This is a genomic window from Enterococcus sp. DIV2453a (assembly GCF_050533535.1).
GTDB classification, from domain to species: Bacteria; Bacillota; Bacilli; order Lactobacillales; family Enterococcaceae; genus Enterococcus; species Enterococcus faecalis.
Genome location: NZ_CP172899.1, coordinates 2,752,501 through 2,803,983 on the forward strand (window position 1 = coordinate 2,752,501; position 51,483 = coordinate 2,803,983).

The 51,483-nt window shown below is 39.7% G+C and carries 43 protein-coding genes, 2 rRNA genes and 1 other annotated feature (1 of these 46 only partly in view); of the genes, 5 read left to right on the top strand and 40 right to left on the bottom strand.

Translation table 11 applies throughout. The annotated features are described in order from the left end of the window. Positions 1 to 930 (bottom strand): 23S ribosomal RNA (locus IGK03_RS13305) (it extends 1,983 nt beyond the left edge of the window). Between the two features lie 226 nt (positions 931 to 1,156). Beyond that, a 16S ribosomal RNA gene (locus tag IGK03_RS13310) occupies positions 1,157 to 2,717 on the bottom strand. Together the 16S and 23S rRNA genes form the textbook arrangement of a ribosomal RNA operon. 667 nt (positions 2,718 to 3,384) lie before the next feature. Between IGK03_RS13310 and IGK03_RS13315 the strand changes: the two genes are divergently transcribed. The 3 genes from IGK03_RS13315 (at position 3,385) to serS (ending at position 6,851) form a co-directional block, all read left to right on the top strand. Further along, positions 3,385 to 4,074 (top strand): response regulator transcription factor, encoded by a 690-nt coding sequence (locus IGK03_RS13315; protein WP_002355963.1) that lies wholly within the window; start codon positions 3,385 to 3,387, stop codon positions 4,072 to 4,074. Further along, entirely contained in the window at positions 4,064 to 5,245 is a 1,182-nt protein-coding gene (locus IGK03_RS13320; RefSeq protein ID WP_002363566.1) for a sensor histidine kinase, read from the top strand. The genes IGK03_RS13315 and IGK03_RS13320 overlap by 11 nt, the downstream gene beginning before the upstream one ends. Positions 5,246 to 5,285: 40 nt before the next feature. After that, positions 5,286 to 5,492 (top strand) — a binding site (T-box leader). Positions 5,493 to 5,579: 87 nt separating this feature from the next. Continuing rightward, on the top strand, positions 5,580 to 6,851 hold the full coding sequence (serS, locus tag IGK03_RS13325; protein ID WP_002355965.1) for a serine--tRNA ligase: 1,272 nt from the start codon (positions 5,580 to 5,582) through the stop codon (positions 6,849 to 6,851). A gap of 211 nt (positions 6,852 to 7,062) precedes the next feature. On the opposite strand, the gene guaB is transcribed toward serS, so the two are convergent. From guaB to IGK03_RS13490, 33 genes are all read right to left on the bottom strand, one after another. Then, complete coding sequence (gene guaB / locus IGK03_RS13330; protein WP_002355966.1) at positions 7,063 to 8,544, bottom strand: IMP dehydrogenase; 1,482 nt, start codon at positions 8,542 to 8,544, stop codon at positions 7,063 to 7,065. Positions 8,545 to 8,701: 157 nt separating this feature from the next. After that, positions 8,702 to 10,384 carry a 6-pyruvoyl-tetrahydropterin synthase-related protein gene (locus IGK03_RS13335; RefSeq protein WP_202334934.1) on the bottom strand — a complete coding sequence of 561 codons (1,683 nt, stop codon included), beginning with the start codon at positions 10,382 to 10,384 and terminating at the stop codon, positions 8,702 to 8,704. A 166-nt stretch (positions 10,385 to 10,550) separates the two neighbouring features. Then, a complete protein-coding gene (locus tag IGK03_RS13340; RefSeq protein ID WP_002363563.1) occupies positions 10,551 to 11,240 on the bottom strand; it encodes a DUF1129 domain-containing protein in 690 nt (229 codons plus the stop codon). A gap of 112 nt (positions 11,241 to 11,352) precedes the next feature. Further along, positions 11,353 to 12,468, bottom strand: coding sequence for a redox-regulated ATPase YchF (gene ychF / locus IGK03_RS13345; RefSeq protein ID WP_430602389.1), 1,116 nt, complete (start codon positions 12,466 to 12,468; stop codon positions 11,353 to 11,355). Between the two features lie 56 nt (positions 12,469 to 12,524). Beyond that, positions 12,525 to 12,710 carry a DUF951 domain-containing protein gene (locus IGK03_RS13350; RefSeq protein ID WP_002355974.1) on the bottom strand — a complete coding sequence of 62 codons (186 nt, stop codon included), beginning with the start codon at positions 12,708 to 12,710 and terminating at the stop codon, positions 12,525 to 12,527. Positions 12,711 to 12,827: 117 nt separating this feature from the next. Beyond that, positions 12,828 to 13,718: a ParB/RepB/Spo0J family partition protein gene (locus IGK03_RS13355; protein ID WP_002355975.1), complete on the bottom strand. Its 891-nt coding sequence runs from the start codon at positions 13,716 to 13,718 to the stop codon at positions 12,828 to 12,830. Next, on the bottom strand, positions 13,711 to 14,472 hold the full coding sequence (locus tag IGK03_RS13360) for a ParA family protein (RefSeq protein ID WP_002355976.1): 762 nt from the start codon (positions 14,470 to 14,472) through the stop codon (positions 13,711 to 13,713). Before IGK03_RS13360 ends, IGK03_RS13355 begins: the two co-directional genes overlap by 8 nt. Before the next feature lie 15 nt (positions 14,473 to 14,487). After that, positions 14,488 to 15,204, bottom strand: coding sequence for a 16S rRNA (guanine(527)-N(7))-methyltransferase RsmG (gene rsmG / locus IGK03_RS13365; RefSeq protein ID WP_002355977.1), 717 nt, complete (start codon positions 15,202 to 15,204; stop codon positions 14,488 to 14,490). A 247-nt stretch (positions 15,205 to 15,451) separates the two neighbouring features. Further along, positions 15,452 to 16,438: a DUF3114 domain-containing protein gene (locus tag IGK03_RS13370; protein WP_061100813.1), complete on the bottom strand. Its 987-nt coding sequence runs from the start codon at positions 16,436 to 16,438 to the stop codon at positions 15,452 to 15,454. A gap of 410 nt (positions 16,439 to 16,848) precedes the next feature. Beyond that, a complete protein-coding gene (locus IGK03_RS13375; protein ID WP_104662270.1) occupies positions 16,849 to 18,621 on the bottom strand; it encodes an oleate hydratase in 1,773 nt (590 codons plus the stop codon). A 202-nt stretch (positions 18,622 to 18,823) separates the two neighbouring features. Further along, positions 18,824 to 19,501: a fructose-6-phosphate aldolase gene (locus tag IGK03_RS13380; protein ID WP_002355980.1), complete on the bottom strand. Its 678-nt coding sequence runs from the start codon at positions 19,499 to 19,501 to the stop codon at positions 18,824 to 18,826. 27 nt (positions 19,502 to 19,528) lie between these two features. After that, positions 19,529 to 19,885, bottom strand: coding sequence for a PTS glucitol/sorbitol transporter subunit IIA (locus IGK03_RS13385; RefSeq protein WP_002355981.1), 357 nt, complete (start codon positions 19,883 to 19,885; stop codon positions 19,529 to 19,531). Positions 19,886 to 19,909: 24 nt separating this feature from the next. Beyond that, positions 19,910 to 20,905: a PTS glucitol/sorbitol transporter subunit IIB gene (gene srlE / locus IGK03_RS13390; RefSeq protein ID WP_002355982.1), complete on the bottom strand. Its 996-nt coding sequence runs from the start codon at positions 20,903 to 20,905 to the stop codon at positions 19,910 to 19,912. 16 nt (positions 20,906 to 20,921) lie between these two features. After that, positions 20,922 to 21,476, bottom strand: a complete 555-nt coding sequence (gene srlA, locus IGK03_RS13395) for a PTS glucitol/sorbitol transporter subunit IIC (protein ID WP_002355983.1) — start codon at positions 21,474 to 21,476, stop codon at positions 20,922 to 20,924. After that, positions 21,476 to 21,961, bottom strand: coding sequence for a transcriptional regulator GutM (locus IGK03_RS13400; RefSeq protein ID WP_002355985.1), 486 nt, complete (start codon positions 21,959 to 21,961; stop codon positions 21,476 to 21,478). The genes srlA and IGK03_RS13400 overlap by 1 nt, the downstream gene beginning before the upstream one ends. After that, on the bottom strand, positions 21,958 to 23,820 hold the full coding sequence (locus tag IGK03_RS13405; RefSeq protein WP_202334936.1) for a BglG family transcription antiterminator: 1,863 nt from the start codon (positions 23,818 to 23,820) through the stop codon (positions 21,958 to 21,960). Before IGK03_RS13405 ends, IGK03_RS13400 begins: the two co-directional genes overlap by 4 nt. 15 nt (positions 23,821 to 23,835) lie before the next feature. Beyond that, positions 23,836 to 24,636 (bottom strand): SDR family oxidoreductase, encoded by an 801-nt coding sequence (locus IGK03_RS13410; RefSeq protein ID WP_002355987.1) that lies wholly within the window; start codon positions 24,634 to 24,636, stop codon positions 23,836 to 23,838. A 253-nt stretch (positions 24,637 to 24,889) separates the two neighbouring features. Next, a complete protein-coding gene (locus tag IGK03_RS13415; protein ID WP_002386435.1) occupies positions 24,890 to 25,630 on the bottom strand; it encodes a hypothetical protein in 741 nt (246 codons plus the stop codon). Between the two features lie 306 nt (positions 25,631 to 25,936). Beyond that, positions 25,937 to 27,835, bottom strand: coding sequence for a tRNA uridine-5-carboxymethylaminomethyl(34) synthesis enzyme MnmG (mnmG, locus tag IGK03_RS13420; RefSeq protein ID WP_002355988.1), 1,899 nt, complete (start codon positions 27,833 to 27,835; stop codon positions 25,937 to 25,939). 19 nt (positions 27,836 to 27,854) lie between these two features. Next, on the bottom strand, positions 27,855 to 29,252 hold the full coding sequence (mnmE, locus tag IGK03_RS13425) for a tRNA uridine-5-carboxymethylaminomethyl(34) synthesis GTPase MnmE (protein WP_002355989.1): 1,398 nt from the start codon (positions 29,250 to 29,252) through the stop codon (positions 27,855 to 27,857). Positions 29,253 to 29,484: 232 nt separating this feature from the next. After that, a complete protein-coding gene (locus tag IGK03_RS13430) occupies positions 29,485 to 34,449 on the bottom strand; it encodes an Ig-like domain-containing protein (protein WP_202334937.1) in 4,965 nt (1,654 codons plus the stop codon). A gap of 741 nt (positions 34,450 to 35,190) precedes the next feature. Further along, positions 35,191 to 36,060 (bottom strand): triphosphoribosyl-dephospho-CoA synthase CitG, encoded by an 870-nt coding sequence (gene citG / locus IGK03_RS13435; RefSeq protein ID WP_033625231.1) that lies wholly within the window; start codon positions 36,058 to 36,060, stop codon positions 35,191 to 35,193. Continuing rightward, positions 36,057 to 37,241: an NAD(P)-dependent malic enzyme gene (locus IGK03_RS13440; protein WP_010707911.1), complete on the bottom strand. Its 1,185-nt coding sequence runs from the start codon at positions 37,239 to 37,241 to the stop codon at positions 36,057 to 36,059. Before IGK03_RS13440 ends, citG begins: the two co-directional genes overlap by 4 nt. Before the next feature lie 117 nt (positions 37,242 to 37,358). Continuing rightward, positions 37,359 to 38,756, bottom strand: a complete 1,398-nt coding sequence (locus IGK03_RS13445) for an oxaloacetate decarboxylase subunit alpha (protein WP_002355994.1) — start codon at positions 38,754 to 38,756, stop codon at positions 37,359 to 37,361. After that, a complete protein-coding gene (gene citX, locus IGK03_RS13450; protein WP_002390266.1) occupies positions 38,749 to 39,285 on the bottom strand; it encodes a citrate lyase holo-[acyl-carrier protein] synthase in 537 nt (178 codons plus the stop codon). Before citX ends, IGK03_RS13445 begins: the two co-directional genes overlap by 8 nt. Beyond that, positions 39,278 to 40,810 (bottom strand): citrate lyase subunit alpha, encoded by a 1,533-nt coding sequence (citF, locus tag IGK03_RS13455; RefSeq protein ID WP_002355996.1) that lies wholly within the window; start codon positions 40,808 to 40,810, stop codon positions 39,278 to 39,280. The genes citX and citF overlap by 8 nt, the downstream gene beginning before the upstream one ends. A gap of 2 nt (positions 40,811 to 40,812) precedes the next feature. Continuing rightward, positions 40,813 to 41,700, bottom strand: coding sequence for a citrate (pro-3S)-lyase subunit beta (gene citE, locus IGK03_RS13460; RefSeq protein ID WP_002355998.1), 888 nt, complete (start codon positions 41,698 to 41,700; stop codon positions 40,813 to 40,815). After that, a complete protein-coding gene (citD, locus tag IGK03_RS13465; RefSeq protein WP_002355999.1) occupies positions 41,688 to 41,996 on the bottom strand; it encodes a citrate lyase acyl carrier protein in 309 nt (102 codons plus the stop codon). The genes citE and citD overlap by 13 nt, the downstream gene beginning before the upstream one ends. Positions 41,997 to 42,001: 5 nt before the next feature. Continuing rightward, complete coding sequence (gene citC, locus IGK03_RS13470; protein ID WP_071646868.1) at positions 42,002 to 42,994, bottom strand: [citrate (pro-3S)-lyase] ligase; 993 nt, start codon at positions 42,992 to 42,994, stop codon at positions 42,002 to 42,004. 32 nt (positions 42,995 to 43,026) lie between these two features. After that, on the bottom strand, positions 43,027 to 43,161 hold the full coding sequence (locus IGK03_RS13475) for an OadG-related small transporter subunit (protein WP_002356001.1): 135 nt from the start codon (positions 43,159 to 43,161) through the stop codon (positions 43,027 to 43,029). Between the two features lie 21 nt (positions 43,162 to 43,182). Next, positions 43,183 to 44,298: a sodium ion-translocating decarboxylase subunit beta gene (locus IGK03_RS13480; protein WP_002383526.1), complete on the bottom strand. Its 1,116-nt coding sequence runs from the start codon at positions 44,296 to 44,298 to the stop codon at positions 43,183 to 43,185. Between the two features lie 29 nt (positions 44,299 to 44,327). Next, positions 44,328 to 44,729: an acetyl-CoA carboxylase biotin carboxyl carrier protein subunit gene (locus IGK03_RS13485; protein ID WP_002363547.1), complete on the bottom strand. Its 402-nt coding sequence runs from the start codon at positions 44,727 to 44,729 to the stop codon at positions 44,328 to 44,330. Continuing rightward, positions 44,713 to 45,075, bottom strand: coding sequence for a hypothetical protein (locus IGK03_RS13490; RefSeq protein ID WP_010707913.1), 363 nt, complete (start codon positions 45,073 to 45,075; stop codon positions 44,713 to 44,715). Before IGK03_RS13490 ends, IGK03_RS13485 begins: the two co-directional genes overlap by 17 nt. Before the next feature lie 403 nt (positions 45,076 to 45,478). Between IGK03_RS13490 and IGK03_RS13495 the strand changes: the two genes are divergently transcribed. Continuing rightward, positions 45,479 to 46,876 carry a CitMHS family transporter gene (locus IGK03_RS13495; protein ID WP_002356005.1) on the top strand — a complete coding sequence of 466 codons (1,398 nt, stop codon included), beginning with the start codon at positions 45,479 to 45,481 and terminating at the stop codon, positions 46,874 to 46,876. Positions 46,877 to 47,009: 133 nt separating this feature from the next. Then, a complete protein-coding gene (locus IGK03_RS13500) occupies positions 47,010 to 47,705 on the top strand; it encodes a GntR family transcriptional regulator (RefSeq protein ID WP_002356006.1) in 696 nt (231 codons plus the stop codon). 43 nt (positions 47,706 to 47,748) lie between these two features. Here the strand turns inward: IGK03_RS13500 and IGK03_RS13505 are convergent, their stop codons facing one another. From IGK03_RS13505 to rpmH, 5 genes are all read right to left on the bottom strand, one after another. Then, positions 47,749 to 48,471: a response regulator transcription factor gene (locus tag IGK03_RS13505; RefSeq protein WP_002363545.1), complete on the bottom strand. Its 723-nt coding sequence runs from the start codon at positions 48,469 to 48,471 to the stop codon at positions 47,749 to 47,751. 177 nt (positions 48,472 to 48,648) lie between these two features. Beyond that, on the bottom strand, positions 48,649 to 49,425 hold the full coding sequence (gene jag / locus IGK03_RS13510) for an RNA-binding cell elongation regulator Jag/EloR (RefSeq protein WP_002361456.1): 777 nt from the start codon (positions 49,423 to 49,425) through the stop codon (positions 48,649 to 48,651). A gap of 14 nt (positions 49,426 to 49,439) precedes the next feature. Continuing rightward, on the bottom strand, positions 49,440 to 50,267 hold the full coding sequence (locus IGK03_RS13515) for a YidC/Oxa1 family membrane protein insertase (protein ID WP_002356010.1): 828 nt from the start codon (positions 50,265 to 50,267) through the stop codon (positions 49,440 to 49,442). Beyond that, positions 50,267 to 50,623 (bottom strand): ribonuclease P protein component, encoded by a 357-nt coding sequence (gene rnpA / locus IGK03_RS13520; RefSeq protein ID WP_033625232.1) that lies wholly within the window; start codon positions 50,621 to 50,623, stop codon positions 50,267 to 50,269. Before rnpA ends, IGK03_RS13515 begins: the two co-directional genes overlap by 1 nt. Before the next feature lie 203 nt (positions 50,624 to 50,826). Then, complete coding sequence (rpmH, locus tag IGK03_RS13525; RefSeq protein ID WP_002356012.1) at positions 50,827 to 50,961, bottom strand: 50S ribosomal protein L34; 135 nt, start codon at positions 50,959 to 50,961, stop codon at positions 50,827 to 50,829. Positions 50,962 to 51,483 lie beyond the last annotated feature (522 nt).

Genomic DNA, 51,483 nt, shown 5'->3' on the forward strand with positions numbered 1-51,483 from the left:
GAGATGGGCCCCTAGTCCAAACAGTGCTCTACCTCCATCATTCTCAATTCCGAGGCTAGCCCTAAAGCTATTTCGGAGAGAACCAGCTATCTCCAAGTTCGTTTGGAATTTCTCCGCTACCCACACCTCATCCCCGCACTTTTCAACGTACGTGGGTTCGGTCCTCCAGTGCGTTTTACCGCACCTTCAACCTGGACATGGGTAGATCACATGGTTTCGGGTCTACGACTACATACTCATTCGCCCTATTCAGACTCGCTTTCGCTGCGGCTCCGTCTCTTCGACTTAACCTCGCATGCAATCGTAACTCGCCGGTTCATTCTACAAAAGGCACGCCATCACTCATTAACGAGCTTTGACTTGTTGTAGGCACACGGTTTCAGGATCTATTTCACTCCCCTTCCGGGGTGCTTTTCACCTTTCCCTCACGGTACTGGTTCACTATCGGTCACTAGGGAGTATTTAGCCTTGCGGGATGGTCCCCGCGGATTCCGACGGAATTTCTCGTGTTCCGCCGTACTCAGGATCCTCCTAGGTGTTGTTAGCATTTCGTCTACGGGGCTTTCACCCTCTTTAGCGGAATTTTCCAAATCCTTCAACTATACTAACAGACTACCATATTGGAGTCCTACAACCCCAACAAGCAAGCTTGTTGGTTTGGGCTCTTCCCGTTTCGCTCGCCGCTACTCAGGGAATCGAATTTTCTTTCTCTTCCTGCAGGTACTAAGATGTTTCAGTTCTCTGCGTCTACCTCTAATCAGCTATGTATTCACTGAAAAGTAATATCCTATAAAAGATATTGGGTTCCCCCATTCGGAAATCTCTGGATCATAGCTTACTTACAGCTCCCCAAAGCATATCGGTGTTAGTCCCGTCCTTCATCGGCTCCTAGTGCCAAGGCATCCACCGTGCGCCCTTATTCACTTAACCTTATCAACCTTACGGTTGGGTCTTGATCACTTCTTCTAGCGATAGAAGGTTAATCAATAAATAAGCAATTGAACTTATTAAAAAACTCATTCAACGCGGTGTTCTCGGTTTGTTTTGATTCTTTTTACTTCAATATCCAGTTTTCAATGAACGAATGTTTTGAGAGTAGACCTCTCAAAACTGAACAAAGTAAAGACGAAATGTGTATTTCCGTAATATTCCTTAGAAAGGAGGTGATCCAGCCGCACCTTCCGATACGGCTACCTTGTTACGACTTCACCCCAATCATCTATCCCACCTTAGGCGGCTGGCTCCAAAAAGGTTACCTCACCGACTTCGGGTGTTACAAACTCTCGTGGTGTGACGGGCGGTGTGTACAAGGCCCGGGAACGTATTCACCGCGGCGTGCTGATCCGCGATTACTAGCGATTCCGGCTTCATGCAGGCGAGTTGCAGCCTGCAATCCGAACTGAGAGAAGCTTTAAGAGATTTGCATGACCTCGCGGTCTAGCGACTCGTTGTACTTCCCATTGTAGCACGTGTGTAGCCCAGGTCATAAGGGGCATGATGATTTGACGTCATCCCCACCTTCCTCCGGTTTGTCACCGGCAGTCTCGCTAGAGTGCCCAACTAAATGATGGCAACTAACAATAAGGGTTGCGCTCGTTGCGGGACTTAACCCAACATCTCACGACACGAGCTGACGACAACCATGCACCACCTGTCACTTTGTCCCCGAAGGGAAAGCTCTATCTCTAGAGTGGTCAAAGGATGTCAAGACCTGGTAAGGTTCTTCGCGTTGCTTCGAATTAAACCACATGCTCCACCGCTTGTGCGGGCCCCCGTCAATTCCTTTGAGTTTCAACCTTGCGGTCGTACTCCCCAGGCGGAGTGCTTAATGCGTTTGCTGCAGCACTGAAGGGCGGAAACCCTCCAACACTTAGCACTCATCGTTTACGGCGTGGACTACCAGGGTATCTAATCCTGTTTGCTCCCCACGCTTTCGAGCCTCAGCGTCAGTTACAGACCAGAGAGCCGCCTTCGCCACTGGTGTTCCTCCATATATCTACGCATTTCACCGCTACACATGGAATTCCACTCTCCTCTTCTGCACTCAAGTCTCCCAGTTTCCAATGACCCTCCCCGGTTGAGCCGGGGGCTTTCACATCAGACTTAAGAAACCGCCTGCGCTCGCTTTACGCCCAATAAATCCGGACAACGCTTGCCACCTACGTATTACCGCGGCTGCTGGCACGTAGTTAGCCGTGGCTTTCTGGTTAGATACCGTCAGGGGACGTTCAGTTACTAACGTCCTTGTTCTTCTCTAACAACAGAGTTTTACGATCCGAAAACCTTCTTCACTCACGCGGCGTTGCTCGGTCAGACTTTCGTCCATTGCCGAAGATTCCCTACTGCTGCCTCCCGTAGGAGTCTGGGCCGTGTCTCAGTCCCAGTGTGGCCGATCACCCTCTCAGGTCGGCTATGCATCGTGGCCTTGGTGAGCCGTTACCTCACCAACTAGCTAATGCACCGCGGGTCCATCCATCAGCGACACCCGAAAGCGCCTTTCACTCTTATGCCATGCGGCATAAACTGTTATGCGGTATTAGCACCTGTTTCCAAGTGTTATCCCCCTCTGATGGGTAGGTTACCCACGTGTTACTCACCCGTCCGCCACTCCTCTTTCCAATTGAGTGCAAGCACTCGGGAGGAAAGAAGCGTTCGACTTGCATGTATTAGGCACGCCGCCAGCGTTCGTCCTGAGCCAGGATCAAACTCTCATAATAAAAGTTAGAACAATCTTGCGATTGTTAAGCTCAATTTGTTTGCTAGCATATTGCTTGCTTGTTAAAAATGTTTGTTGTCTTGAATTGAATCAAGACGCCCTACACATTTGGTTCGTCTATTCTTTGTTCAGTTTTCAAAGGTCTACGTTACCTCGCAGCAACTTTTATATCATAACAAACTTTCGTTTGAATGTCAAGAACTTTTTTAAAAAAGTTCTTTCAAGTTGTTTTGCTCGGTTGTTGTTGTCTGTTGTGACAACTTCTATATCTTATCATCTCGTTTGTTATTTGTCAACAACTTTTTTGTTGTTTTTTCAAACTTTTTTCGAGAGATTTGAAATCAAGAATTGTTATTTAATTATTGATTTCTGAATCGCTCAGCTGTGTGACTCGCCTTGCGACATGTAATAATATACCAAGATTTCAAGCATTGGTCAATCATTATTTTCACTTTTTTTAAACTTTTTTTCAATACCGATTATTATGATTGGTATAGGTATTTTCGTTCGCTTTTTACCCCCTTTCATCCTTTTTTGGCTATAGTTTATTAACTTTTAGCAAAATCTTCTAAATTTATCGTAATATATCAAGGATTTTGTCCTTTTTAGCAATTATTTGTTAAAATATGGAAAAGAGATTTTTTTATATATGGAGGAAATGAACGCTTATGAAAATTTTAGTTGCAGATGATGATAAAGAAATTGTAGAACTATTGAGTATTTATATTCATAATGAAGGATACGAAGTCGTGAAAGCTTATGATGGAAAAGAAGCATTATCCAAATTGCACACAACACCAGATATCGATTTATTAATCTTGGACATTATGATGCCAATCATGGATGGAATGGAAGTAGTGAAAGAACTTCGAAAAGAATCGCAAATTCCAATTATTATGTTAACAGCAAAAACAACCGATATGGATAAAATCAAAGGCTTAGTTGCTGGTGCAGACGATTATGTCACCAAGCCTTTTAATCCTTTAGAAGTAATGGCTCGGGTGAAGTCTATTTTACGTAGAAGCCAAATGCAATTAACCAAAGAAGAACCCGATGAATTAGAAGTCGGCCCATTAATGATTAATAAGGACTCTCACGAAGTCAAAACAATAGAAGGAAAAGAAATTCAATTAACCGCTCTTGAGTTTGGTATCCTCTATCTATTAGCTAGTCATCCAAATCGTGTGTTTAGTGCGGATGAAATTTTTGAGCGTGTGTGGCAACAAGAAAGTATTGTTTCTGCTAAAACCGTGATGGTTCACGTCAGTCATTTAAGAGATAAGATTGAAGAAGCAACTGGTGGAGAAAAAGTCATTCAAACAGTGTGGGGAGTTGGATATAAGATCGATGCTCGTTAAACCTAAAAAGATTGAAAAACAAAAACGAATTACCTTAACTTCTAAAGAAATCAGCGAGTTATTAGCAGAAGCAATTGTGACAATTGTTTTATTACTACTATTAAATGTCTCAATTATGTTCCTTTTAGGACAACTACTTAGTGAAAACTCGCCCTTAGCTGGTGTCATCTGGGCCACTAAGGATGCGGTCGCTAAAGAATTAAATACTGATTTGTTTTGGAGCTGGAATAAATTTGTCTTACCCATTTTCTTTTTAGTAGATGCAGCTGTTCTCTATTGGCGCTTAATTCGTCGCTACCATCAAATGCAATTGCGTCATATTATCAGTGAGTTACATTACATCGCTGATGGTAATTACAATCACCGCATTCCGTTTGAATTAAGTGGTGATTTAGCAAAAGTCGTGACGAGTATTAACGGTCTAGTGGATAGTACTGTCGCAGCCATTGAAGATGAACGGCGAATTGAAAAATCAAAAGATGAATTAATTACGAATGTCAGTCATGATATTCGAACACCGTTAACTTCTATTATTGGTTATCTGGGATTGATTGAAGATCGTCAATTTCATAGCCAAGAAGATTTACTGAAATATACGCATACCGCTTACGTCAAAGCGAAACAAATGAAATTATTAGTTGATGATCTTTTTGAATATACAAAAGTCCGTCAACCAAGTGTACCGATTCATACGACGACTTTTGATATGGCACAATTAATTGAACAGCTTGCTGCCGATTTTGAATTGGAAGCGAAAAAGATTAATATGCAAATCCAAGTAAAAGCCAATCCAGCTTCTTTAATGATGGAAGGCGATACGGAAAAACTAGTCCGAGTCTTTAACAACCTTCTTTCAAACGCTTTGAAATATGGCAAAGGTGGCCATCATATTGTGATGGAAGTAGACAAAGTCGGCACCGAAGCAATTATCGCTGTTCGCAATGATGGACCAGCTATTCCTAAACATTCTTTAGATCAGTTATTTGATCGCTTCTATCGTGTCGAAGAATCCCGATCACAAGAAACGGGTGGAACTGGTTTAGGTCTGGCTATTGCACAAAGTATTGTTGCTTTACATGGTGGATATATTTATGCGAAGTCTGATCAAAAGTGGACTTCCTTTATTATTCATCTACCCTTACAGCGTACCAACAAGAAATCAGAGAGTTAATTGACATCCCTGAACTTTTTCGGTATTCTATAGAAAAGAGAAAACTAAGAGAAAAAGTATTTATGGCACTGAATTCCAGAGAGTTTGCGGGGGTGCGAGCAAACATTCATCTATAAAGAAGTCCGTCTCTTCCAGGTGTCCAGCGAAATAAGTTGGAACGGTCTGCAGCCGTTATCTGCAAATCAAGGGCAGTAACATTACTGAACTTGGGTGGTACCGCGAGATTTCCAGTCATTTCGTCCCAAGAATATTTATTTTTGGGGTGAGATGGCTTTTTTGTTGTTTTCTACAACAGTTATTATTGATTATGTACTAATTTTAAGGAGGAAAAAATATGTTAGATGTAAAAATGATGCGTCAAAATTTTGACGAAGTAAAAGCAAAGCTACAAACCCGTGGCGTGAAAGAAGAAATCTTAGTGGAATTTCTGCGTTTAGATGAAAGTCGCCGTGATTTATTAGTCAAAGTCGAAGAAATGAAAAAATACCGGAATGATGTGTCTGCTGAAATTGCTCAATTAAAACGGAACAAAGAAGATGCAACGGCTAAAATCGCGGAAATGAAAGAAGTCGGCGGCAATATTAAAGCATTAGATGCAGAAATTAACGCTATTGACGAAGAGCTACGTGGGATCACAACTACTTTACCGAACTTGCCAGATGATTCTGTGCCTGTTGGTGCTGGTGAAGAAGAAAATGTAGAAGTACGTCGTTGGAGTGAACCAAGAACTTTTGCTTTTGAACCAAAACCACACTGGGAAGTCGCTGAAAACTTAGGCATTCTAGATTTTGAACGTGGTGCCAAAGTAGCTGGTAGCCGTTTTGTTTATTACAAAGGCTTAGGTGCTCGCTTAGAACGTGCGTTATACAACTTCATGTTAGATTTACATGTTTATGAACATGGCTATACAGAAATGATTACGCCTTATATCGTTAATGACACCGCCATGTTCGGAACTGGCCAATTTCCTAAATTTAAAGAAGATGTCTTCCAATTACAAGATACGGATTTAACGTTAATCCCAACGGCGGAAGTTCCTTTAACTAATTACTACAACAATGAAATTTTAGATGGCAAGGATTTACCGATTTACTTTACGGCCTTGAGCCCTTCTTTCCGTTCTGAAGCTGGTAGCGCTGGTCGTGACACACGTGGGTTAATTCGTTTACACCAATTTAATAAAGTCGAAATGGTTAAATTTAGTGATGCAGAGCATTCTTATGAGGAATTAGAAAAAATGACGAATAATGCCGAAGAAATTCTGCAAAAACTGGGATTACCTTACCGTGTCATGGCTCTTTCAACAGGTGACATGGGCTTCTCAGCTGCGAAAACTTATGACTTGGAAGTTTGGATTCCTGCTCAAGAAACGTACCGTGAAATCAGTTCATGCTCAAACTGTGAAGATTTCCAAGCGCGCCGTGCGATGATTCGTTACCGTGATGAAAATGATAAAGTCCAATATGCGCATACACTCAACGGTTCTGGTTTAGCCGTAGGACGGACAGTCGCTGCTATTTTAGAAAACTACCAAAACGAAGATGGCTCTGTGACTGTACCAGAAGTCCTAGTTCCTTACATGGGTAACCTAACAGTTATTAAATAAAGGGAAGATGAAGGTCGTTGTCTGATATCAGATAACGGCTTTTATTCTATAGGAAAAGGAGCCTGTAACAAAAATCCAAAGTGATTTTTGTTACAGGCTTAAAAATTGATAAACGGCGGAAACAGAAGCAACTCCTTCATTCTACAGAAAAAGAGGCAGACGTCGAAATGACGTCTGCCTCTTTTAAATTTTAAAAAAATCAGCTTTTATTTTATTGAACAGAATAGTTTGGTGCTTCTTTTGTGATTTGAACGTCATGTGGATGTGATTCTTTCAATCCGTTACCACTCATTTGAACAAATTGTGCTTCTTCACGCAACGCTTTCAGGTCTGCTGCACCGACGTAACCCATCCCTGATTTCAAGCCACCGATTAATTGGAAGACAATATCAGAAACGCTTCCTTTGTAGGCGACACGTCCTTCGATTCCTTCTGGCACTAATTTGTTTGCTTCATTGACACTTCCTTGGAAGTAACGATCACTTGATCCTTTTTCCATTGCACCCAATGAGCCCATGCCACGGTAAGTTTTGAAACGACGGCCTTGATAAATTTCAAATTCGCCTGGAGATTCATCTGTACCTGCTAACATACTTCCTAGCATTACAGCATGGCCACCAGCAGCTAAGGCTTTCACGATATCACCAGAATATTTAATACCGCCATCAGCGATAATTGCTTTACCATATTCTCTAGCTACAGAAGCAGCATCATAAATCGCTGTTAATTGAGGAACACCAACACCAGCAACGACACGTGTTGTACAAATTGAACCAGGTCCAATACCAACTTTGACAACGTCAACGCCGACATCATACAATGCTTTGGTTGCTTCAGCAGTGGCAACATTACCAGCAATTAATGTTGCTTCAGGGAACGTTTCACGAATTTCTTTAATTTTGCGAATAACGCCGGCACTATGGCCATGTGCAGTATCGATAACAATCGCATCGGCACCTGCTTCTAATAATGCTTCCGCACGTTCGAACGTATCACTAGTGACACCGACTGCTGCCGCTACAAGTAAACGACCATGTTCGTCTTTGGCAGCATTTGGGAATTCAATCACTTTTTCAATGTCTTTAATTGTAATTAAGCCACTTAAGCGACCTGCTTCATCAACGATTGGTAATTTTTCGATTTTATGTTTTTGTAAGATTTTTTCTGCATCTTTTAAAGATGTGCCTACTGGCGCAGTGACTAAATGATCTTTTGTCATGACTTCTTCAATTTTGATTTGGTAGTCCGTTACAAAACGCATATCACGGTTTGTAATAATTCCGACTAATTTACGGTTTTCCATTGTTTCTACAATTGGCACACCGCTAATACGGTAACGACTCATTAATTCTTCTGCATCCGCTACTAAGTTTGTTGGTGTTAGAAAGAATGGATCAATGATAACGCCGCTTTCAGAACGTTTGACTTTACGTACTTCGTCTGCTTGTTGGGCGACAGTCATATTTTTATGTACGACACCTAGTCCACCTTGACGAGCCATCGCAATTGCCATATTACTATCTGTAACAGTATCCATACTGGCACTCATCAATGGAATATTTAACTTGATATTTTTAGCTAATTGTACACTCATGTCTACATCATTTGGTAAGACATGGCTTTCTGCAGGGATTAATAGCACATCATCAAATGTAAGACCTTTTTTCGCAAATTTTGTTTCCCAATTTGACATTTTTTTGTCCACTCCTCAACTTAATTTTATATATGAAAATAACAGATAATACTAAGGAAGTCAACTAGATTTGTTTAAATAATCAATGAGGAATAAAGGACAAAACGCCAAAATCGGTTTGTCCTTTATTCAACTCTTCCTAATTAAAGTCCTATTTTCATCGTTGTTCTTTTATCTTGTGTTTCTTTTTTTGTTGTAAAAATCGGCTAAATCCAAAACCGCCAACAGAAAGCAAGGTAATCATTGTCCCTATTTTTTGCACTTTTGTTCTTTGGTAACGGATGTCGACATGTCCTGTACCAGATAAAGAAAGAGCGGCTAAGCCTCCTTGATTGGTTAGGCTCATTTTTTTAGCGCCCGTTTGGTTTTTCATTTGAATCGTGGCTTGATAGCCTAAGTAATAAATAAAAGGAACGGTCACCTTCGCTGATTGATTCACCACTTGGTAGTCAAATGAAATTTTCCCATAAGGCATTCTAACGTTTGTAATGGTTACTTGTTCTTCCGAATAATCAAGTTGTCGTTTTTTCTGTTTCAATAATTCCTGATAATTGATTTCATCTGGCAAATATTCATGGCCCGCACCGATATAAAAAGGCGCTGGCTGCTCATACTCAGCTTTTGTTAACAGGCGGCCTTGTTGTGACTGAATACTTTGATATTGATAAATGCCTAAATTGCTGATGGCAAGGAAAACCAACAAAGCCACGGTCCAAGATTTACGGAAAACGCCCCATTCGTCTTGTGCAATGAAAAAAGCGAGCATTACAGAAAGAATCCCTAAAAACCGCCAAGGAAACTGAATCGTATTTAAAGGCGTGTGGTTCAGCCAGTGCCAAGGAAAAAGCTTGGTAACCATCAATAAGAGTACCAGCGTCAAACCAATAAACCGTTTGTCCTGAATTTTTTTGCTGGCAAGCGAAACCACTGCTACAACAAGCCCTACAAACAAAAGGGTTCCTAGATTCGCTGTTTTCGCGTGAAAAACACTGCTCTTTAAACTATTAAAGAAAAGAGAATCAATGGGATAACTTCTTTCGGAAATATAAGTGAGTGGATTGGACGTAACTTTAAACACTTGATTTTTCATTTGTTCAGCAACTGGTAAAAGATAAAAGGCCAGCCAAAGCAATGTCAGACCTGCAGCCTTCGCTAATGCCCACAGGACCTCCTTTTTAAAAAACTGCTGCCAATAAAACAGAATGTATAACCCAATCCAAATAGAAACCATTTCAATAGAAATAAAGTGAGCCAACCCAATCCCAGTCATCGCCAGCGTTAACAACGGCCAACATTTCGTGGTTCCCTTTCGTAATAAAAACAGGCTCGCTAAGACCAACGGAAAAAAGCTTAGCGCCAAAAATTCTCCTAACGCTTGGCGATTAAACAAGTCTTGCATGCGGTAAATAGATAAGCCATACAAAATGGCAAAGAGATAGCTTCTTTTTTTAGAGAGCGCCATTAATCGGCCTGCATAATAAGTAAGGCTAAATGTTGCCAAGTTTACCGCAAACACAAAAATCGCCATACTAGCGACAAAGGAAAGCCCCAGAACACGCAAAAGCGCAGGTAAATAAAGATACGCATCTGGATAAAACAAACTAGAGGCATAGCCATAGCCTCCCAAGAAAAAATAATTGATTTTAGGAAACCAGTCGTTGTTTTTAATTGCTAATGCGAGACCTTCCACCCGATTTTGATGAAAGCGGAAATCACTTGCTCGTAAAAAATTCTCTTGAAAATAGACAAAATAGAGAGAAAGTCCACTTAATAAGAGAAAACTAATAAAAATGAGTAGCCGCTCGTGTTGACGGCACCAAGACTTCACTTGTTGTCCCATAAGAGGCTCCTTTCTTTAGCAAACTTCTGAAAACAGAAGCCTAGGACACTAGTTTTTTCGACTAATCCCCCAGGCTTTAACTGTTAAAACGCTCTATTGAGAGAGCGACTTTGCTTGTTGCAGTTTCTGCGTCAGCCGAGCGCATTCACAATTGAGCGCGCGCCGTTTATTGACGTGTCATGAAACTACCTTGAATATTGTATTTTTTCTTGAAGAAATAGCGTGCTACAAAGGCTAACGCACCGATTACTAAAGCAATCATCGGATCTAAGATGGGATTGATCACTGGTGGCAGCATCGCTGAACCGGCGAAAACTGCAATCCACAAGAACATCCCACCAAATAGAATGGCGGTCGTTTTTAACCAACCAGGACGTTTGCTTTTGTCGCCACCTTGACGATCAAAACGGTAAACATATTTGTGCATTAGATAGAAAACATAACCCCCAGCCATCGCACCTAAGATATATGTGGTTAATCCGAGAGGCTGTGCGGTTCCTTTTGAAAATAGAGACATCGCCGCTAACATGATTGTTAATAAACCAAGTAATAGTAAGGTATTGTCGAGCCAAATCATCCAGCCCGCTGGTTCTTTGACTTCTGCTGGTTTATTTAAAATCGCTTCCGTCCGTTCTGAAACAGTGCCAAATAACTGACGGGCTGTTTTGCCTGTTTTTTGACCGGCTACTAATTCTGGTAAAATACCGTGTAGAGCCAATGCTAGCTCTTCTTCAGATAAATTAGCCGCTTTTAATGATTTTTTTAAGTCAAAAATGTATTGTTCATTTCTTTTAGTCAAATTCTGTTCTAATTGACGATTCTCAGCCACGATTGCTCGTAATGCTTCTGCTTCCATAGTTGTATCCTCCTCACCCTCATGTAGAGGGAACCTCTTTCTAAACGGCTGAATGGCCTTAAATATGTGGGCTTAGCCCAAAACAAATTGCTTGTTGGGCATGGGTCTTTTCTTAAACGTTAAAACGGAACAACATAACATCGCCATCTTGAACGACGTAGTCTTTTCCTTCTAAACGAACACGGCCCGCTTCTTTGGCAGCTTGCATATTGCCATATTTATCTAGGTCTTCATAAGAAACAGTTTCCGCACGAATGAAGCCTCGTTCAAAGTCACTGTGGATAATCCCAGCTGCTTGAGGTGCCTTGATTCCCTTACGGAACGTCCACGCACGAACTTCTTGTTCACCAGCTGTAAAGTAGGTAGCTAAGCCTAACAAATCGTACGCTGCACGAATCAATTGATCTAAGCCAGATTGTTCAATGCCCATTGCTTCTAAAAATTCAGCCTTGTCTTCTTCAGAATCCAATTCAGCAATTTCTTCTTCTGCTCGCGCACTAACCACGATTACTTCCGCATTTTCACTGGTTGCAAAATTACGAACTTGTTGTACATACTCGTTGTTGTCTGGATCCGCCACTTCATCTTCTGAAACATTTGCTACATAAAGGACCGGCTTTGTGGTTAATAAGAAAAGAGATTTAACAATTTTCTCTTCTTCTGGCGTAAATTCAATCGTACGAGCAGATAAACCTTCTTCTAAAACTGGTTTAATTTTGTCTAAAACAGCTAATTCTTCCACCGCTTCTTTATTTTTTGCTTTCGCCATTTTAGCCACGCGAGTATAGCGCTTATTGATTGAATCTAAATCTGCTAAAATTAGCTCTAAATTAATTGTATCAATGTCTGCTAAAGGATCAACGAAATCCGCATCTCGATTTTGTTCACGCATGATATTTTCGTCATCAAAACAACGAACCACGTGACAGATTGCATCTACTTGACGAATGTGACTTAAAAACTGATTTCCCAGCCCTTCTCCTTTGCTGGCACCTTTAACAATTCCAGCGATGTCTGTAAATTCAAACGTTGTGGGAACTGTTTTTTTCGGTTTTACTAGTTCTGTCAAGCGTTGTAAACGGGCATCTGGTACTTCAACCATGCCGACGTTCGGATCAATCGTTGCAAAGGGATAATTTGCAGCTTCTGCTCCTGCTTTTGTAATTGCGTTAAATAGGGTCGATTTACCAACGTTTGGTAAGCCGACAATTCCAGCTGTTAGTGCCATTTGTTTTCCACTCTTTCTCTCAGTCTATTCTCTTTTCTATTAGAGGCATTAAAGCATTAGTCTGCTTTTTTCTCGATTACTTTTTTTAATTTTTTAGTAAAATCACGACGCGGCATCATGACAATATGCCCGCAATTCGTGCACTTGATTTTGATATCAGCGCCCATGCGAATGATTTGCCAACGATTTGCTTGGCAAGCATGCGGCTTTTTCATTTCGACAATATCGCCTAAATCATACATGTTCCAAGCCTTCTTTCTTCTCTTACTTATATAAAAATACCATGATTACAATACCATTTTTTAACGAAACTAGCAAAAGGATTTGTGACTTTCTGTCTTACTTTCTCACTTTGCTTTTTATTCCTCGTCAAAATGAATATCTAAAATATCTAAAATTCTAGCCAAATCCGAAGAGGACAAGTACTCAATTTCAATTTTTCCTTTGCCTTCTTTTTCTTGAATCGCTACGGTTGTCCCAAATTTATCCATTAAGCGGTCTTCACTTTCACGAATATAAATGGGTTTTTCTTTGATGGCTTTTTTCGCTTTTTTGCCCTTTTTGCCTTGTGTTTCGTTTAATTCAGCGACAAGTTGTTCTAATTGTCGAACCGTTAAATTGTCTTTAATACAACGATTAGCTAATGGCAATAGCTGTTCTTTGTTCTTCAAGCCTAATAACGTCCGTGCTTGACCCATTGACATGCTTTGTTTTTGAACCATTGCTTTGACCGCATCTGGTAAGGTTAGCAATCGTAAATAATTGGCAATATACGGGCGACTTTTGCCCAAACGTTCTGCGACTTCCGCTTGTGTTAATTTCAAATTTTTCATTAGCATTTCATAGGCTTCTGCTTCTTCTAGCGGATTTAAATCTTCCCTTTGTAAGTTTTCCAAAACAGCAACTTGCATCATGGATTCTTCATCAAATTCGCGAATAATTGCGGGGATTTTTTCTTTGCCGGCTAATTTAGAAGCCCGGAACCGACGCTCACCTGCAATAATTTCATAGCCTTTAACTGCCGATTTACGAACAATAATCGGTTGAAACACACCGGAATGTAGAATCGAGTTTGCAAGTTCTTGTAAAGAGGTTTCATCAAATGTTTTCCGCGGTTGGTAAGGATTGGGACGAAGTTCGTTTAATAGAATTTCTGTCACTTGTTCGTTCTTAACGTCGACATCTTCTAGCTTTGCGATATCTTGAAACAAGGCATCGATGCCTCTGCCTAAACCTTTGCCTTTATTCATTCTCCAACACTTCCTTTGCTAGTGCTTGATACACTTCGGCACCTTTTGAGCGAATATCATAGTCAATGATTGGTAAACCATGACTTGGTGCTTCGGATAAACGGACATTTCTTGGAATAATCGTGTCATAGACTTTTTCACGGAAATATTTACGGACTTCTTCCACGACTTCGGCGCCTAAATTGGTCCGAGCATCGTACATGGTTAACAAGACCCCTTCAATTTTCAATTCAGGGTTAAAATGTTTTTGAACCAAGCGAATCGTATTTAGCAATTGACTCAAGCCTTCTAATGCGTAATATTCACATTGAACAGGAATTAGAATCGAATCACTTGCTGTAAAAGCATTGATTGTTAAATGCCCTAGAGAAGGCGGGCAATCAATTAAAACGAAATCATACATGTCTCTTACTTCATCAATTGCTAATTTCAAGCGCGATTCTCGAGCCATCATTGAAGTTAATTCAATTTCAGCGCCTGCTAATTGAATAGTTGCAGGGACAATATCTAAATTTTCACGGCTGGTATGTTGAACCACGCTAGTGATTGGTTCTTCATTTACAAGGACATCATACACATCGTGTGCGACATCTGGTTTAGGGACACCCATGCCACTGGTAGCATTTCCTTGTGCATCAATGTCGATCAGTAAGACTTTTTTGCCTAAGTTTGCTAAACATGCGCCTAAATTTACAGTGGTCGTTGTTTTACCAACGCCGCCTTTTTGGTTCGCTACAGAAATAATTCGTGTCATGTGTGTGCCTCCATCTTATTTAATCGGTTGTTTATTTGGTAATCCAGGTTTTCTGGGATATTTTTTAGGGGTTTCTTTTTTCTTTTGAATCACGACAATGTGGCGTTCGTCTGCCGTAATCGGCAAAGTAAAACCAACTTCTTTCTGAAATTGACCGCCTAATGTAGCGATTGCAGGTTTTGCTTCATTAATTTCTTCTTCACTTTTCGATGCTTTTAAGGCTAAAAAATAGCCTTCTTTTTTAACTAAGGGTAAACACAGTTCACTTAAAACATTTAATCGTGCAACTGCTCGCGCTGTAACGTAATCAAACGCGCCACGAAATTCTGCTTTTTGACCAAATGTTTCTGCACGATCATGATACAAAGAAACATTAGCCAAACCTAGTTGATTCACCAACTCTGTTAGGAAAGTAATTCGTTTATTTAAAGAGTCAACAATTGTGACATTTAATGAAGGAAAAACAATTTTCAAAGGAATACTTGGAAATCCTGCGCCTGCGCCAACATCACAAATGGCTTTATCGCTGGCAAAGTCTTCAAAGAATGCCAACGAAACAGAATCATAGAAATGTTTCAAATAAACTTCTTTTTCTTCTGTAATGGCTGTTAAATTCATTTTTTCATTCCATTCTACTAGTAAATGGAAATATTGGTCAAATTGTGTCATCTGTTGGTCTGTCAATTCAATGCCTTTTGCGGCTAATAGTTGTCTAAATTCTTCGGGTAGCATAAAGACTCCTTCCTTTTTTGTGAAACAGAAAAATGTTTCACAATCATCTTTTCCTACTTTAACGCAAATAGCAATTTCTTGCAATGCTTTTCGGAAGATTTTTGCCTGAATGATAAAAGAAAAATCCGCCTTTTTATGTGGTAAAAAGTCTCTAGCCACGAGCCAAAATGTTCAATTGGCGGCAACGAAAACCGCCTTTCTCTAAGAGTAAAACAAGCCAATGTTTCATGTGAAACATTGGCTTGTTTTACTTACTATAATCATCGCACTTTATTTGTCGTTCTCTGCGGTAGTCGTATTCTTGGATACGGGGACTTAACCAACCTTTTTTGGCTGTTTTTCGTAATTGATGATCAAATCTCCCTGGTGGTGAACTATCTAGTAATTCATGGGTACGATTATTCCGATTTGCATAATTAAACGATTCACCATTCAAGACTTTTTCCTGATATTCACTGTTTTTGGCCGCTTGATAATAGGCTGGATTACTAATTAATCTGCCTCGCCAGTCTTCAACTAACACATCCCACTGGGTTACAAAGGTCCCTTCTTCATTCAAAATAAACTCACTGTGAAAATTAGGCGTCAATCGTTTCTTATTAATTAAAGAATAAGATGCCCCCTCAGGGTATTTGTTGTGCAAACGAGCAGAGCTTTTTTTCAGCTTCCGCCCGCCCATCCCTTGCGGCTTGGCCGCAAAAACATAGCGTTTTAATGCCTGTTCATCGGTGTCCCCTTCTTGTTTAAAAAAATCGCGGATATACGTGATATTTTGACGATCAATATACATTCTTAATTGATGTATCTTTTTCGCTTTCTCTTGGTTAAAGCTCCCAAGAAGACCTAACGGATAGGCTTTTTGAACTGTTTTTGCCAACAAATGCCAAAACGTCGCATGCGGTGCAATCGTCTTCGAGAAACGATAAGGCCCTACTAATTGCAACATGCCATGCTGATCCAACACTGCACCTAATTGCCATAACAGTAACGAGAGCTTTTCTTGCGGACGATAAGCCGAAAAGCGAAATAATCGCTCATACGCTGAAGAGCCCACTTCTTCCACTTCAGAAAACAGTTCCGCGACTGCTGTTTTCGCTTGCTCAAGTGGCAAGAAACGCGTGTCTTTTATGGCGCTTTCCACTAATCCATAAACAGCTTGGCGGTCCCAGCCAGCGTCAATCGCCGCCTCTACACCAGCACTCATTGCTTGTTGTAATTCTTGCCAACGTCCCATCTTCTCGCCGCCTTTTTCTATATACTTCTTCTATAATGATAATCCTTTCCCCGCAAAATGCCAACTGCTTTAACGCAAAAAAACAACCCGCCCTTTGGGGAAGGGCGGGCGGAGGAGTTAAAAAATGAAAAAGTGTTTTGTTAGGGTTTTGTTTATCGGGTATGTTTAAATAATAGCCGTTAAATGTGAAGAAACTATGGTAAAAATGCGCCTTCTTTTCAACAAAATTTTGAAAAAGTCTCTTCAGAAATTAAGATTTTTTTGCGAAGTTGCCCACTGGCTACTCCTATTCAATATATTATATATTTAATATTCATAAAATCATAAAAGAAATATACATAATAATGAATATTTATTCAACGGTTAATAAAACAACCAAAAAAGCGAGTGATTTACACTCGCTTTTTCAACTAAATTAAATGATTTTCTCTTAAAATATCACCAATATACGTATCCTCAAATTTCTTCACAAAGTGTTCAACCATTTTGCGTTCCACGAACGGCATATCCATTTCTGTTAATTTTTTCTTGTCAGATAAATAATAAACAGAGTTTGCTAAGACGCGCAAGTCGTATGCAGAAGCAAACACTTCTGGTACTCCGCGTTCAACCTCTAGCAATTGATAAACAGCTTCCATCGCTGTCCGTACAGAATACTCTGTTGTAAACACCGTATCTCGTTCAGTATCTGCGAAGTTCCCAATGAAAGCAAGATTTTTAGAGCCGTTTGGTACAACTAATGGTCGATCGCCTGGTTCTCTTAACATAAAGTAAGAAGTGATAAACGGCATATAAACCGGAATAGTGGTAGCCGATTCTTCTGAAATACGTTCAATTTCCCCTTCCGGGACCCCTAAATGATAAAGTAACTCTTGCGTAATTTCTTGGCCGGTACATTGTTCGATTGGTTTTTTGATATAATTTCCTGGTTTATTAGAAAGTAATCCATATACCCAAGTTATAGATTGTTGATCATTTTGTTCTTTGAAATGCGGTTGTCTATGCATAGCGAAACTCATCATCCAATTAGAGTCTTTGATAGTAATAATACCACCTGTGACAATTTTTCCTGTGCGTAATTTACGATGTGTTAACCGAGAAAGATACGGTTCAATATCGAAATTTTCCCACGTAATCGTTGCTGAGACAAACCAACTTTCATCTGGTAAATTTTCACAGAAAACTTCTGGGTGCCCAAATTCTGGGGATTGTTTTGCTAAGTTTTTCCAGAGATTCCAACTTCCCCCTAGTTCATGAGTAATTGGTGCTGGTGTATGATGATCTCCTTGCGTCGAACTTTCAGTAATTGAGCCATTCGTTACGAAGACTAATTCATTTTCAGTTAAAGGAATTTCTTTGGTTTTGCCCGCTTGTGTCAACAATAATCGCCGAGCAACTTTAGTAGCTCCTTTGATGTCGACTTGGATATCATTGATCGTTGTTTCATATTGAAAGTCTACCCCTTGATTGGTTAAAAAGCTTAGTAATGGTTTCACTAACGATTCGTATTGATTGTATTTGGTAAACTTCAAGGCTGTAAAGTCAGGCAAACCTTTGATGTGGTGGATAAAGCGCATGATGTAGCGGCGCATTTCAATGGCAGAGTGCCATTTTTCAAAAGCAAACATTGAACACCAATAGATCCAAAAGTTGGATTCAAAAAATTCTTCGCCGAAAACATCTTCAATTTTTTTGCCAATTAATTGATCTTCAGAAGTCATAAATAAATCAACGATTTCTTTTTGTGCTTTTTTGGATAAAGTAAATTGTCCATCATCGGGGACACGTTCGCCACGGTTATGAATAATGCGGCAATTTGAAGAATTCGGATCATCTAAATCTAACCGGTAAAACTCATCTAGGACAGAGGCATCTTCTACTTCTAATGATGGTACCGAACGAAATAGATCCCACAAACACTCGAAATGGTTTTCCATTTCGCGTCCGCCGCGAGTGACAAAGCCATCATGGGGAATAAATTTACCATCTAAAGAACCGCCAGACAGCGTGAGTTCTTCAAAAATGTGAATATTTTCGCCCTTCATTTGACCGTCACGAATTAAGAAAACAGCCGTTGCTAAACCTGCTAGGCCACCACCAACAATGTAGGCACTCTTGTCATCTACGCCTTTTGGTTTTCTTGGTCGAGCAAATGCTTCATAATTTCCATTTGTGTATCTCATTCTCGTTTCCTCCTATCATTTGATACCCTCATCATACTGCTACCAAAAAAAATACCCAAAAGATAACCCTTTTTTTTAAGAAATTCTTTGACAAATAAAGAAAATTGTCTAATTTTTAAGCAAGTGAATAAACGTAGATGTTTCATGTGAAACAAAAAAAAAGAACGAGAAGAAAAATGGCCGCTTTTTCTTCTCGTTCTTTTTATGCTAATTCGTTTACCGTTTCTACTCCAAAAACAGCAACCCAATCTTCCTGAAAATCAGTTACTGCTTTTTGAATGGCGGGCATTGCCAAGCCTTGTGTCACGAGTTCTGGTGCGATAGTGACCGCTTGCGCCCCCATTTGACAGGCTTGATTAATTTGTGCCACGTTTTTAAAACTAGCAGCTAAGATCTTACTCTTTGCGTTCGTCCGTTTAATTTCTGCAGCTAAATGCTCAATAACCTTTTGAGAATCAATTGTTAAATTCTCCATCCTATTATAATACGGCGCTAAATAATCTGCACCTGCCGCAATCGCTAGATAACCTTGAAATTCTGTATAAATAGCGGTTGCTGTTATCCGATAATTTGCCTGCTTTAGTTGTTTGATGGCTGCCAAGCCTGCTTCATTGACTGGGATTTTAATGAATGTTTCTTGGCCTAATTGTTGTACAATGGTTTGGGCATCTTCTAGCATCTCTTCTGTCGTTTGACCGACCACTTGGACGTGCAAACTCGCTTGTCCAATCGTTTTTTTGATTTCTTTCATCTGCGCAAAGAAGTCAATTTTTCCTGCTTGCTTAACAATACTAGGATTAGACGTTACGCCTGCCAGTGGTAAAATTTTCTGATACTTTCGAATAGCCTCAAGATTAATTGTATCTAGCATAAATTCCATCTTTTACGTTCCTCCCTTAAACGATAATTATAGAATAGTGATTGTTGTACCAACAGTTATTTCAGGAATAGCTTTTTCTTCAACATATAATGTACCTGGTAATTCAGGTGTTGTTGCGCCATCAAATTTAATAGTAATGTGACCCAATGTGTCTAAATTAGTTAATACTACCTCGCCTACAGCGGTAATCTGGTAAGTTTGTTCATCAATCACTAACGTTTGCTTGTCCGTAATCGCTTCTGTGACTGGCTGAACCTCAATGTTATAACAATAATCTGCTAAAGCATCTGGTGCATCTTTTCCAAATAAGATGACCATTTTTTCTTCTTTAAATAATTCGGCTTCTGGCCCAATAGACTGAACCTTTGTTGTAAATACTGACATTTCCCATCCTCCAAAAAAAATTTTTTAACTATACAATCCAAAACTTGCTAACCAAGCAACTAGTACTCGAGGGGCACCATTTAAGAAACGAGAATATAAAACAGAAGGGACCCCGACTTCAACGGTTTCAGCTTCAGCTTCTTCCAAGCCTAAACCCACGGGAATAAAGTCACACGCGTTTTGTGTATTAATAGCAAACAATGCTGGTAGAGCTAGTTGTGGCGGAATGTTGCCTTTCCCAATTTCCACACCAATTAACGTACCAATTACTTGGCTGATTACTGCTCCAGGACCTAATAGAGGAGAAAGAAACGGCAGAGAACAAATAAAACCAATAATTGTTAACCCCACAATGTTTCCTGCCAACGGCGCCATGATATTGGCAAAAAATTCACCAATTCCTGAACCTTGAATCACACCAATTAATAAAGAAACAAATGCCATAAACGGAATCACTGTGTTGATCATCGTTTGTACGCCTTCACGGGCTGATTGGTTGAATGTCGCTACAACTTTTCCTGCACCCATACCAATTTTCGCAACAAAACTTTGTTGTTCCGCTTTTTGTTCAGTAATTTTTTTACTTGTATCATATTTAAATTCTGTTTTTTTCGAGGTGGGCTTTTCTGTATCAGCAGCAGCTTCTTCTGATGTCAATGTAATCTGTTTCGGGCCTACAGCGGAAACATAAATTGTCTCATTAATGTATTGTGCTAAGGGACCACTTTTGCCAGTTGGAACAACGTTAATAGTAGGAATTCCTTTTTTAGGATAAATCCCGCAACGAAGAGTGCCTCCACAATCAATAATGGCTAATGCGATTTCATCATCTGGAATCGATGTCTTAAAACCATTGACCGCTTCCATTCCTGTCAATTCTACGATTTTATCAACGATTGCGGGTTTCTCGCCGCCACCTGTAATGTAAATAAATTTATGTTTTTCTTCTGTCGGTGTAATTACTAAGGGCCCACCATAACCGCCATTTCCTTTAACTACCTTAATACTATTGTACGTCATCTCACCTTGCTCCTTTCTAATCCACAGCAATCTCTACTGTTTTACTAAGGGTAATTCCTTGTTGTTTGCAAACATAGGCGGTAGTGAAATCGGTAACCCAACCGCCAATAAAATTCATTAATATCCCTACAAACATATAGCGAATCGCTAGGTCCATCGAATTTAGTCCTAACGTATCAATCCCTTGCGCAATCCCTAACCAAACGAACAATTCACCAGGATTAATATGAGGAAAAACTCCATTACTGGTATGACAAAATTGCGCTTGTGCAGCATAATAGCTAGGTTTATAGTATTCTGGTAAAAATCGAGCCATCGTAAAGGACATTGGATTGCCTAACATAAAAGCGGATAAAAAAGGCAGCACTAAATATCGCGTAACAGGATTTTTGGCAGAAAGTTTGGCTACCTTGGTTACTCTTTCTTCTCCTAGAAAAGCAATTAAAGTATTCATAGCTACCATTAACATCAAAACAACAGGTACGATGCCTGTCATCCAAGAAATAAATGTTTCTGCTCCTGTTTGGAAAAGGTGCATAAATCCTTCCGCAAATTTTGTAATATAAGACATTACTCGACACTTCCTTTCAATTTTGTTTGTACTTTATTTTTCCATAATTGCCATTGAATTTTGGCTCCATTAAGCGGCGTTAATGGTTGTGTTTCTTGATAATTGCCAAGCTCAACACGTAAGTAAATTTCTCGTGCATTTTCCATCGCTTGTTGGGTTAATTTATTTTCCTTTTGTACGAGTGGATGGTAATGATCCATATAATGAATATCCTCGTTCACGTACTGAGGTAAGGGATGAAATTTAGCTAGAACAGTGACACCTTGCATCTTTCTAGCGGCTAAGATTTTCCCTTGCGAATCCACAGCAAACAAGATAATCGTGCCTGCTTTTAACTTCCCTGCACGTCGACCAATCGCGACTTTCCCTAATTGTCGCAATTCTTGGTAGTTTTGATTAAAGTGTTTAATCTGTTTCATTCCCATAGCTATCTGAACGAAGTAAGCTGTTAAAAAAAGCGCCCCGAATACGTAGATAAAACTCATATGATAATCCCCTTCCTTTGCATCCACTCTTTAACCGCTAAAACATCTCGTTGCTTCCGTAACTCATTACGTAAACGTTCGTCTCCTGCGATTGTAAACAAGCGGTCATATAGTTGTAGTAACTCTGCTTCAACAGTGGCAGTCAGCTCTTCTGGAATACCCAACAGTAAAATAACATCAACTTTACCTTCTGGTGTAACCAGTGATTCTTCAAAAACCCCAATCGATAAAATAATCGTTGGTAAGGCTTGATTAATTGTATGGGGAAAGGCAATCCCCGATTCAAAAATAGTTGTTTGTTGATCTTCTCTAGTAAAAATTCGTTCGATAAATTGAGGATCTACTAATTTTTCTGCTTCTAAATCAGCAATCATTTTCTGGATATTCGCTCGGTAACCTTGAGTATTCTCTAATAATTGATAGGTCATATGAATATTTTGAGATTCCACGGAACGAATTTCTTTTGCTCTCTGCCACTCATTTCTGAGCCAAGTATCATTAAATAAATTAGTTAAATGGATCATCGGTGTTTGTGGTCGAATATTTTTTAAGGGAATGGTTGTAAAAATAGCAAAATATTGATTCAATTCTCTTCTCTCTGCCTCTTCTTCAGAAAAATGGGCAATCTGGATGTCTGGACCCAAAACTTTTTCCAATTGCCGCTGAATGATCAAGGCCGTTCCATGACCTGTACTGCAGATTACAGCAATTTCTTTTTTGGCTCCCGCTTCATAGTTCCCTCTCAATGCTAGTTCAAAATACAAAGCGAGATATCCAAATTCAACCGTCGGCACACAACGATTTAACAAACGGCCCAATTCTTGCAAGCCAATCTTGGCTAATTCATAGGCCAAAGGATATTGTCGTTCAATTTCTCCATAAAATAAATCGTGACATTCCACATGAAAAACGAGTCGATTCATCACGTTTCTTAAATGATCTTTCATTTCTGAAAACAAGAAGTCCTCATCAAATTCAACAACAACTGAATGATGAATTTTTTTCATCATTTTTTGAAAATAGTCAGCTAAGAGTCCTTCATCAGTCAATAAAGAGTTACGAATATGGTTTGTGTTGATGTTAAAAGGAAAGCTGATAAAGGAACGTTCCCATTGGCTTAACGTTACATTATAGGTTATTTCCAAGTGATACATCAGTTCTTCAATCTGCTCGTTATGACGAACATAATCAACATATTCTGGTGGTAGTTCCGTAATGAGTTTTCCAGCTAAAACACGCTGCAAAACAATTGAAACCACTCTTCGTAAAAGAAAACTATCTTGTTTTGCTAGTCTTGTTTCTTTGATTATTTTTTGTATCATTTGTTTGGTAGTTTCATGAAGAAACTGTTCTTCAAAATATTCTTGGACGTAATTCACATGAAGTAAGCGTAAATCAAACTCTTTTCCTTCTAAATGAATGCCACGGTTTGGCGTACCTACAACAGCAACCTGCCACGGAGTAATCAGCTCTTTCATGCGCTTAATGTCTTTATTAACTGTGCCGCGACTAACGGCGAGTTCTTCGGATAAATCATAAGTTGAAATAAATTGATCTTCTTCTATTAATCGTTTGATAATGTAGGAAACACGCTTGCTTGAAGAATTAAAATCAGATTCCCTTTTTAGCCGTCCAGACAAAACCTCTTCAAAACCTTCAAAGTTATTGATTTCTAACTGAAAGAGATTTTCCTTCTGAATAATTTGGGCGATACCGATTAATTCATCATTCAATGTATCAATGTTTTTACGAACTGTTTGAGGACTTGCGGCTAATTTTTCTTGCAATTCCTGTAAGCTCATTCCTTTGTGATCAACTAGTAATTTTATTACTTGGTACCATCTATTTACTAGCGTCATTTAGTTTTCCCACCTCTATCCTCTTGTTTTACCTCCAGCTACGTTTGTGGTGATGCCTGTAATATAGCTTGAACGGTCTGATAAATAATAGCATACTAAGTCAGCGACTTCATGGAGTTTTCCGCTACGACCTAATGGAATCGTACTTGTTTTTGAATAACCTGCTCGCAATTGCTCCACAGAAATGTTTCGTGTATAAGCCAATGCTTCTTCGTATGCTAAAGTGCGCAAGCCCGTTTCTTCCATAATGCCTGGCGCAATCCCCACGACACGGACGTTTGATTTTCCTAACTCTTTAGCCCATGAACGTGTATAACTGCTGACCGCTGCTTTCGTTGCAGCGTAGGCGCTTTGCCCTTCGGAGCCTTCTAATCCAGCTTCTGAAGACATATTAATAATGACACCTGCTTGTTTTTGTACAAGAATCCGGCCCACTGCTTGGCTCATTAGGTAGAGCCCTTTTTGATTGATGGCTACAATTTTGTCGAATACCTCATCCGATAATTCATAAGGCCCATGAGGATGATTTTTATCCACCAATAGACGAGGAATATTGATTCCGGCGTTATTTACTAGGCCATCTACGGTTCCAAATTTTTCCACCACTTGAGCGACACCCGCTTCTACTTCTGCTCGAGAAGTTACATCGACTTTCACAAAGAGTAAATGCTCATGTTGCGTTTCTGATGCTGAAATATCAAAATTAGCGACATAGACCTCTTGTGCTAACAAGCTTTCAACAATGCTGCGACCAATACCAGATGAGCCTCCTGTAACAATCACTACTTTTCCTTTAATTCCTAACCAATCTGTCATTTGTTCCACTCCTATCATTTGTTTGCGCTTTCAGTATAGGTCAGTTTGTGAAATTATTTAAGACAGTCTTTTTTTGCAGCTTAGAAAAAAGAGTAGACTAATTCAAAACAAAAAAGCAGTTGCTTCTTCACAATCAATTATCCGTGAAGAAGCAACTGCTTCAAATTTTTATTATCCTTGCACTTTCGCGATTTTTCCTTGTTCGATGTAGACTAAACTGAGTTATAAGTAGCTATTTCCAAATATTCCAACTTTATACTGCTGTTAAAATTAATTTTGCTGTGTCGGTCGGTACATCATGTTTAGAGTTGTAGAAAGAAGTAGAAATAATTTCTCCCTCTTTTAACTCAATTGCTACATCTTGATTCCCAGGATTAAAATTTTGCGACCTAGAATTTCCTTCATTATCATTATATATATCTAAATCCCAACCCAAATTAGCAAACTGTGGATCCATTTCCATGTTTGTACTCAATTTGTATTTTCCAGCAGGTACATCTCTTCCCACTATATATTCGCCAATACCTAACTCTGTAGCTTCTGTAACTTTTTCTGGTACAGCATTTAGTTTGATTTTAGATATATTTCTAAAACTTAACACATCACCATCAAATAAAATTAATCTTACTTTTGAAGCATAATCTGCACCTGAATCAGGTGTACCCAAGACCCAATTAAAAAATAATCCGTTAATATCTTTTCTAGTTCCTGTGAAATTACCACGTCCACCAGTAACTTCTAAATCATAAATACCAGGTTTTACTGTAGCATCATTCCCCACAGTTATATCTCCCGTTACATAGATTTCATCAACCGACTGGCCATTAGCTGCTAATTTATTCATTATTTTTGGCAATGAATCTTCTGTTTTCTGCGAATCACTCGAACTGTTTGTCACTTTTATCGGTTCTTCTGAACTTTTTTTTGAACCAGTACTTTCACTATTAGATGCACATGCAGTCAAACTAATCAATAATAATAAAGATATCCCCATATACCATTTTTTACTCAACACAAAACTTCTCTCCCCTGACTTTTATTTTTGTTCAGATAATTGTGATCACTTATATGTTACTTTTTCCACTAATATAAATCAAGAACATTCTAATATATGTTAAAAATATAATTATTTCTATGAGTTAGCTTGTTTATTTTTTCTATTCAAACTAAATTAACTACAATAAAACTCATCCATACAAAAAGAAAGCTGCTATGCTAGTGCATTTAAAAGTTAAATCAAAAAAAATTAATTTTTGAGTTTAACTACACCATTTAAATAGCAACTTTCTTTTTTCACTTATTATCCTTGCACTTTCGCGATTTTTCCTTGTTCGATGTAGACCATCAAAATGCTAATGTCAGCGGGGTTCACACCGCTGATACGGCTTGCTTGGGCAATCGTTTCTGGTTGGATTTTTTGTAGTTTTTGTTTTGCTTCTGTAGCCAAGCCGTTAATCGCTTGGTAATCGATGTTTTCTGGAATGCGTTTTGCTTCCATGCGTTTTAGTTTCTCAACTTTTTCCATGGCTTTTTTAATGTAGCCTTCGTACTTGATTTGAATTTCTACTTGTTCAATCACTTTTGGATCAAGCGCCTCTTCAGGTGCGGGAATAAATTGAGCGACTTCTTGATAACTGATTTCTGGGCGTTTCAGAAAATCTCTAGCTAAAATACCATCTTTTAAGCCAGCAGCGCCTTTGGTTTCCAAAAATGCTTGCACTTCTTTGGTTGGTTTAATCCGATGTTTGCCTAAGCGGGCAATTTCCGCTTCAACAGCCGCTTTTTTGACTAGATAGGCGGCATATTGTTCTTCTTTGACTAAGCCAATTTCATGACCCATTTCTGTTAAACGTAAGTCCGCATTGTCATGTCGTAAAATCAAACGATACTCCGCACGTGACGTTAATAAGCGATAAGGTTCGTTAGTGCCTTTTGTAACTAAATCGTCAATCATGACGCCAATATAGCCATCACTACGTTTTAAAACAAGAGGCTCTTTGCCTTGAATTTTCAATGCAGCATTAATTCCTGCCATCAAGCCTTGACCAGCAGCTTCTTCGTAGCCACTAGTTCCGTTCGTTTGACCTGCTGTATAAAGATTTTCAATAACCTTTGTTTCTAATGTTGGGCGTAATTGGTGAGGGACTACCACATCGTATTCAATGGCGTAACCTGTACGCATCATTTCTACTTTTTCTAATCCTTCAATAGAATGAAGCATTTCTGTTTGGACATCTTCTGGTAAAGAAGTAGATAAGCCTTGAACGTAAACTTCTTCGGTATTCAACCCTTCTGGTTCCAAGAACAATTGGTGTCTTGGTTTGTCTGCAAAACGAACAATTTTGTCCTCGATGGATGGGCAATACCGAGCGCCCACACCTTCCACAATCCCAGTAAACATTGGGGCGCGGTGTAGATTTTTTTGAATAATTTCATGCGTTGTTTCATTCGTATAAGTTAACCAACAAGGTTCTTGGTTTTGATTGTAGGCACTATCTGGCGTGCTGTAACTAAAGTGGTTGGGTTCTTTATCGCCTGGTTGTTCCTCTGTCACAGAATAATCAATCGTACTTGATTTTACTCGTGGCGGCGTTCCTGTTTTAAAGCGATCGATTTCTAAACCTAATTCTTTTAAATGATTGGCTAAACCAACGGAAGGTTGCGAATTGTTTGGTCCTGAAGAATATTTTAATTCACCAATAATAATTTCGCCACGCAAGGCAGTACCGGCAGTAATCACCACTGCTTGACTACGGTATGCGGCACCTGTTGAAGTTACAACACCACGACAAACGCCATCTTCCACGATTAATTCTTCAACAATCCCTTGACGAAGGGTTAAATTTTCTTCTTTTTCAATGGTATGTTTCATTTCTGTCGCATAGGCATGTTTGTCGGCTTGCGCGCGCAACGCACGCACTGCTGGACCTTTACCAGTATTTAGCATCCGCATTTGGATGTAGGTTTTATCAATGTTTTTACCCATTTCGCCGCCTAATGCATCGATTTCTCGGACAACGACTCCTTTGGCAGGTCCACCAACAGAAGGGTTACATGGCATAAAAGCAACCATATCTAAATTAATTGTTAAAAGTAACGTTTTAACGCCCATTCGTGCGGCTGCTAAGGCTGCTTCAGAGCCAGCATGTCCAGCACCGACGACAATAACATCATATGATTCTGCTTGATATTGATTCATAAAAAATTCCTCTCTTGTCTTATTTTCCTAAACAAAATTGACTAAATAACTGTGTAATTAATTCATCTTGGACACTATCGCCGACGATTTCGCCTAAATAATCCCAACAACGGGTCATATCAATTTGAACTAAATCGACTGGCATACCTGCTTCGATGCCGTTAATCACTTCTTGTAACGAAAGCGCTGCTTGATCTAGCAAAGCAATATGACGTGTATTAGAAATATAGGTAGCATCTTTTTCGCCTGTTTGGCCGCCAAAGAAAAGATCAGCAATTTTCGCTTCTAACTGGTCTAAGCCTGTGTTTGACAACACCGAAACAGATAAAATTTCTTCTGCAGGGACTAATTCTTGTAATTCGTTAGGATCCAGTTTTGTCGGTAAGTCCATTTTATTTAAAAGAATAACGCGTTTTAAGCCTTTCGTTGCTTCCAACAGTTGACGATCTTCCTCTGTCAATTCTTCGCTTTGATTTAAGACTAACAAAATTAAATCCGAATCTGCTAACGCTTTGCGGCTACGTTCGACACCAATTCGTTCCACAATGTCTTCTGTTTCGCGAATCCCCGCTGTATCAATTAATTTTAAAGGAACGCCGCGAACGTTAACGTATTCTTCAATGACATCACGTGTCGTTCCAGCAATATCTGTAACGATGGCTTTTTCTTCTCGTAACAGATGGTTTAACAAACTGGATTTCCCGACATTTGGTCGGCCAATAATTGCAGTACTTAGACCTTCTCGCAAAATTTTTCCTTGTTTAGCGGTCGTTAATAATTGTTGAATCTGCGCTTTCACAAATTCGGCTTTTTCTAAAAGTAATTTCGTGGTTAATTCTTCGACATCATCATACTCTGGATAATCGATATTAACTTCTACTTGTGCTAAAGTATTTAAAATTTCTTGTCTTAATGAACGAATTAACGCCGACAAGTTACCATCCAATTGGTTCAATGCAACATTCATCGCTTTATCCGTTTTAGCACGGATTAAGTCCATCACTGCTTCTGCTTGTGAAAGATCCATTCGGCCATTTAGAAAAGCACGTTTTGTAAATTCCCCAGGTTCGGCCATTCGTGCGCCTTCACGTAACAGTAATTGCAATAATTGGTTCACCACGACAATGCCGCCATGACAGTTAATTTCTACCACGTCTTCTCGTGTAAATGTTTTCGGTGCCCGCATCACAGAAAGCATGACTTCATCAATCAATTGATCGTTTTGCGGATCAACAATATGACCATAATGAATCGTGTGCGTGGGGACTTTAGCTAAATCTTTAGTGCCTGACCGATAAACTTTGTTTGCAATAGCAACTGCTTGCTCGCCACTTAAACGAACAATACTAATCGCACCTTCACCCGGCGGCGTAGAAATCGCCGCAATTGTATCAAATTCCATTGTAGCTGATTGCATAATTAGCTTCCTTTCTTCATAACAACAAAAAAAGCGCCCACTCCTCCTGCATTAAAAAATTCAGGTTGGATTTAGCACTTTCACTGCTTGTTCCTTCGATTTTCTGAAAATAGAATAGCACATTTTATTCTATTTGGCAATTTTTCTTCATTAAATGGAACGAGAAAACGTATCATTGAGTGGGGAATTCTCAACAATACGTTTTCTCATCTATAGGAATTAAAGGAGAGAGCTAGTTTTTACGTTTGCGTTTGATGATTCCCATGCTCGCAAGGAGTGCGACAAAGGCGCCAAACAAACTTGTTGTCACGGCTGAAGACTCTTTTTCACCTGTGCTAGGTAAGAAGCCTGTTTTCCCGTGATTTCCAGTGCCATAACTGATGGTACTTAGTTTAGGGTGGTAGCCACTACCATTTGTACCGATGCCATTGCCTAGTGAACCTAAGCCAGAACCTGTTGTGCCTAAACCAGAACCTCCATTTGGATTTGAACCTGTGTTTGAACCATTCCCATTATTCCCGCCAGTTGCGCCATTGTTTCCTGTATTGCCGCCTGTATTGCCGTTATTTCCGCCAGTGTTACCATTGCCTCCTCCAGGATTCGTTGGGTCGGCTGGTGTCATGAAGGTTGTAGCCGTACTGTAATGTCCTGCGCCATCGGTAGCTGTCGCAAGTAAACTTTGTTGAGCAGTCGCTTGTCCCGCTGTTAATTGGATAGCGAAGTTGCCTTCAGCATCGGTGGCACCTACAGCAATCACACTTCTTAATAGTCGGTTACTAATTTGAATGATTCGGTTTGGTTCAGCTGTTCCTTTGATGAGGTAGCCGGCTTTAGACGTTCCTAAAACTGAAGAAACAGTTGGTGCCGCAATTTTAATTTCTGGTTCTCCCGTAATATCGGCTGGCGTCATAAATGTGGTTTTAGGACTCACATTTCCTTGTGTATCTGTGGTTAGTGCGGTTAACGTTTCTTTTTCTGTTGCTAACCCTGCTGCAATATGAACGGAGAAGGTGCCTCCAGTAGTTGTATTGCCACTTGCCAATAATTGTTCACTGCTATTGTAAAATTGAACCGTGACATTTGGATCAGCAGTTCCAGTGACTGTATAGCCATTGGCTTTGTTTCCTTCAACCTTCGTAATAGTTGGCGCCACTAAAACAACATCCGCTGGAATAACGGCTGTAGCTGGTTGACTTTCATTGCCAGCGCCATCTTTGCTAATAATCGTAATCGTTTCTCCTGGTGTCACTACGCCAGCTGGTAGAGTCACCGTATATTGGCCGGTTTCGTTAGCAGTGGTAGCAGCAATGATGGTTCCGTCTGCGTCACGGACATCAATAGTGGTTTTGGGCTCCGCCGTTCCAGTGATTTCGTAACCTTTACTAGAATTTCCGGTAATAGAATCAATGGTTGGTGTGGCTAAGTCGGCTGGTGTAGTTGCTGTAGCCGGCTGACTTTCTTTCCCTGTTGCATTTTTCGCTACGACAGTTATTGTTTCGTTAGCTGAGGCCTTCCCTGGCTCTAAAGTCACTGTGTATTTGCCATCAGTTCCAGTAGTTTCCATGCCAAGGACTGTGCCATCGGCGTCACGCACCTCGACTGTTGTACCAACTTCTGCTGCTCCTACTACTTGATAGCCTTTTGTCGTGCTACCAGTGATTTTGTCAACAGTAGGTGTCGCGACTGGTGCATCTGGATCAGCAGGTGTTTTGAAAGCAGTCGGATTACTTTCTTTCCCAGCAGTATCTTTTGCAATGGCAGTTAAGGCTTCGTTGGCTGTTGCTGTGCCCGTCGGAAGAGTGATTGTAAAGGCGCCAGCACCATCAGTCGTTCCCGTAGCAATAACTAAACCTGCTTCATTGTGAATCTCAATGGTGACATTTGGCTCTGCCGTGCCAGTTACTTGATACCCAGTAGCAGTTGTTCCTGTGACATTCGTCACAGTCGGTGCTGCCACGGTTGCATCTTCAGGGACCGTCACTTCCGTTGGTTGACTTTCATTGCCGTCACCGTCTTTTCCAACAACTGTTAATGTATCACCAGGATTAGCGGCTCCCGCTGGAAGGTCCACAGTAAAGTTTCCTTGATCATCCGTTGTCGTTGTACCAATAATTGTTCCATCTGGGTTACGTACTTCAATGGTGGTATTAGGGTCCGCCGTCCCAGTGATTTCATAACCAGTTGTTGAATCTCCAGTAATGTCACCAATTGTTGGTGTGGTAACATCAGCGGGTGTCATAGCTGTAGTTGGTTGACTCTCAAGTCCAGTATCATTTTTAGCAACTACATTCACTGTTTGTTTCGCTGTTGCTTTTCCTGAAGCTAACGTCACAGTATATTGGCCAGTCGGTCCAGTTGTTGCGGTGCCTAAAACTGTTCCGTCTGTTGCACGAACTTCAATGGTGGTGCCAAGTTCAGCGGTACCTGTCACTTGATATCCTTGTGTTGTATTCCCGGTTACTTTGTCGACACTTGGCGGTGCCACTACTTCATCTGCTGGTGTTTGGAAGGTTGTCGGTGTACTTGTATTGCCAGCAGGATCTTTGGCTAACGCTGTCAATGTTTCATTCGCATTTGCCGTCCCAGCTGGAAGGTTCACAGCAAAGGAACCAGTCCCATCGGCAGTCCCTGTTGCAATCACGTTCCCATCTGCATCACGAATTTCGATGGTAGCATTCGGATCAGCGGTGCCTGTCACCTGATAACCAGCAACTGAATTACCTGTTACTCCTGTTACAGTTGGTGCTGTAACCGTGGCATCAGAAGGAACAAGGACTTCAGTCGGTTGACTTTCATTTCCCGCGTTATCCTTTCCAATCACTGTTAACGTATCCCCAGGATTGGTCGTTCCCGTTGGTAGTGTGACAGTAAAATCACCATTCGCATCAGAGGTACCTGTACCAATGACTGCCCCAGCTGGATCACGAACTTCGATTGTTGTGTTAGGGTCTGCTGTTCCTGTAATTTCATAACCCGAACCAGAGTTACCTGTGATGTTATCAACTGTTGGTGCAGTGACATCAGCTGGTGTTGTCGCCGTTGCTGGTTGACTTTCCGTGCCACTAGCGTTTTTCGCTACAACGCTCAGCGTTTGATTTGCTGTTGCTGTTCCTGGAGCTAAAGTCACTGTATATTTTCCATCAGTTCCAGTTGTTGCAGTACCAAGGACCGTGCCAGCTGCATCGCGAACCTCAATGGTGGTGCCAACTTCAGCAGTCCCTTTGACCTCATAGCCTTTTGTTGTACTACCTGTTACAGTCTCAACAATTGGCGTCGCCACGGGCGTATTAGGATCCGCTGGCGTTTGGAACGTTGTTGGCGTACTTTCTGTACCGCTGGCGTTTTTCGCTACGGCGGTTAACGTTTCATTGGCGCCTGCTTCACCTGCGGGAACGGTAACTGTAAATGCCCCTGTCCCATCAGCGGTACCTGTACCTATTACGGTGCCTCCTACATTTCGGATCTCAACCGTGGCATTGGCATCAGCAGTTCCTTTAACCTCGTAACCTGCCGTTGAATTACCTGTCACTCCTGTGATTGTTGGTGCGGTTACGGTTGTCTCATCCGCTGGTGTTTGGAACGTTGTTGGCGTACTTTCTGTACCGCTGGCGTTTTTCGCTACGGCGGTTAACGTTTCATTGGCACCTGCTTCACCTGCGGGAATGGTAACTGTAAACGCTCCTGTCCCATCAGCGGTACCTGTGCCTATTACGGTGCCTCCTGCATTTCGGATTTCAACCGTGGCATTGGCATCGGCAGTTCCTTTAACTTCGTAACCTGCCGTTGAATTACCTGTCACTCCTGTGATTGTTGGTGCGGTTACGGTTGCTTCATCCGCTGGTGTTTGGAACGTTGTTGGCGTACTTTCTGTACCGCTGGCGTTTTTCGCTACGGCGGTTAACGTTTCATTGGCGCCTGCTTCACCTGCGGGAATGGTAACTGTAAATGCCCCTGTCCCATCAGCAGTACCTGTACCTATCACGGCACCTCCTGCATTTCGGATTTCAACCGTGGCATTGGCGTCGGCAGTTCCTTTAACTTCGTAACCTGCTGTTGAATTGCCTGTTACTCCTGTTACGGTAGGTGCGGTTACTTCACTAGTAGTACCTGCAGCAAAATAAATGTTGGATACACCGTCTGCTGTTGCTAATAAATTAACGTCTAAAAGATCTGTTTGAACGACTGTTCCTACAAAACGAGCATCTAAATTATTGGATAAATTTTGAGGTGTTGAAACGGTAGTTGGTAAAGTAACCGTGGTTGCGCCTAGTAAAGAAGCATCCACTAACTCATTTACGCCTGAACCACCAACCGCTAATAAAGGCAAAGCACCTGAAACAGCCACGTTCACCGTGCCTTTGACAGGAAGCAAGGCTGCATTTATAGCTGCGGCGACAAGATTACTTGGGATACTGGTTCCTTTTGCCTCCAAAGCTTGAACTGCCGCATTCAAATCTTGTAAGATGTTTGAAACATTTTGGGCTAAAACTAACCCTAAACCATCACTAATTGGTGCGCTAATGTATGAGCCATCAGCTGCTAACGTTTCTGGAGCTGTAAATGAAGCAGCACCTAAGTTTTCAATGTTATTCACTAATTCCAACTGACGATTCACTTCCGTCAAATCAATATCAACACCAGTTAAATTCCCTAAAGCCCCACTGGTAATTTGAGTAATGACATTGGTTAAATCATTGGCTGCATTCAAAACGGCAGTCAAAAAAGTAACTTTTGAAAGATCAATCGTAACGTTGGTATTGATTGCTGCGCTGCCTGCTGCAGCTACATTTCCTCTTAACTCAGGAGGAACCACTAACACCGCTTGTTTTTGTCCACTAAACACAGCGGAAGCATCTGCTAAAGCGCCACCAGAAACCGTGAAATTAACTGGTTGATTTTGGTTTGCGGCTGTCCAACGATTACTCGTTGAAGTGCCACTGTCATTATTTGACGTAACATTTGATAATAGTTCGATATCCAAGACCGCTGCTGATGCACTGATTGTGCCAGAGGTAACAGCTATACTTACAGGGATTGCTAATGACGTAAATAATAAACCACTTGATATTGCTAAATTAAGCATCTTGCGTTTTGTCCATTTTTTATGCTGACTTTTCCGATTAAAATCCTCAACAATTTTCTTTTTCATCTGATCGTCCCTCTTTTCTTTAAAATAAACGATAAATACCAAAATCATTAGCTTCCCCTAGTTGTTCATCTCCCCCTTTAGCGATTTAAATGGATTTAACACCTGCAGTTTAGTACATTTCCTCAGCTTTTCAAAATATAATGCTGTGAATTTTTATATAAAAATTCATTTGATAACAAGCATCCTAAATATGTTAAAAAACTCACTAATTCATTAGTGAGTTATTATACAATGAGAGGAAAATGAGGAAGTTTATACGTTTCTCCCCAATCATTAAAGATAAATAAATTATTTTATTATAACTTATCGTTTGATAAATCGATAATTAAATAACGGAAAATTTTTTTATTTTTTTGAGAAATTCCACTATTATTTTTTCTGCTTCTTTGACTGTTTTTATCAATTTTATGGCTGTAAGTCATAAAAACTTTACATCAAAAAAATGACTCTAATCTATAACAATTTTTTCTGTTTTTAAGATTTTTTTTATGAATTTTTTTATATTAAAAAAATTTCATAAAAAAAGGCGACAGCCGTTTTTGAACGAATGCCGCCTTTTAGACAAACAAAAACCTGATTCTAAAAGAATCAGGTTTAGGAAAAGCAAATCAAGATTCGCTTCAACTGTTTATCATCGTATTTGTATACTCTGATAAGAATGATTTCGTAATAAAATATACTGTGTTTCGTGGTATTTGTCAATCGCTTTCTTGAATTCTCTTGAGACCTTTCCATAGGCATATAAGGTCAAAATAACTGACCAAATCAGCGTTGTGACTATCTTTTTAATTAAGGGGTCAGCCAATTTAATTTCATTAGTTTATCTAAAAACACCACCAAAATTAAAGCATCTGCACTGCCACCAATACTCCAATTTTTTTCTTTGAATAAGTGATTCAATCTTTCTAAGCAAAGGGTTCCCCGTAACGTTTGTGTCCCCCCTAAAGCAAAATATTCCTGGATTAACGGTTGATATATTTCAAAAATTTGGACATTTTGACTTCGTTTAATCAAATTCGTATCCTCAACATAGAGCGATAAATAAAGGAGCGTATCAATGAGTTTTTGTTGTTGTGTGCCTTGATGTTTTTGATAATAAGGCACTCCCTGTTCAAAGACAGCGGGATAGCCTTGTTGCGCCTCACCACGGATTCCAGTCAAGCCATGCTGAACAAATAGTCGTTCACCCCAAGTTAGTTTTTCTAGCTCATTCGTAGCGAGGTTTTCAAAGTCGGCCAGTAAGTCTTGCGTCATTGTTTGAAGCGTTTGTTGAAACAATTGTAAGGTGCAAGGGGTCTCCCAAATCATTAGACGACCACAGATAGCTAAAAAAATACCTAGAGAAAAAATCGCTCCTTTATGTGTGTTGATCCCTTCTGTTGCCTCAAACATCGCTCGTTCTGCTTCTAAACCAACTTGTCGAATCGCGCGAAATGTTGCCTCAATCGGCAAATGACGTAGCTCTGTCCCAGCTTGAACGAAGGCTTCAAAATAAGGAGTCAAAACTACACTACTTTCTAAAAAAGTGAAAACATCCATATCTTGATGGGCGCCTGCATCGACTGGATCCACCAAGCCTGGTTTATTTAAACAGGTCACTTCATAGAGTAGTGCCAATTGTGCTTGCTGCGCTAATTTACTCCTTGCTTGCTTTGTCATTGCCTTTTACGTCCCTTCTTCTGTGCCGTGGTCTTTTCTTGTTTTATATAGTCTAGTACAGCATTAAAAACCGTGTCAACTACGCCGCCATCAAATACATTAGGTATGAATTTTTCTGCTGTGGGTTCTGAAATCATAGCGGCCAAGCTTCGTGCTACTGTCATTTGCAAACCGACATCGACTTTTCTGCCTTTCGCTGCCAATAACCCTTTAAAAAGACCTGGAAAAGCTAAAATGTTGTTCACTTGATTCGGATATTTGGAAGAACCAGTTGCTAATAAACGGACGCCATTGGCTTGGGCGAGGGCTGGTTCAATTTCTGGTTTAGGATTTGCTAAAGCAAAGATAATTGGGTCTTGGTTCATTGATTTAATCAGGGCTGGCGTTAGCACATCCGCTTCTGATAAGCCTAAAAAAACGTCCTGATTGACGACAGCGGTGGCTAAATCTTTGTTTTCTACTGATGGTTTTATTACCTGTCGAAGCAAAGCACGTTGGTAAGGATTCAATGTCGGGTCTTCTTCTCTTAAAACACCTTGGCGATCTACTAAGGTAAGATGCGTAATTCCCGCTTGAATACATAACTTAGCGGTCGCTACACCAGAAGCACCAACTCCGTTAATCACCACACGCAATTGATTTAAAGGTTTTCCTTTAATTTTGGCTGCGTTGATTAGCCCAGCTAAAACGACAATGGCTGTGCCTTCTTGGTCATCATGATACACAGGAATGTTCAAACGTTGTTGAAGTTTTTCTTCAATTTCAAAACATTTTGGTGCAGAAATATCTTCTAAATGGATTCCTGCAAAACTATTTTGTAAATTTTCAATTGTTTGAACCATCTCGTCAACTGATTTTTGTTCCAGTGCTAAAGGAATAGCATCGACCCCCGCCAAATTTTTATAAAGTAAAGCTTTGCCTTCAACAATTGGCAAGCCCGCTTGCGTGCCCATATTGCCGAGACCCAGAACAGCTGACCCATCTGTAATAACCGCAATTAACTTACCACTAATGGTCCACTCGCGCGCTAATTCATGATTTTGGGCAATCATTAAACTCAATTCTGCGACACCAGGTGTATACATTTTGGCTAAATCATGATGGTTTAATACCGCTTCTGTTGCTTCAAGACTTAGCACACCAATATTTTTTTGATGAATTGCTAGAACTTCTTCTAACACATTGTCACTTCCTTTCACGGGCTGCCTTTTTTCTATTTGATGAAGCAAGGGTTTGAACAACCGTTATCGTCGCTCAAACCCTTGCTTCTTTATACATTTGCGGAGCACTTGCCCGTTCTATTCTGGCAAGTCAAGTTTGACTGTCACTTTCTGTAACGGTACATCGTAAAAAGGATCTTCACGACGTCCTAAAAAGTCTTTTCCTTGTTGTGGGAACATCGCATATAATAGGACATCCTCTTCAGATTTTGCGTATTGTTGGATTTCCTTTTCTAAACTATGCAACTCTGGTTTCAATAAATCCGCTGGTCGACAAGTAATTACTTCTTCATCCCCAATGATTTTTTGCTTAATCTCTTCTGCGATAGGTGCTGGTGATTTGCCATATTCTCCGCGCACATAATCTTTGATTTCATTCGGTATTAAGGAATATCTTTCCCCAGAAATCACATTCATTAAAGCTTGTGTTCCGACCATTTGTGAAAGCGGCGTAACTAGTGGTGGATACCCTAAATCCGCTCTTACTTTAGGTACTTCAGCTAAAACTTCTTCATATTTGTCTTGTAAACCTTGCTCCGTTAATTGACTTAATAAGTTTGATAACATACCACCAGGCACTTGATAAATCAAGGTTTTCGGTTCCGTATCTTTAACTTTAGGGTTTAAAATGCCTTCACTTCTAAAACGATCACGAATCGGATTGAAATAGTCAGCAATCTCTGTTACTTTTTCCATATTTAAACCTGTTTCAAAGCCTAAATCTTCTAACGCAATGGCTACAGATTCTGTGGCTGGTTGACTCGTACCGCCAGCGAAAGAAGAGATAGCTGTATCGATGATATCCGCACCTGCTTCAGCAACTTTTAAATAGGTCATCTCAGAAATACCACTAGTCGCATGCGTATGCACCTCTAAAGGTAAATCAATGGCATCTTTCATTTTGCTCACTAATTCAAAACCCGTTTGTGGCGTCAAAACGCCTGCCATATCCTTAATACAAATGGAATCCGCTCCTGTTTGACTTAATTCTTTGGCTAATTTTACAAAGTAATCGATGGTATGAATTTCACTCGTGGTATAAGAAATCGCTGCTTGACAGTGTCCGCCAGCTTCTTTTGTTGTTTGAATTGCTGTTTGTAAATTACGGACATCATTCAAGGCATCGAAAATACGAATAATATCAATCCCATTTTCAACTGATTTTTCGACAAAGGCCCGCACCACATCATCAGCGTAATGACGATATCCTAGTAAATTTTGTCCTCGTAATAACATTTGAAGTTTGGTATTTTTAACTTCTTTGCGAATTTGGCGAAGACGTTCCCAAGGATCCTCGTTTAAATAGCGGACACAGGAATCAAACGTTGCCCCGCCCCACATTTCTAATGCATGAAATCCTGCCTCGTCCATTGTTTTAATAATCGGCAGCATATCTGAGGTTGGCATCCGTGTTGCAATTAAACTTTGTTGTCCATCCCGTAGCACCGTTTCTGTAAAACGAATTTTTTTACTCACTTGGCTGCTCCTTTCGTGTCAAAATTATTTCTGTTATTTTTTCTTGCATTGCTTCAAGACTGTGACGTCGATTTCGTCCACAGACTTTCGCCTCTTCTTGGCAAATAAAACAGCGCCGTGGTGGCAAGCCTAAATCTCCTCGATGAAGGCTTTTTAGTTCTTCATTTCCCCATAAAACATCTAGGTCCACTAAACGACCATAAGGATGTGTTTCTTCAATTTTGACCATTCTTTGTTTTAATTCTTGTGGGGCTAACGAAACCGCCAAATAATATTCAGGACCTGTCTTTTCATTCCGGTAAAAATTAACAATCGGTACTTGATCCAGCAATTGTTGCTCGACTTCGTCAATTACTTCTAAAAAAACAGCCGTTAAGGTGGGCGAATTTTTCACTTCTCCAGGAATATTCATTGTGGCAGATAAGAGACTAGCTTCTGGTGCTGTTTCTAACAACTCCTTCTGTGTGGCAGCTCTTTGTTCGCGAGCATCCAACATCTCTAAAAGTGTTACTTTTTCCCCATTAAACATTGCGTACCACATCAATTAGACTACCATCTCGGTATTCAATTAACGCAACGACTTTGTCTCCATATTTAATTGGTTCCGGGGTGCCAACAATGTTGTAGGCTTTGTCTTTCAACTCTTCTAACGTAAACTGAGGAACATCTAAAGTTTTAAAACAATCAATTAAGTCTGTTCTTTTTGGATTGATTGCAATGCCGACTTCTGTTACTACGACATCGACACTCGTACCTGGTGTAACGACTGTATTTACTTGCTCAACAATTGTTGGAATCCGTCCACGAACAAGTGGTGCAATCACTAGACTCATTTTACAAGCCATACTTGTATCGGAATGTCCGCCAGAAGCACCACGGATAACACCATCTGAACCAGTAATGACATTTACATTAAAATCTGTGTCCACTTCTAAAGCAGATAAAATAGCTGTGTCTAATTGATTAATAACCGCCCCTTTGCTAAGCGGTGAAGCATACATATTGGCATCAATTTCATAATGATTGGCATTTTCCCCTAAAGAAATAGCTGATGGATGATCAAAGTCTTGGACGTCAATAATTTTTTCTACTAAGCCTTCTTCCAAAAGTTCCACCATTGCATTCGTAATTCCGCCTAAAGCGAAACTTGCTTTAATACCATCTTTAAGCATTTGTTCTCTCATGAACCGCGTAACTGCTAGTGAAGAGCCACCTGTTCCTGTTTGGAATGAGAAGCCTTCTTTGTAGTAAGGAGAATGTGTAATTATTTTTGCGGCATATTCAGCAATCAATAATTCTTTGGGATTCTTTGTAAAACGTGTTGCGCCTTTGGCAATTCCATCTGGATCACCAATTGCATCAATTTCTACCACATAATCAACATCTGTTTGTGGAATACTGATAGGGGTATTAGGATATGGTACTAATGTGTCAGTAATGATGACCACTTGATCCGCATATTTTGCATCGACCATCGCATATCCAAGAGAACCACAGGTAGCTTTTCCTTTGGTTCCATTCGCATTTCCATAAGCGTCTGAACTTGGTGCACCTAAGAAAGCTACATCAATATGGATATCGCCTGCTGCTACTGCCCGTGCCCGGCCACCATGTGAACGAATCACCACAGGATTTTCCATGATACCTGCTGAAATAGCGGCGCCTACTTTATCTCTCAAACCTGAAGAAGTAATGTTGGTGACTACTCCATTTTTAATGTGTTCGATCAAAGGTTCATGAACATTTGCAATTGAACTAGGTGCAATCGAAATGTTTTTCAGCCCCATGGCGGCAATCTCGGCTAAAACTAAATTCATCACATAGTCTCCTTCACGGAAATGGTGATGGAAAGAGATGGTCATGCCATCTTTTAAACCTGTTTTTTCAATTGCTTCACGAATACTTCCTAAAAGTTTTGTCTCCCGAGGTTTCACTGGTTTAATTGCTCGGCTCGCTTCTTGATAAGCATCAATGTGTGCTAATTCTCCTTCATAAATGCCGTATTGCTCTGCATAAGATTGAGGAATGTCTTTGCCTACTTTATTTACTACCATGTCTATATTTCCTCCTCGGTAATTAATTTAGCCGCCAATGCTAACGCAATGACCCGTTCAGCTCGTTCAACAATTGGTTTATCAACCATTTTTCCATTTACGGAGATAACACCGGAACCTTTTGCTTCGGCTTCCCGAATGCCCCAGATTACTTCCTTAGCATTCTGGATTTCTTTTTCTGTTGGCGCATAAATAGTATTAACTAATGGGATTTGACGAGGGTTAATCACCGATTTCCCATCGAAACCTAGCTGTTTAATCAAACGAACTTCGGCTTCAAAGCCTTCCGTATTGTCTACATCTGAATAGACCGTATCAATAGCTGCAATCCCAGCTGCTCGAGCGGCATGTAAAATCATGCTACGAGCAAAGAATAGTTCTTGGCCATCTGGATGGCGCCGTGTTTTCATATTGGTAACATAGTCTTCGGCGCCTAATGCGATGCCAATCAAGCGAGTTGAACTTTTGGCAATCGCGGGCGCATTTAGAACGCCTTCAGCCGATTCGATGGCAGCCATCATTTTCGTTGTTCCTACGGGAATGTCATTTTGCTGTTCTACTTCTGTAATGACTGCCTCGACATCAATGATATCTTGGGCTGTTTCTGTTTTTGGTAAACGAATCACATCGACACCAGCTAAGACCATTGCTTCAATATCTTCTGCGCCACCGGCATCTAAAGCATTGATCCGAACAACAATTTCAATATTGCCATAATCGAAAGTTTTCAAAGCAGAATGGACTAAAACACGGGCAGAGTCTTTTTCTTTTAATGAAACTGCATCTTCTAAATCAAACATGATTGAATCTGCCCCATACAAAGGTGCATCTCTTAGCATTGCTGCGTTCGCTCCAGGGACAAACATCATTGTTCTTCTTAAACGTTCCATGAGTCCAACTCCTTCCAATCATACGTTTCTTTTTCAGCGCCTCGATGTAAAACTGTAATCATCCGAGCTTTGATCGTACAATCTAATGCCCCTTTATCAATCGCCTTGACCGCAACGCCTTGGACATCTAAATGTTCCAAAGTTGTCGTAATCACCTGACGAATTTGATTGCCAAATTGTTTTTCGACACTACTTTCTAATTCAATGGTATTTTCTGTTGATTCAATGGGTTGGACGGTAATCATAATATCACTTGATTCTACTGTCCCTGCAGTAGCATTTTTGATAATCTTCACTTTCTTCACCTCATTAGTTTCTTGTGTTCTACTAAGTATTGATAACTTGTTGCTGGTAAAAACTTCTTGAGTGTCTCTTTGTCGCCTTCAGCCATCGCTTTGCGAACTTTCGTCGCACTAATCAGCTCTCCATCAATCGCTAATCGCGGGACAATGGTTAGCGTTATCGTTTGTCCGAAAACTTGTTGCATTGCTTGATTGTAGACATCGGTCACTTCTGAATAAGGCTCTTCTCCCACATAACGTTGCTGAATTTCAAGTATTGGCGCAATTCTTTCTTTAAATAACGTTGCATCAAGCGTTGCTTGAATTGCAGCTACCTCTAATGGCGCTTTTTCTTTCAAAAAATAGGTAGGAAAAGTCGCAGACGAAACTAAGTAATCTTCTGTAGATAGGACTGTCACATTGGGTAAATGGGCGACCCCTTTTTGCACCATTGCGAAACGTGCTTCTTTTGAAAACAGCGATTTATCTTCAGATAAAACAAACACATAAACGTGTGGACTTTCTTTGGCTGCTTTTTCGACTAAGTACTGATGGCCTTTCGTAAAAGGATTTGCATTCATGACAATGCTACTGGCTGGCCCTGCTTTTTTATGCTGTGTCAGGTAACCAAGATAATCGGCAAAATCTGGTTTGCCTTGCTCCATAAATAGCACCTCTTGATTCGCAACCACTTTTTGAAAGCCTAGCGACTGAAAAATTTGTTCATTTTTTGGTTTTGTATACAAAAAACTGTGTAATTGGTTTTCTTCTCTCAGTTTTTCAAGTAGATGAACCACCAATTGGGTTAACAAGTTTTCAGATTGATATTTTTTACAAACGGCCACGCACTTAATCGTTTTGCCTGAAAGCGAGCCAGAGGCTATTAATGCTGTGTCATCATATATGCCAACGGTGTAATCAAGTGCTTCTGTCGTTTGCAATGCGGCTTTTTCCATTAATTCGCGCCAAGCTTGATAAGCTTTTTTATCTTTTTGCAACCAGATTCTTTTCATTGTATATACGCTGCTCACAGCAATAACCTCCTTTATTTTTTAATTGGAAATAATTTTGTTAGTAATTTAGATGCTAGATAAATGATAAATAAAACAACGAAAACGCCGCCCCAACCAAAACCTAACAGTTCAAAAGCAATTTTTAAATCTTCCATGTTAACAGACATGTATTCGTTCTCCTTTCCGTCCTATGTTAAAAAGGCTAATAGTAAGCCGCCAGCAATTACAGAAGCGATTTGTCCTGAAACGTTGGCACCAGCAGCATGCATTAAAATAAAGTTTTGTGGGTCTTCATCTGTAGCCATTTTTTGAATGACCCGACTAGACATTGGGAAAGCGGAAATACCCGCAGCACCAATCATTGGATTGATTTTTTCTTTTCTAAATAGATTCAAGAATTTAGCAAAAAGTACGCCGCCGACTGAGTCCATAATAAAGGCGACTAACCCTAAGCCAATAACCATCAATGTATCGACTTTTAAGAACTCTGCATAGTTCATGCTAACGGAAATAGATAGTCCTAGCAAGATACTAATAATATTTACCAATTCATTTTGAGCTGTAATGGATAAACGATCCAAAACGCCACATTCTCTTAATAAGTTCCCAAACATTAAGAAACCAACTAATGGTAATGACACCGGCGCAATTAACCCTGCGACAATCGTAATAACAACCGGGAAAAGAATTTTCGCTGTTTGAGAAACTTCACCAGCCCGATAAGTCATACGGATACGACGTTCGGCTTTCGTCGTCACTGCTTTAATCGCTACTGGTTGAATAATCGGAACTAACGCCATGTAGGAGTAAGCGGCAACCATTATGGCCCCCATGTATTTTGAATGTAAGGTATTTGCTACGAAAATAGACGTTGGACCATCAGCGGCACCAATAATCCCAATCGAAGCAGCATCGTTTAAATCAAAACCTAATAAAACAGCCATAATAACTGTAAAGAAAATCCCAAACTGTGCAGCGGCACCAAACATCAACATAAACGGATTTTGTAACAATGGACCGAAATCAATCATTGCCCCAATCCCAATAAATAATAATAACGGGAATAACTCTGTTTTTATTCCAAAATCAAAAAGAACATTAAACGGACCTGGCTCGCCGCCAGCGCTCAATACGCCGGAATTGGGAAAGTTCACTAAAATCGTTCCTAAACCCATCGGCACTAAAAGTGTTGGTTCATACTCTTTTTTTATTCCTAAATACATTAATAGTCCACCAATCAGCATCATCACAATGCGTCCTGGTTCTTGGCCCATTCCTATAACACCTTGAATCAGTGTCTCCACACAAATCACTTCCTCTTCTTAAATTAATTCTAGTTAATTGTTATTAATGGTTCCCCTGGATTCACAATTTGGCCTTGGGTAACATGAATTCCTGTTACCGTACCTGCTTTTCCTGCAACGATTTCATTTTCCATCTTCATTGCTTCTAAAATTAACAATGGTTGGTTCTCAGACACCGTATCACCAACATTGACTAATACTTTTAACACAGTTCCTGGCATTGGCGCAGGCATTGCATCTGCTCCTGCTGGGGCGGCTGGCTGTGCTGCTGGCGCTGGGGCTTCTTCAACAGCAGGGGCTGGTGTTTCTGTCGTAGCAACTGGCGCTGTTGGTTGTGGCGCAACAGGTGCTGGTTGTGGGACGCCACCGATTTCTTCCATCTCGACTAAATATTCTTTCCCATCAATTGAAATTTTAAATTTGCGTAACATAATGATCCTCCTCAAGGTTTTGTTTTGAAATTCTTTTGACAACTAGCTGAGACTCTTCTGAAAGCTCTGCAGCTATACTGGCTGCAATAATGGCAACTTCTTTTGCTTCTGGATTTCGTTTTGCGATTTTTTTGATAACAAAACGACTTTCTGGAAACTCTCCTGCTGCGATGGCAGTGGCCACAATACTTACCAATTGATATTCTTTTGGCTCAGCAGGAATATATGCTGGTATATCTATCCATCGCTTTTCCAAGTTATCCGCTTCACGTCGGATAACGCTTTCATTAATCTCGGTATCCTGCGTGTGTTGCTCTTTCTTGAATAAGGACTTAAATAGGCCCATATTGTCTCTCCTTTCACTAATTCTTGGTATACGTTCATTATAGAAAAAACCGTTAAAAAACCTAGTGAAAACACTAGCTCAGATTGTTCTTTTATTGTTTATTTTGTGAAAAAAACTCTGTAAACATTGGTATATAAGCATTTATCAGCCGTTAAGATTCTATTAATATTATATTAAGTTATTAATAAGAATTTGATTGTTGAATTGTTTTTTTGATGTTCTTTTTGTTTTAGGCTATTTATTCTCTGCGAAAGTTTGTATATTCTCACACTATAGACAAACACAAAAAATATTTTTTGTTGTAAACCAGAATACTGTGAAACATTTCTCATGGCTATTCTTTTTTATTAACACCGGTTGTTAACGCTTACAAAAAAGTTCTAAAAAAGAAAGGAAGAAAAACATGTTACTCACTATTTTAGCTTATGGTATGATTATCATCTTTATGTATGTAATCATGAAAAAGAAATTGTCACCGTTTACATCTTTAGTAATTATTCCTCTTATTTTTACTTTGATTGCAATTGCAACTGGAGTAGCGAGTCCGCCACCTGGTGCTGACGGTGTTGTCCCTGAAGTCAACATTGGGAATTTCGTCTTAGATGGGATTTCAACTACTTCAAAAACTGGTATTATGTTATTATTTGCCATTCTTTACTTCTCTATTATGTTGGATGCTGGTTTGTTTGACCCAATCACTAAAAAAATGATTTACTTTGCTAAAGGCGACCCAATGAAAGTCTTGATGGCTACTGCGGTAGTTGCTGCTGCTGTTTCCTTAAACGGAGATGGAACAACTACGACCTTGATTTGCTGTTCTGCGTTTATTCCCATCTACAAAAAACTTAATATGAAATTGATGAATTTAGGTGTGCTTGTTATCTTACAAAACACCATTATGAACTTATTACCTTGGGGCGGTCCAACAGCTCGTGCCATGGCCGTACTAGAAGTTGATGCCGACATTCTTTCTTATTTAGCACCTGGTATGATTTTATCTGTATTGTATGTTATCTTCTTTGTTGCTTATCGCATGGGGAAAAAAGAACGTGCTCGCTTAGGCGTGACAACGCTTACTGATAAAGAATTGGAAGAAATGACTATTGTTAACGATCCTGAGTTATTAGAAATTCGTCGTCCAAAGAATTTTGCATTCAATGGTATTTTAACGATTGTCTTAATCGGATGGTTAGTCCTAAGTTCATTCGTTGGTCAATTAGGTTTGCCTTCGTGGATTGAAATGCCACCGTTATTATTATTCCTAGTTGGTACTTGTATCGCTTTAATGATCAACTATCCAAAATTAAAAGATCAAAGCAGCCGTATCAGTGCAAATGCTGGTGATGCTGTGCAAGTAGTTATCTTAGTTTTTGCTGCTGGCGTCTTCATGGGCTTATTCCAAGGTTCTGGTATGGCCAATGCCTTAGCAAATAGCTTTGTTAATATTATTCCAAAACAATTAGCCGGCGCTTGGGGCTTAGTGATTGCGTTCATTTCAGCACCAGGAACATTCTTTATTTCAAACGATGGTTTCTATTTCGGTGTCTTACCAGTCCTAGCAGAAGCTGGACGTTCTTATGGATTTGACAATATGTCTATGGCTTTAGCTTCCTTAATGGGGCAAGCGTTCCACTTATTAAGTCCATTAGTGGCATTTATTTACTTGCTATTACGTTTAACTGGTTTAGATATGGGCCAATGGCAAAAAGAATCGGCAAAATATGCCTTAGGAATTTTCGTTATTTTCGTTGTTACAATTGTTGCTTTAGGTCACATGCCTTTATTTATTCCACAAAATTAAACGTCGTCGCTGAAACCGTAGGAGTGCCTTTTCTCCTCGGTTTTCTTTTCATTTTGTCTTTTCTTGCGTTATATTTTCATTTTTAATATTATATTTATTATCTATAAAAATAACCTATAGGGAGGTGCCTCATATGAATCCAACGGTTGAAGCAGTAAAACGGAACTTAGATTTAACCAGCAGTAAACCTCTAAAAATTTGTACCTACGAAGCCTTTAAAAAAACCATTATTTTAGGGGATATTCCTGCGGGTGAACGGATTAACGAAAAAGAATTTTCCGAGCAATTAAACATTAGTCGGACGCCCATTCGCTTTGCTTTACAAGAATTGGTCAAAGAACAATTGGTGGAACATATACCTATGGTGGGTATCGTGGTTAAAGGGATTAGTATGAAAGATGCTTATGAAATTTATGATATTCGTAAATCTTTGGACACTTTAGCAACCATTAAAGCCATGGAACTCATGACACCAGAAGATTTTGATGAATTGGAAGCCTTACTTCTCGAAGGAGAACAATACAATAAAAATAACCAAGTAGATGACTTACTACAGAACTTTTCAGATTTTAATTCCTTTATTTATACTAAGAGTCAGATGCTACGTTTAAAAAAAATTGTGACTGATCTCCATGCTTACTTAATCTATTTCAGAGATATTGCGATTCGTGCCTCAGAACGTCGTAGTATTGCCCTAGAAGAACATTGGTTAATTTTCCGCGGAATGAAAACAAAGAATATTGACCAGATCACACTTTTAACCCATGAACATCTAAATCGTTCGCTTCAATTTATTTTGAAAGAAATGGAACGTCGGCAAATTGAATAAGCAAAAAAGACCCGCAGTCGCTCGTGCAGCTGCGGGCCTTTTTTCATTTTTTTTGTACGCAACCATCTGGCGTAAAGGTATAACCAATGCCCCAAACGGTCCGAAGGTAACAAGGTTCTTTCGGGTTTTCTTCTAATTTACTTCGTAAACGATTAATAAAAACCATAATCGTATTCGCATCGACATCCCCAGTACCCCAAACACTGCTGTAAATTTGTTCTTTAGAGAATACTTGCTCGGGATTCTCCAGAAAAAATTGAATTAATTGAACTTCTTTCGAAGACAATGAAATAGGTAAATCCTTTTTAAATAGTTGATAACGACCATAATCAAAACGGAAATCGCCTACCTGTAGCTCTTCTTTTTTATAAACATTCAATTGTTTTCGAATCATTCGAGCTCGATTCAACGAAGCAATCACCTGAGCCTTAAAAACATTCAAGGAAAAAGGTTTCGTTATATAACTATCCACGCCCATTTCCAAGGCTGCAATAATATCCTCTTCTTCTTTTTTGCTACTAAAAAAGATAATTGGCACTAGTGGATATTTCTCTCTAATCATTTGGACTAAGTAGTAACCATCGCTGTCATGTTCCAAGTTATCATCTAAAATGAACAAATCAAAGGTAACTCTGGACACGATATCTTTTGTTTTTTCAATTGATTCACTTTGGTAAATAAGAATACCTGTTGATTGTAATGCTTTCCAAATCAAGCGACGAACTGCTGCATCATCATCTACAACCAGTATTTTCTCCGTACGCATACCTGTTGCTCCCCCTACGTCTCTTTACAAAACTTTTTCATTTGAATTTACTACTGGAGTAATTACTGATTATCATAACATAAAAAAAGAAACGAAGACGGCTAAAAAATCATTTAACAAAGAAACGTTAGCAACTATTCAGTCCCTGCTGAGAGTTGCCAACGTTTCTTTGTTTGTTTAAAAATACTTCTTAACTGGTTCAACCACTAAATACCGATAAGGTTCATCCCCTTCAGAATGGGTTTTGATTTGCTCATCTTTACTTAGCGTGTGATGAATTTGTTTTCTTTCAAAAGCCGGCATTGGTTCCAAGAAGACTGGCCGCCCAGTACGTTTGGCTTTTTCCGCGGTGCGTTTCGCTAAACGTTCCAAAATTTCATGACGTTTTTCACGATAATTTCCGACATTCACAACAATCGATAGCTTATTGCTTGCAATGCGGTGAATAAAGACTTGCGCTAAATACTGTAACGCATTTAACACTTTTCCGTGTTTTCCAATTAAGATACCTTGTTTTTCTGTTTCTAAATGGAAGATAATATTGCCATTCTCGCGCGCTATGCGAACCATGGCAGGGGCGTTCAGTTCATTTGAAATATTCGTTAAATACATCGCTAATTCAGTAATAGCAGCTTCGTCTTCCAGATTTTCTAAAGAATGTGTTGATTCCTCTGAGAGACTAGGAATTGCTTCGGTTAATTCCTCAACTGCTTCTTCCACTGCTGTTGCTTCATCGGCAACAACAATATCTTCCACTGTTTCTTCGACCGCTTCTGTGACTTGCTCACTAATCGTTGGTTCCATTGAAATTTGGGCAAGTTTTTTTCCTAGACCTAAAAATCCTTTTTTTCCTTCGTCTAACACATCAATTGTAACATCCTCTTTGGTTAAACCAAGTGCTTGTAAGCCTTTCTGCGTTGCTTCTTCGATTGTATTTCCTTCATAAATCGGCATCTGAACGACCTCCTTTATTTTTTCTTCCCTTTTTTCTTAGGACTTTTTGCTCGTTCAAGCGCTCGCTCCCGTGCTTTGGCTTGACGTGCTGCTTCCTCCCGCTCTTTACGGATTTTGAATGGATTGTTTAATAACAATGTTTGCCCTGTTTGGAAGGCATTTGAGACCACCCAGTAAAGAGATAAACTGCTGGCTAATGAAATCCCCATAAAGAAGATCATCGCTGGCATAACGTAATTCATAATTTTCAGTGAGGCATTTGTTTCTAGTTGGCTCATACTTGAAAGATACGTACTAGCAAACGTAAAGACAGCTGCTAAAATCGGTAAAATTAAATACGGATCCGGCTTATCGAGGCTTAACCACAAGAACGTTCCTTCTTTTAACTCAGGCACGCGTGAAATGGCTTGATACAAAGCCATCATGATTGGTAGTTGAACCAACAGTGGTAAACAGCCAATGTAAGGATTCACATTATTCTCTGCATACAAACGTTGCTGTTCTTCTCGGAATAAGCGTTGTGTTTCAGGATCTTTTGAAGAATATTTTTGTTGCAAGGCCTTTAATTGCGGTTGCAACTCTTGTGTTTTACGCATACTCTTCGTTTGGAAATGCATCAACGGCAATAAAATAATCCGGATGACTAACGTAAATAGGATAATCCCAATTCCGACACTGCCGCCTAATGATAGAAACTTAATCGCTTGGGCAAAATAATAAACAATGTATCGATCCCAAATTCCTGTACTACTTTCACTTACGGGCGCGGTTCCGCAGGCGGATAAAACAAAGACTAAGGTCACTAACCCAGCCATTAATAATAAGCGCTTATACTTCTTCACTACTCAATTCCCTCTCTTACATCTAATATTTTAGCTAAATTTAACACATGTGTTAAATTAGCTTTCACTTCTTCAGACGATAACTTTTCCAATCCTGGACGTGCAATCACGATAAAATCAATTTCTGGAGAGATACGGTCTTTTAATTGAAATAAACTCGCGCGGATTTTCCGCTTCACAGCATTTCTTGTGACCGCGTTTCCAATTTTCTTCCCAACAGAAATCCCCACTCGAAAATGGACTTGTTGTGGTTTCTCTAAAACGTACACCACGAAACGACGATTTGCACAAGATTGTTTTTTATTAAACACCTGTTGAAATTCTTTTTCTTTCTTGACACGGTAGGACTTTTTCATCGGCATCCCTTTGTTTCTATATTTTTTTACTTCTTAATAATAATAGCATATTTCCGCTCTTTTTTAGTAGCCTTTTCTATAGAATCCTGCTTTCTTTTATTGAAAACAGAAAAAGAACCCTTAGTTATCTTCACATCTTCCAAAAAATTATGGAGATAACTAAGGGTTCTTAGAAATTGACTGTTTAAAAGACCAGACCATCATTAAGCAGAAATAACTTTTCTACCTTTACGACGACGGCTTGCTAATACGCGACGGCCATTTTTAGTGCTCATACGTTTACGGAATCCGTGAACTTTTTGGCGTTTACGTTTGTTTGGTTGATACGTTCTTTTCATGCAATTACACCTCCTGAAATTGTAACTATCCATCAATATATAGACATACTTTGATAGTATAACGAGTAATAGGGTCTTTTGTCAATAAAATTTAAGAAATATTTCCTGAGAAAGATTCGTTTCAATTATCCACAAATTAAATTTTCCTGTGAGTAGCTTGTGGATAGTTTTCCACATTTTTTTCTGTTCACAGCCATTTTTCCACTAGTTTTACACAAAAAAACAGCCTGTTAAAAAGTTTTACACAGGTGTTTTTTTAGCTGTTGATAAGTTATTGAAACATGATTGTGTCAAGCTTAATTATTCTCAACTTTTTGTGGATAACTCATTCAACAACCACTTTCTTCCGCAAGTGTCGACACCCTGTGGAAAACTTTTTTCACCCTTGTGTACTTTTTTTCCACATTGAACAATTGCTTGTGGAAAAAGTTTTAAAAAAATGCTAAAATCGACTATGCTCATTCTTTTAAGTTATCCACATTTTTTAGATAACCAAAATTTAAACATATAGGAGGTCACTGT

What these genes read in the sequence shown, in the direction of transcription:
- IGK03_RS13350 (WP_002355974.1), bottom strand. Translation starts at nt 12,710, where the DNA reads ATGTATGATTTAGGCGATATTGTCGAAATGAAAAAGCCGCATGCTTGC.
- IGK03_RS13405 (WP_202334936.1), bottom strand. Translation starts at nt 23,820, where the DNA reads ATGACGCTAGTAAATAGATGGTACCAAGTAATAAAATTACTAGTTGAT.
- IGK03_RS13355 (WP_002355975.1), bottom strand. Translation starts at nt 13,718, where the DNA reads ATGAATAAAGGCAAAGGTTTAGGCAGAGGCATCGATGCCTTGTTTCAA.
- IGK03_RS13500 (WP_002356006.1), top strand. Translation starts at nt 47,010, where the DNA reads ATGAATCCAACGGTTGAAGCAGTAAAACGGAACTTAGATTTAACCAGC.
- citF (WP_002355996.1), bottom strand. Translation starts at nt 40,810, where the DNA reads ATGGTAGTAAATAAAGTAGGCAAAGACATTCCTCAATCTTATGCAGAG.
- IGK03_RS13410 (WP_002355987.1), bottom strand. Translation starts at nt 24,636, where the DNA reads ATGACAGATTGGTTAGGAATTAAAGGAAAAGTAGTGATTGTTACAGGA.
- citG (WP_033625231.1), bottom strand. Translation starts at nt 36,060, where the DNA reads ATGACAAAGCAAGCAAGGAGTAAATTAGCGCAGCAAGCACAATTGGCA.
- IGK03_RS13370 (WP_061100813.1), bottom strand. Translation starts at nt 16,438, where the DNA reads ATGGGACGTTGGCAAGAATTACAACAAGCAATGAGTGCTGGTGTAGAG.
- IGK03_RS13315 (WP_002355963.1), top strand. Translation starts at nt 3,385, where the DNA reads ATGAAAATTTTAGTTGCAGATGATGATAAAGAAATTGTAGAACTATTG.
- IGK03_RS13385 (WP_002355981.1), bottom strand. Translation starts at nt 19,885, where the DNA reads ATGTCAGTATTTACAACAAAGGTTCAGTCTATTGGGCCAGAAGCCGAA.
- IGK03_RS13430 (WP_202334937.1), bottom strand. Translation starts at nt 34,449, where the DNA reads ATGATTTTGGTATTTATCGTTTATTTTAAAGAAAAGAGGGACGATCAG.
- citC (WP_071646868.1), bottom strand. Translation starts at nt 42,994, where the DNA reads ATGAAAAGAATCTGGTTGCAAAAAGATAAAAAAGCTTATCAAGCTTGG.
- IGK03_RS13485 (WP_002363547.1), bottom strand. Translation starts at nt 44,729, where the DNA reads ATGTTACGCAAATTTAAAATTTCAATTGATGGGAAAGAATATTTAGTC.
- IGK03_RS13475 (WP_002356001.1), bottom strand. Translation starts at nt 43,161, where the DNA reads ATGTCTGTTAACATGGAAGATTTAAAAATTGCTTTTGAACTGTTAGGT.
- citX (WP_002390266.1), bottom strand. Translation starts at nt 39,285, where the DNA reads ATGTTTAATGGGGAAAAAGTAACACTTTTAGAGATGTTGGATGCTCGC.
- srlA (WP_002355983.1), bottom strand. Translation starts at nt 21,476, where the DNA reads ATGTCTTATATTACAAAATTTGCGGAAGGATTTATGCACCTTTTCCAA.
- rsmG (WP_002355977.1), bottom strand. Translation starts at nt 15,204, where the DNA reads ATGCTACCCGAAGAATTTAGACAACTATTAGCCGCAAAAGGCATTGAA.
- citE (WP_002355998.1), bottom strand. Translation starts at nt 41,700, where the DNA reads ATGGAACGTTTAAGAAGAACAATGATGTTTGTCCCTGGAGCGAACGCA.
- IGK03_RS13360 (WP_002355976.1), bottom strand. Translation starts at nt 14,472, where the DNA reads ATGACACGAATTATTTCTGTAGCGAACCAAAAAGGCGGCGTTGGTAAA.
- mnmE (WP_002355989.1), bottom strand. Translation starts at nt 29,252, where the DNA reads ATGCAATCAGCTACAATGGAATTTGATACAATTGCGGCGATTTCTACG.
- srlE (WP_002355982.1), bottom strand. Translation starts at nt 20,905, where the DNA reads ATGACGTACAATAGTATTAAGGTAGTTAAAGGAAATGGCGGTTATGGT.
- jag (WP_002361456.1), bottom strand. Translation starts at nt 49,425, where the DNA reads ATGCCGATTTATGAAGGAAATACAATCGAAGAAGCAACGCAGAAAGGC.
- IGK03_RS13340 (WP_002363563.1), bottom strand. Translation starts at nt 11,240, where the DNA reads ATGGAAGCAGAAGCATTACGAGCAATCGTGGCTGAGAATCGTCAATTA.
- IGK03_RS13375 (WP_104662270.1), bottom strand. Translation starts at nt 18,621, where the DNA reads ATGAGATACACAAATGGAAATTATGAAGCATTTGCTCGACCAAGAAAA.
- IGK03_RS13495 (WP_002356005.1), top strand. Translation starts at nt 45,479, where the DNA reads ATGTTACTCACTATTTTAGCTTATGGTATGATTATCATCTTTATGTAT.
- IGK03_RS13490 (WP_010707913.1), bottom strand. Translation starts at nt 45,075, where the DNA reads ATGGGCCTATTTAAGTCCTTATTCAAGAAAGAGCAACACACGCAGGAT.
- serS (WP_002355965.1), top strand. Translation starts at nt 5,580, where the DNA reads ATGTTAGATGTAAAAATGATGCGTCAAAATTTTGACGAAGTAAAAGCA.
- IGK03_RS13320 (WP_002363566.1), top strand. Translation starts at nt 4,064, where the DNA reads ATGCTCGTTAAACCTAAAAAGATTGAAAAACAAAAACGAATTACCTTA.
- IGK03_RS13380 (WP_002355980.1), bottom strand. Translation starts at nt 19,501, where the DNA reads ATGGAATTTATGCTAGATACAATTAATCTTGAGGCTATTCGAAAGTAT.
- rnpA (WP_033625232.1), bottom strand. Translation starts at nt 50,623, where the DNA reads ATGAAAAAGTCCTACCGTGTCAAGAAAGAAAAAGAATTTCAACAGGTG.
- guaB (WP_002355966.1), bottom strand. Translation starts at nt 8,544, where the DNA reads ATGTCAAATTGGGAAACAAAATTTGCGAAAAAAGGTCTTACATTTGAT.
- rpmH (WP_002356012.1), bottom strand. Translation starts at nt 50,961, where the DNA reads ATGAAAAGAACGTATCAACCAAACAAACGTAAACGCCAAAAAGTTCAC.
- ychF (WP_430602389.1), bottom strand. Translation starts at nt 12,468, where the DNA reads ATGGCACTAACAGCTGGAATTGTCGGCTTACCAAACGTTGGTAAATCG.
- IGK03_RS13505 (WP_002363545.1), bottom strand. Translation starts at nt 48,471, where the DNA reads ATGCGTACGGAGAAAATACTGGTTGTAGATGATGATGCAGCAGTTCGT.
- IGK03_RS13415 (WP_002386435.1), bottom strand. Translation starts at nt 25,630, where the DNA reads ATGGGGATATCTTTATTATTATTGATTAGTTTGACTGCATGTGCATCT.
- mnmG (WP_002355988.1), bottom strand. Translation starts at nt 27,835, where the DNA reads ATGAATCAATATCAAGCAGAATCATATGATGTTATTGTCGTCGGTGCT.
- IGK03_RS13335 (WP_202334934.1), bottom strand. Translation starts at nt 10,384, where the DNA reads ATGGGACAACAAGTGAAGTCTTGGTGCCGTCAACACGAGCGGCTACTC.
- IGK03_RS13400 (WP_002355985.1), bottom strand. Translation starts at nt 21,961, where the DNA reads ATGAGTTTTATCTACGTATTCGGGGCGCTTTTTTTAACAGCTTACTTC.